The 55,117-nt window shown below is 68.3% G+C and carries 56 protein-coding genes and 4 pseudogenes; 36 read left to right on the top strand and 24 right to left on the bottom strand.

Features of this window, described 5'->3' with window-relative positions; translation table 11 throughout:
- Positions 1–273 (top strand): annotated as a pseudogene (locus tag ACWD3C_RS23960) (hypothetical protein); the annotation flags it as partial.
- A gap of 54 nt (positions 274–327) precedes the next feature.
- On the opposite strand, the gene ACWD3C_RS23965 reads toward ACWD3C_RS23960, so the two are convergent.
- The 5 genes and pseudogenes from ACWD3C_RS23965 to ACWD3C_RS23985 all read right to left on the bottom strand — a co-directional run bounded on the left by ACWD3C_RS23965 (position 328) and on the right by ACWD3C_RS23985 (position 2,412).
- Positions 328–489: a hypothetical protein gene (locus ACWD3C_RS23965; protein ID WP_451147095.1), complete on the bottom strand. Its 162-nt coding sequence runs from the start codon at positions 487–489 to the stop codon at positions 328–330.
- 106 nt (positions 490–595) lie between these two features.
- Positions 596–931, bottom strand: a complete 336-nt coding sequence (locus ACWD3C_RS23970; RefSeq protein ID WP_451147097.1) for a hypothetical protein — start codon at positions 929–931, stop codon at positions 596–598.
- A gap of 24 nt (positions 932–955) precedes the next feature.
- Positions 956–1,615, bottom strand: a pseudogene (locus ACWD3C_RS23975) (M15 family metallopeptidase).
- Between the two features lie 150 nt (positions 1,616–1,765).
- A complete protein-coding gene (locus ACWD3C_RS23980; protein WP_451147099.1) occupies positions 1,766–2,152 on the bottom strand; it encodes a hypothetical protein in 387 nt (128 codons plus the stop codon).
- The gene (locus ACWD3C_RS23985; protein ID WP_451147101.1) at positions 2,149–2,412 is read right to left on the bottom strand and encodes a hypothetical protein; all 264 of its coding nucleotides are present in this window, start codon (positions 2,410–2,412) and stop codon (positions 2,149–2,151) included. Before ACWD3C_RS23985 ends, ACWD3C_RS23980 begins: the two co-directional genes overlap by 4 nt.
- Positions 2,413–2,619: 207 nt before the next feature.
- Between ACWD3C_RS23985 and ACWD3C_RS23990 the strand changes: the two genes are divergently transcribed.
- Positions 2,620–2,988 carry a helix-turn-helix domain-containing protein gene (locus tag ACWD3C_RS23990; protein WP_451147103.1) on the top strand — a complete coding sequence of 123 codons (369 nt, stop codon included), beginning with the start codon at positions 2,620–2,622 and terminating at the stop codon, positions 2,986–2,988.
- 8 nt (positions 2,989–2,996) lie between these two features.
- Here ACWD3C_RS23990 and ACWD3C_RS23995 read toward each other — a convergent pair whose 3' ends face one another.
- Complete coding sequence (locus ACWD3C_RS23995; RefSeq protein WP_451147105.1) at positions 2,997–3,242, bottom strand: DUF397 domain-containing protein; 246 nt, start codon at positions 3,240–3,242, stop codon at positions 2,997–2,999.
- Positions 3,239–4,108, bottom strand: coding sequence for a helix-turn-helix domain-containing protein (locus ACWD3C_RS24000; protein WP_451147107.1), 870 nt, complete (start codon positions 4,106–4,108; stop codon positions 3,239–3,241). Before ACWD3C_RS24000 ends, ACWD3C_RS23995 begins: the two co-directional genes overlap by 4 nt.
- 133 nt (positions 4,109–4,241) lie before the next feature.
- Here ACWD3C_RS24000 and ACWD3C_RS24005 point away from each other — a divergent pair, with 133 nt between their 5' ends.
- A complete protein-coding gene (locus ACWD3C_RS24005) occupies positions 4,242–4,694 on the top strand; it encodes an ATP-binding protein (protein WP_451147109.1) in 453 nt (150 codons plus the stop codon).
- 200 nt (positions 4,695–4,894) lie between these two features.
- Here ACWD3C_RS24005 and ACWD3C_RS24010 read toward each other — a convergent pair whose 3' ends face one another.
- Entirely contained in the window at positions 4,895–5,098 is a 204-nt protein-coding gene (locus ACWD3C_RS24010; protein WP_043442843.1) for a cold-shock protein, read from the bottom strand.
- A 386-nt stretch (positions 5,099–5,484) separates the two neighbouring features.
- Between ACWD3C_RS24010 and ACWD3C_RS24015 the strand changes: the two genes are divergently transcribed.
- Entirely contained in the window at positions 5,485–6,333 is an 849-nt protein-coding gene (locus ACWD3C_RS24015) for a menaquinone biosynthetic enzyme MqnA/MqnD family protein (RefSeq protein WP_451147111.1), read from the top strand.
- Positions 6,334–6,480: 147 nt separating this feature from the next.
- The gene (locus ACWD3C_RS24020; protein ID WP_451147113.1) at positions 6,481–8,160 is read left to right on the top strand and encodes a serine/threonine-protein kinase; all 1,680 of its coding nucleotides are present in this window, start codon (positions 6,481–6,483) and stop codon (positions 8,158–8,160) included.
- A 472-nt stretch (positions 8,161–8,632) separates the two neighbouring features.
- Here the strand turns inward: ACWD3C_RS24020 and ACWD3C_RS24025 are convergent, their stop codons facing one another.
- Entirely contained in the window at positions 8,633–13,249 is a 4,617-nt protein-coding gene (locus tag ACWD3C_RS24025; protein WP_451147115.1) for an FtsK/SpoIIIE domain-containing protein, read from the bottom strand.
- 413 nt (positions 13,250–13,662) lie between these two features.
- Between ACWD3C_RS24025 and ACWD3C_RS24030 the strand changes: the two genes are divergently transcribed.
- The 5 genes from ACWD3C_RS24030 to ACWD3C_RS24050 all read left to right on the top strand — a co-directional run bounded on the left by ACWD3C_RS24030 (position 13,663) and on the right by ACWD3C_RS24050 (position 17,088).
- Positions 13,663–13,965 carry a WXG100 family type VII secretion target gene (locus ACWD3C_RS24030; RefSeq protein ID WP_451147117.1) on the top strand — a complete coding sequence of 101 codons (303 nt, stop codon included), beginning with the start codon at positions 13,663–13,665 and terminating at the stop codon, positions 13,963–13,965.
- Positions 13,966–14,091: 126 nt separating this feature from the next.
- Positions 14,092–14,418, top strand: a complete 327-nt coding sequence (locus ACWD3C_RS24035; protein WP_451147119.1) for a hypothetical protein — start codon at positions 14,092–14,094, stop codon at positions 14,416–14,418.
- Between the two features lie 3 nt (positions 14,419–14,421).
- A complete protein-coding gene (locus tag ACWD3C_RS24040; RefSeq protein ID WP_451147121.1) occupies positions 14,422–15,807 on the top strand; it encodes a putative T7SS-secreted protein in 1,386 nt (461 codons plus the stop codon).
- A gap of 34 nt (positions 15,808–15,841) precedes the next feature.
- Positions 15,842–16,480, top strand: a complete 639-nt coding sequence (locus ACWD3C_RS24045; protein ID WP_451147123.1) for a hypothetical protein — start codon at positions 15,842–15,844, stop codon at positions 16,478–16,480.
- A complete protein-coding gene (locus tag ACWD3C_RS24050; RefSeq protein ID WP_451147125.1) occupies positions 16,477–17,088 on the top strand; it encodes a hypothetical protein in 612 nt (203 codons plus the stop codon). Before ACWD3C_RS24045 ends, ACWD3C_RS24050 begins: the two co-directional genes overlap by 4 nt.
- Before the next feature lie 115 nt (positions 17,089–17,203).
- On the opposite strand, the gene ACWD3C_RS24055 is transcribed toward ACWD3C_RS24050, so the two are convergent.
- The 4 genes from ACWD3C_RS24055 to ACWD3C_RS24070 all read right to left on the bottom strand — a co-directional run bounded on the left by ACWD3C_RS24055 (position 17,204) and on the right by ACWD3C_RS24070 (position 19,982).
- Positions 17,204–18,289, bottom strand: a complete 1,086-nt coding sequence (locus ACWD3C_RS24055) for a hypothetical protein (RefSeq protein WP_451147127.1) — start codon at positions 18,287–18,289, stop codon at positions 17,204–17,206.
- Positions 18,280–18,951: a hypothetical protein gene (locus ACWD3C_RS24060; RefSeq protein ID WP_451147129.1), complete on the bottom strand. Its 672-nt coding sequence runs from the start codon at positions 18,949–18,951 to the stop codon at positions 18,280–18,282. The genes ACWD3C_RS24055 and ACWD3C_RS24060 overlap by 10 nt, the downstream gene beginning before the upstream one ends.
- A 372-nt stretch (positions 18,952–19,323) precedes the next feature.
- Positions 19,324–19,689 (bottom strand): hypothetical protein, encoded by a 366-nt coding sequence (locus tag ACWD3C_RS24065; protein ID WP_451147131.1) that lies wholly within the window; start codon positions 19,687–19,689, stop codon positions 19,324–19,326.
- Positions 19,686–19,982: a hypothetical protein gene (locus tag ACWD3C_RS24070; RefSeq protein WP_451147133.1), complete on the bottom strand. Its 297-nt coding sequence runs from the start codon at positions 19,980–19,982 to the stop codon at positions 19,686–19,688. Before ACWD3C_RS24070 ends, ACWD3C_RS24065 begins: the two co-directional genes overlap by 4 nt.
- A 164-nt stretch (positions 19,983–20,146) precedes the next feature.
- Here ACWD3C_RS24070 and ACWD3C_RS24075 point away from each other — a divergent pair, with 164 nt between their 5' ends.
- The 3 genes from ACWD3C_RS24075 (at position 20,147) to ACWD3C_RS24085 (ending at position 21,194) form a co-directional block, all read left to right on the top strand.
- Entirely contained in the window at positions 20,147–20,374 is a 228-nt protein-coding gene (locus ACWD3C_RS24075; RefSeq protein WP_451147135.1) for a GntR family transcriptional regulator, read from the top strand.
- 82 nt (positions 20,375–20,456) lie between these two features.
- Complete coding sequence (locus ACWD3C_RS24080; protein WP_451147265.1) at positions 20,457–20,996, top strand: Uma2 family endonuclease; 540 nt, start codon at positions 20,457–20,459, stop codon at positions 20,994–20,996.
- A 6-nt stretch (positions 20,997–21,002) separates the two neighbouring features.
- Positions 21,003–21,194 (top strand): hypothetical protein, encoded by a 192-nt coding sequence (locus tag ACWD3C_RS24085; RefSeq protein ID WP_451147137.1) that lies wholly within the window; start codon positions 21,003–21,005, stop codon positions 21,192–21,194.
- 57 nt (positions 21,195–21,251) lie between these two features.
- On the opposite strand, the gene ACWD3C_RS24090 is transcribed toward ACWD3C_RS24085, so the two are convergent.
- Positions 21,252–21,737, bottom strand: coding sequence for a hypothetical protein (locus ACWD3C_RS24090; protein ID WP_451147139.1), 486 nt, complete (start codon positions 21,735–21,737; stop codon positions 21,252–21,254).
- Entirely contained in the window at positions 21,734–22,066 is a 333-nt protein-coding gene (locus ACWD3C_RS24095) for a hypothetical protein (RefSeq protein WP_451147141.1), read from the bottom strand. Before ACWD3C_RS24095 ends, ACWD3C_RS24090 begins: the two co-directional genes overlap by 4 nt.
- A 217-nt stretch (positions 22,067–22,283) precedes the next feature.
- Here ACWD3C_RS24095 and ACWD3C_RS24100 point away from each other — a divergent pair, with 217 nt between their 5' ends.
- Together ACWD3C_RS24100 and ACWD3C_RS24105 are read left to right on the top strand one after the other, a co-directional pair.
- Positions 22,284–22,559, top strand: a complete 276-nt coding sequence (locus tag ACWD3C_RS24100) for a type II toxin-antitoxin system Phd/YefM family antitoxin (RefSeq protein WP_451147143.1) — start codon at positions 22,284–22,286, stop codon at positions 22,557–22,559.
- The gene (locus tag ACWD3C_RS24105; RefSeq protein ID WP_451147145.1) at positions 22,556–22,816 is read left to right on the top strand and encodes a type II toxin-antitoxin system RelE family toxin; all 261 of its coding nucleotides are present in this window, start codon (positions 22,556–22,558) and stop codon (positions 22,814–22,816) included. The genes ACWD3C_RS24100 and ACWD3C_RS24105 overlap by 4 nt, the downstream gene beginning before the upstream one ends.
- Before the next feature lie 87 nt (positions 22,817–22,903).
- On the opposite strand, the gene ACWD3C_RS24110 is transcribed toward ACWD3C_RS24105, so the two are convergent.
- Positions 22,904–23,638 carry a hypothetical protein gene (locus ACWD3C_RS24110; protein WP_451147147.1) on the bottom strand — a complete coding sequence of 245 codons (735 nt, stop codon included), beginning with the start codon at positions 23,636–23,638 and terminating at the stop codon, positions 22,904–22,906.
- A gap of 549 nt (positions 23,639–24,187) precedes the next feature.
- Between ACWD3C_RS24110 and ACWD3C_RS24115 the strand changes: the two genes are divergently transcribed.
- The 15 genes from ACWD3C_RS24115 (at position 24,188) to ACWD3C_RS24185 (ending at position 35,574) form a co-directional block, all read left to right on the top strand.
- Positions 24,188–24,979 carry a hypothetical protein gene (locus ACWD3C_RS24115; protein ID WP_451147149.1) on the top strand — a complete coding sequence of 264 codons (792 nt, stop codon included), beginning with the start codon at positions 24,188–24,190 and terminating at the stop codon, positions 24,977–24,979.
- A 19-nt stretch (positions 24,980–24,998) separates the two neighbouring features.
- Positions 24,999–25,832 carry a hypothetical protein gene (locus ACWD3C_RS24120; protein WP_451147151.1) on the top strand — a complete coding sequence of 278 codons (834 nt, stop codon included), beginning with the start codon at positions 24,999–25,001 and terminating at the stop codon, positions 25,830–25,832.
- A complete protein-coding gene (locus ACWD3C_RS24125) occupies positions 25,829–27,139 on the top strand; it encodes a CpaF family protein (protein WP_451147153.1) in 1,311 nt (436 codons plus the stop codon). The genes ACWD3C_RS24120 and ACWD3C_RS24125 overlap by 4 nt, the downstream gene beginning before the upstream one ends.
- 32 nt (positions 27,140–27,171) lie before the next feature.
- Positions 27,172–28,188 (top strand): type II secretion system F family protein, encoded by a 1,017-nt coding sequence (locus tag ACWD3C_RS24130; RefSeq protein WP_451147267.1) that lies wholly within the window; start codon positions 27,172–27,174, stop codon positions 28,186–28,188.
- A complete protein-coding gene (locus ACWD3C_RS24135) occupies positions 28,185–29,126 on the top strand; it encodes a type II secretion system F family protein (protein ID WP_451147155.1) in 942 nt (313 codons plus the stop codon). Before ACWD3C_RS24130 ends, ACWD3C_RS24135 begins: the two co-directional genes overlap by 4 nt.
- Before the next feature lie 42 nt (positions 29,127–29,168).
- Positions 29,169–29,420: a hypothetical protein gene (locus ACWD3C_RS24140; protein WP_451147157.1), complete on the top strand. Its 252-nt coding sequence runs from the start codon at positions 29,169–29,171 to the stop codon at positions 29,418–29,420.
- Between the two features lie 110 nt (positions 29,421–29,530).
- A complete protein-coding gene (locus ACWD3C_RS24145) occupies positions 29,531–29,911 on the top strand; it encodes a TadE family protein (protein WP_451147269.1) in 381 nt (126 codons plus the stop codon).
- A gap of 57 nt (positions 29,912–29,968) precedes the next feature.
- On the top strand, positions 29,969–30,151 hold the full coding sequence (locus tag ACWD3C_RS24150; protein WP_451147300.1) for a hypothetical protein: 183 nt from the start codon (positions 29,969–29,971) through the stop codon (positions 30,149–30,151).
- Positions 30,130–30,507 carry a TadE/TadG family type IV pilus assembly protein gene (locus tag ACWD3C_RS24155; RefSeq protein ID WP_451147271.1) on the top strand — a complete coding sequence of 126 codons (378 nt, stop codon included), beginning with the start codon at positions 30,130–30,132 and terminating at the stop codon, positions 30,505–30,507. Before ACWD3C_RS24150 ends, ACWD3C_RS24155 begins: the two co-directional genes overlap by 22 nt.
- 110 nt (positions 30,508–30,617) lie before the next feature.
- Positions 30,618–31,076, top strand: a complete 459-nt coding sequence (locus ACWD3C_RS24160) for a pilus assembly protein TadG-related protein (RefSeq protein WP_451147159.1) — start codon at positions 30,618–30,620, stop codon at positions 31,074–31,076.
- Between the two features lie 114 nt (positions 31,077–31,190).
- Entirely contained in the window at positions 31,191–31,511 is a 321-nt protein-coding gene (locus tag ACWD3C_RS24165) for a hypothetical protein (RefSeq protein WP_451147161.1), read from the top strand.
- Complete coding sequence (locus ACWD3C_RS24170) at positions 31,508–32,938, top strand: putative T7SS-secreted protein (RefSeq protein WP_451147163.1); 1,431 nt, start codon at positions 31,508–31,510, stop codon at positions 32,936–32,938. The genes ACWD3C_RS24165 and ACWD3C_RS24170 overlap by 4 nt, the downstream gene beginning before the upstream one ends.
- On the top strand, positions 32,935–34,257 hold the full coding sequence (locus tag ACWD3C_RS24175) for a hypothetical protein (RefSeq protein WP_451147165.1): 1,323 nt from the start codon (positions 32,935–32,937) through the stop codon (positions 34,255–34,257). The genes ACWD3C_RS24170 and ACWD3C_RS24175 overlap by 4 nt, the downstream gene beginning before the upstream one ends.
- 5 nt (positions 34,258–34,262) lie before the next feature.
- Positions 34,263–34,976: a hypothetical protein gene (locus ACWD3C_RS24180; RefSeq protein ID WP_451147167.1), complete on the top strand. Its 714-nt coding sequence runs from the start codon at positions 34,263–34,265 to the stop codon at positions 34,974–34,976.
- 7 nt (positions 34,977–34,983) lie between these two features.
- On the top strand, positions 34,984–35,574 hold the full coding sequence (locus ACWD3C_RS24185) for a hypothetical protein (RefSeq protein ID WP_451147169.1): 591 nt from the start codon (positions 34,984–34,986) through the stop codon (positions 35,572–35,574).
- Between the two features lie 100 nt (positions 35,575–35,674).
- Here ACWD3C_RS24185 and ACWD3C_RS24190 read toward each other — a convergent pair whose 3' ends face one another.
- Positions 35,675–36,667, bottom strand: coding sequence for a DMT family transporter (locus ACWD3C_RS24190; RefSeq protein WP_451147171.1), 993 nt, complete (start codon positions 36,665–36,667; stop codon positions 35,675–35,677).
- A gap of 85 nt (positions 36,668–36,752) precedes the next feature.
- Entirely contained in the window at positions 36,753–37,097 is a 345-nt protein-coding gene (locus ACWD3C_RS24195) for a hypothetical protein (RefSeq protein ID WP_451147173.1), read from the bottom strand.
- Positions 37,098–37,193: 96 nt separating this feature from the next.
- Here ACWD3C_RS24195 and ACWD3C_RS24200 point away from each other — a divergent pair, with 96 nt between their 5' ends.
- The 3 genes from ACWD3C_RS24200 to ACWD3C_RS24210 all read left to right on the top strand — a co-directional run bounded on the left by ACWD3C_RS24200 (position 37,194) and on the right by ACWD3C_RS24210 (position 39,471).
- The gene (locus ACWD3C_RS24200) at positions 37,194–37,841 is read left to right on the top strand and encodes a hypothetical protein (protein WP_451147175.1); all 648 of its coding nucleotides are present in this window, start codon (positions 37,194–37,196) and stop codon (positions 37,839–37,841) included.
- A 139-nt stretch (positions 37,842–37,980) separates the two neighbouring features.
- Entirely contained in the window at positions 37,981–38,889 is a 909-nt protein-coding gene (locus ACWD3C_RS24205; protein WP_451147177.1) for an IS630 family transposase, read from the top strand.
- A 429-nt stretch (positions 38,890–39,318) separates the two neighbouring features.
- Positions 39,319–39,471, top strand: a complete 153-nt coding sequence (locus tag ACWD3C_RS24210; RefSeq protein ID WP_451147179.1) for a hypothetical protein — start codon at positions 39,319–39,321, stop codon at positions 39,469–39,471.
- A 131-nt stretch (positions 39,472–39,602) separates the two neighbouring features.
- Here the strand turns inward: ACWD3C_RS24210 and ACWD3C_RS24215 are convergent, their stop codons facing one another.
- From ACWD3C_RS24215 to ACWD3C_RS24230, 4 genes are all read right to left on the bottom strand, one after another.
- On the bottom strand, positions 39,603–46,490 hold the full coding sequence (locus ACWD3C_RS24215; protein WP_451147181.1) for an RHS repeat-associated core domain-containing protein: 6,888 nt from the start codon (positions 46,488–46,490) through the stop codon (positions 39,603–39,605).
- A 124-nt stretch (positions 46,491–46,614) separates the two neighbouring features.
- Complete coding sequence (locus ACWD3C_RS24220; RefSeq protein ID WP_451147183.1) at positions 46,615–50,256, bottom strand: LamG domain-containing protein; 3,642 nt, start codon at positions 50,254–50,256, stop codon at positions 46,615–46,617.
- 31 nt (positions 50,257–50,287) lie between these two features.
- Positions 50,288–50,416: a hypothetical protein gene (locus tag ACWD3C_RS24225; RefSeq protein WP_451147185.1), complete on the bottom strand. Its 129-nt coding sequence runs from the start codon at positions 50,414–50,416 to the stop codon at positions 50,288–50,290.
- Positions 50,417–50,480: 64 nt separating this feature from the next.
- Positions 50,481–51,980, bottom strand: coding sequence for an FG-GAP repeat domain-containing protein (locus ACWD3C_RS24230; protein WP_451147187.1), 1,500 nt, complete (start codon positions 51,978–51,980; stop codon positions 50,481–50,483).
- Between the two features lie 476 nt (positions 51,981–52,456).
- On the opposite strand from ACWD3C_RS24230, the gene ACWD3C_RS24235 reads away from it, so the two are divergent.
- Positions 52,457–53,047: a hypothetical protein gene (locus ACWD3C_RS24235; RefSeq protein ID WP_451147189.1), complete on the top strand. Its 591-nt coding sequence runs from the start codon at positions 52,457–52,459 to the stop codon at positions 53,045–53,047.
- A gap of 34 nt (positions 53,048–53,081) precedes the next feature.
- Here the strand turns inward: ACWD3C_RS24235 and ACWD3C_RS24240 are convergent, their stop codons facing one another.
- Together ACWD3C_RS24240 and ACWD3C_RS24245 are read right to left on the bottom strand one after the other, a co-directional pair.
- Positions 53,082–53,285 carry a DUF397 domain-containing protein gene (locus ACWD3C_RS24240; RefSeq protein WP_451147191.1) on the bottom strand — a complete coding sequence of 68 codons (204 nt, stop codon included), beginning with the start codon at positions 53,283–53,285 and terminating at the stop codon, positions 53,082–53,084.
- A gap of 9 nt (positions 53,286–53,294) precedes the next feature.
- Positions 53,295–54,146, bottom strand: a complete 852-nt coding sequence (locus ACWD3C_RS24245) for a helix-turn-helix domain-containing protein (RefSeq protein ID WP_451147193.1) — start codon at positions 54,144–54,146, stop codon at positions 53,295–53,297.
- Between the two features lie 236 nt (positions 54,147–54,382).
- Between ACWD3C_RS24245 and ACWD3C_RS24250 the strand changes: the two are divergent.
- A pseudogene (locus tag ACWD3C_RS24250) lies at positions 54,383–54,505 on the top strand (ATP-binding protein); the annotation flags it as partial.
- A pseudogene (locus ACWD3C_RS24255) lies at positions 54,504–55,109 on the top strand (hypothetical protein); the annotation flags it as partial. The pseudogenes ACWD3C_RS24250 and ACWD3C_RS24255, both read left to right, overlap by 2 nt.
- Positions 55,110–55,117: the final 8 nt, after the last annotated feature.

A 55,117-nucleotide genomic window follows, 5' to 3' on the forward strand; every position in this document is an offset into this window, starting at 1 on the left:
CCTGGCGCCGCCGGCACCAAGCCATCGCGACAGCCTGCCACCAGCAACGACACCGCCATCACGACCAGCTGTGATCAAGAACTACAGCTGCCGTGGCTGATCCCCGTGGAGTCGAGTAAGGGCACCGCAGACCGGAACGAGGAGTTCACCGTGGCCCGGACCGGAAACGTGACCGTGACTTTCACAATGCTGAACGTCGGCGGTAACTCCTCCTTTCCCGAAGAACTGATTGACAAGCAGGTAGAGCGGCTGCGCGATGCGCAAAGCCGGTGACGTTCTCTCGTGGACGTCACTGTGGCAACGCGCTGGGGCGCTCCTGTCACAGAGTCAGCGGTATGGCGGCATTCGTGTGTTCTCGGACAGGCCCAGGGCCTGCGACAGCGCCATGATCCCGGCCATGCTCACGCCGACGTCGAGGACCGCCGTCAGCAGCGTCAGCCCTGCCACGGCCAGCGACCCGACGCGCCGGTGTCCTTCTCCGCCGGACAACCGGCGTACCCTGTCGGCGCCTACCTCGTGCAGCTCGCCCACGAGTCCGTCGCCACACACTCATGCGCGAGCGCGCCGACCTGTCGGTGAAGGCTCGTCCCGGACCTCAGGCCGTGGGCAGCGGAAGAGCCACCCGCCGCCCCAGCCCGAACTCCTCCGCCTCGTCGTCACTGACGACCGCGAAGGCTTCCCGGGGAACTCCGGGCAGGGCGGCCACCCGGGACGCCACCGCCAGAAGCTCCTCCTCACCGGCTCCGGTGACGAAGAAGACATATGTGTCCTCGTGCTCCTCCCCGTCATCGAAGACCTCTGCGTCGCCTTGGTCTTCGAGGTCGGCGAGGAAGTCCTCGACCTCGTCGATCCAGGGGTACGGGGAGGCGCCGTCCGGCAGGTTCGGAGCCGGTGTCAAGGGCACGTGAATCTCAACAACCATGGTGGGCATGAGGCATATCCTGCCCTGGGCGCATCAACCCGCAGCCACCGGCTCCGTTGGGCCGTAGCAGGCGACGGCCTCTCCCGTGATCAGCGCCCAGTAGCGGTCCCCGTATGACCAGTGCCACCACTCCGTGGGGTAGTTCACCAGCCCCGCGGCCGTGAGCGCGGCACTCAGCAGCTGCCGGTTGGCGCGAGCCGTCTCGCTGATGTCGGCGGCATCGGTGTAGCAGGCGCCCTCGCTCTCCTCCGGGGTCGCGTTCATGCGCGTACCCATGTCCAGTTCGCGCCCGGAGGCGTCGGCCAGGGTGAGGTCGACGGCCGCGCCGGCGCTGTGCGGGGCGATGTCGGGCGGTGACACGTAGCAGCTCGCGGCCGAGTGGATCTGCTAGTCGGACCAGGCGGGACGATCGGCCCGCCGCCGGTTCGCGTACTTCTCGAAGTACTCCCGCTGCAACGAGGGCGGGCGGTACCCCTCGACATACAGCAGCCGCAAGCCCTGCGGAAGCATCGCCTGCGCCTTGAGCAGCGGCGCCACACCTTTCCGGAGATGGCCGAAGTCGCCTGCTGGATCCTGTTTGCGCGCATCGACCAGTAACGAGCCGCCGCAGCGCACATACACGAGAGGTTCACCGCACTCCGCAACGGGAATCGCGGCGACTTTCGGATCCGACATCAAGACGGCCTCGCTCATGACGCGATCATCCCATCGTGCTCAGGCGGTCAGATCCCGCGGCAAGGAGGTGGACCAGGCAGTCGGCGGGGTCACGCTGACATGCGGGTCGACGTGGTCCCGGGATGACGGGCGGCGTGGTGGCGGGGCTGCCGAACCCGGGGCCGACTCCTAGCGATTGAGGTCGAGAAAGGGCACGCCCCTGCCGTCGTAGGCCTTCGGAGCGACCGTGGCGACAAGGGCGTCCGCTCCCCACTCGGGGAGATGGCGTACGGCGTGAATGGCCGCCGCGATTCCGGGAGGCACCCCGTCCCGGCGCAGTCGGGCGACGGTGAGCGCGGCGGGGTAGTCGAGGTCGACGGTGTGGATGACGTCGAGCTGGCCGACGTGTTCGGCGAGCCCCAGATGCTCCCCGTCGGCCTCAAGGATGGACAGGGCCGGAGCCCACAGCCGGGTCTCGGGCTCGAAATGGGCTCGGTGAACGAGCGCGGACACCTGGCGGTTTCCCGACAGCGCGAGCAGCGTGGGCGCGTCCAGGACGAGGTGGTGCTGGATCACGCGGCGGATTCCTGCCTGTGTGCGAAGGCATCACGGAGTTTGCGCCCCATCGCCGCGCTCTCCTCGTCCGTCACCTCCACACCGAAGTGCTCGGCAAGGTAGGCGCGGGTCCGCTCCGCCCGTTCGCGGCGCTCCTCGTCAGTGAGCGTCGTCTCCGCGAACTCCTGCACCAGTGACCGGATGGACGTACCCCGGGACTCGGCGATGACCGCCAGGCGGTCACGTACCTCGGAGGGTACTCGGATCATGGCATCGGACATGGGACGAGTATACGCCCGTGTATACGCCGACGGGTTCCCTGCTGGAGCTCCTCTCGGACCAGCAGTACGACAAGGCCGAGCGCGCCGCCGACATGCTCGCGGCTTGGCCGACGACTCTGGGAGAGCCGTACTCCAGGCGCAGAAGGTGTGCGAGGCGGAGCATGCTCCCGCCACGCACAGCTACGACAGGAGCGAGGAGGAGAAGTCGTGAACCATTCCCAGTGGAAGGCCCGCAGGACCCGGAAGCTCCTGGGTGAGCGGGTTGAGGAATCGTCCGCCTACGTGGAGGCCGGGTACGCCTTCGCCCTCGGCCAGGCCGTCTACGACCGCCGTACGGAGCTCGGCCTGTCACAGAGTGAACTGGCGCGGCGCGCGGGCATGACCCAGCCCCAGATCTCCAACATCGAGGGTGGCGACTCCGTACCGACCCTGCCCCTGCTCACCCGCCTGGCCAAGGCGCTGGACGCGTCGCTGACCATCGACCTCGACGGCGACAACTCGACGTTCGTCTTCACCGCGCATGACGGCAACCAGCCGGACGATACCTCGCCGGATGGACGTACCTCGGCTGCCTGAGCGCTCAGCTATGCAGCCGACTCACCGGTCAGGAAGGCCGACCAGGCGGCGGGGGAGAGGGTGAGCCGGGGGCCGGTCGGGTTCTTGGAGTCGCGGATGTGGATGGTGTGGGGACAGGCGGCTATCTCGACGCAGTCGCCGCCTTCGCCACCGCTGTACGTCGACTTGCGCCAGGTGTAGGCGGCTTCGAGGCAGTCGCCGCCCGAGCCGCTGCTGTAGCTGGACTTGAACCAGTCGAGTCTGTCGGTGTTCACAGCTCCCCCAACTTCTTCTCGATCAAGGCCCGGGACTCCCTGGGACTGAGGGCCAGTGCGCGCATGATCCCATAGCGCTCGGCGAGTTGCCGTACCTCCTCCGTGTCGGTGATCAGTCGCGGATAGCCCTGTGTCTCCGTATAGCCCACCTGGGCATGCTTCTTGGGTGTCACTAGGTTGAACGCACCGTCCAGGATGGGGTGTTCCTCGCACACGGTCGGCATGACCTGGATCTCGACGTTCCGCAAGCTGCCGATGCGCAGCAGACGCTCCAACTGTTCCGCGAAGACGTCCTTCCCGCCGATTGGCCGGTCCAGGACGACCTCTTCGAGGACGTAGCTGATGACGGGCAAGGGCTGGCGGTCGAAGACCTGCTGCCGAGACAGCCGGTCCGACACTCGCTTCTCGATGGCTTCTTCGCTCAGCAACGGGCGCCACCGGACGAACAGGGCGCGCGCGTAGTCCTCGGTTTGAAGCAGCCCGTGCAGCGCCTGGTTGCAGTAGTGGTGCAGCTCGATCGCCTCCGCCTCCAGCGCCGCGTAACTCCGGTACCACTCCGGATGCCGCGTCCGCCGCTTCGACATCGCGCGCTCGACATCCTCCTTCGCCTCCTTCAACAGCCCGCCCGCTCCCAGGATTTCGTCCGCCTGATCCAGGAACTCGGGCCGGGGCACCCGCACCCCTCGCTCCATCGCCCCGATCTGATCGGGCCCGTACCCGACCATCTTGCCGAACTCCTTCTGCGTCAGCCCCGCCCGCTCGCGCAGCAGCCGGAGCATCTTGCCCAGCGTGCTGAACAGTTCGATGGTCCCGTCCGCCTCGGCCGGAGTCTCCGGCCGCGGTTCCCGCTCGTCCGTCGTCGTCATGTACCCGCACCGCCCTCATCTCGTCGTGGTCACGGCCGACGGGGGGACTCATGGCCGACCGCAGCCGTACGGCTACGCAGAGTCCCACTGTCGTACCTGGCCAGGGTAGGACGGGACGGCCACGCTGAGTGACATGAATGCAGAAACCCCCACTGAAACGCTCACTGAAGCGCTCACCGAAACCCCCACCGTCACCGGCGAGTTCACCCAGCTCCTCAGCTCGACCCGCAGAGGCGCCCGCCTGGCCCGCCGCCTCACCACTCAGCAGCTCCACGCCTGGGGCATCCCCTACGGCAGCGACGTGAGCGACACCGCCGCCCAGATCGTCGCCGAGCTGGCGGCGAACGCGGTGACGCACGGGCATGTGCCCGGACGGAGTTTTCTGCTGAGGCTCGTACGGGAGACCGCGGCCCTCCGTATCGAGGTGGCGGACACGCGGGGTGAACGGCGGCCGTGCGTCCGGGATCTGGTGCCGGACGGGGAGGCCGGGCGCGGGCTCCGGATCGTCGAGGCGCTCGCCGACGACTGGGGGGTCATCGATCGGGCGGTGGGCAAATGCGTGTGGGCGGAGGTCCACCTTCGCTGACCCCCAGTCCCCCAGTCCGCCAGATCCGCCGCCGTCAGCAGCCTCGTGGGACGGGTAGGGGCGGCAGGGGCGAAAACAAGGCAGGAGCCCCGCCGCCATACGGCGCGGGGCTCCTTGGGTACTGCATCCGTTCCGGATCAAAGCATCGGACTCATCGAGCCGAAGGCCTAGACCGAAGACCGAACTCCGAGACGAGAGACTCAGATGGCGGTGACGTTCTCCGCCTGCGGACCCTTGGGGCCCTGGGTCACGTCGAAGCTCACCTGCTGGTTCTCCTCAAGCGAACGGAAGCCGTTCGCGTTGATCGCGGAGTAGTGGACGAAGACGTCGGGGCCGCCGCCTTCTTGGGCGATGAATCCAAAGCCCTTTTCGGCGTTGAACCACTTCACGGTTCCGGTAGCCATAAGCCCTCCTTGGGCCCAAAGGGTTGCCCTGCTCCAGAACCTGCAAGTGTGTAAAACAACTGCATACGTCTGAAAACGACGAGAGCCCGCGGTTACATGCTCCGCAGGCTCTGTACTGCAAGGGAAACCAAACTGCAACTTGCGGCGAGCCTAGCACGCGGGCAGGGGAAAGCAATAGAGGGCAAGATCACGTCACCCGGAAGTTTGAACCACCTCAGGACCGGATTGACACCCCGGCCGGTGTGGAGGTGTGGAGGTGACGTCACTGTCAGCTAAATCCTGCGACGCGCCGTCGCAAGGGTTGACACAGGAGGTCCAAAGAGTGTCTCACGCCTTACGACGACCCTGAAGGCCGCACCCTACCCCCTGACGGCTAACCTCGCGATGTGGACAATTCTCGCACCCGGCCGCGCGTCGGCCACATCCAGTTCCTGAACTGCCTGCCCCTCTACTGGGGGCTCGCGAGAACAGGCACGCTCCTCGACTTCGAGCTGACGAAGGACACCCCCGAGAAGCTCAGCGAGAAGCTGGTGCGGGGCGAACTCGACATCGGGCCCATCACGCTCGTCGAGTTCCTCAGGCACGCGGACGAGCTGGTCGCCTTCCCCGACATCGCGGTCGGCTGCGACGGCCCGGTGATGTCCTGCGTGATCGTCTCCCAGGCCCCGCTGGACCGCCTCGACGGCGCCCGGGTCGCCCTCGGCTCGACCTCGCGCACGTCCGTACGGCTCGCCCAGCTGCTCCTGGCCGAGCAGGTCGGCGTTCAGCCGTCGTACTACACCTGCCCGCCCGACCTCGCCCTGATGATGCGCGAGGCGGAGGCGGCCGTACTCATCGGCGACGCGGCGCTGCGCGCCAATCTGCACGACGGACCGGCGTACGGCCTCGCCGTGCACGACCTGGGCGCCATGTGGAAGGAGTGGACGGGCCTGCCGTTCGTCTTCGCCGTCTGGGCCGCCCGCCGCGAGTACGCCGAACGCGAGCCGCTCGTCACCCGCCAGGTCCACGAGGCGTTCCTCGCCTCCCGCGACCTCTCCCTGGAGGAGGTCGGCAAGGTCGCGGAGCAGGCCGCCCGCTGGGAGGCCTTCGACGAACGCGTCCTGGAGCGGTACTTCACCACGCTCGACTTCCGCTTCGGCGGCCCGCAGCTCGAAGCGGTCACGGAGTTCGCGCAGAGGGTCGGGCCGACGACGGGTTTCGCGGCGGATGTGAAGGTGGACCTGCTGGAGCCGTAGGGCACCCGCGAGGGGATGCGGCGGGTTTGCGGGGGATGTGGGGGATGGGTTCGGGACTCCGCCACTACGCTGCTGGGGAGTCGTGAACCGCCGCGTACGGGGAGAACGTACGGGGAGTGCCTACGGTACGGGGGAGGTGTGGGCGCCATGCAGCCGCTCGACGTCGGCGAACCCACGGTCGTGGGGCCCTACCGGCTGCTCGGCCGGCTCGGGTCGGGCGGGATGGGGCGCGTTTATCTGGGGCGCAGCGCGGGCGGCCGTACCGTCGCTGTCAAGATCGTCCATCCGCACTTCGCGCTGGACGAGGAGTTCCGGGCACGTTTCCGGCGCGAGGTGGAGGCCGCGCGCCGGGTGGGCGGCGCCTGGACGGCCCCCGTCCTCGACGCGGACCCGGAGGCGTCGGTGCCGTGGGTCGCGACGGGCTACGCGGCCGGCCCCTCGCTGGCGGCCGCGGTCGCGGACAGCGGCGCGCTGCCCGTTCATTCCGTACGCGTCCTGGGCGCGGGCCTGGCGGAAGCGCTGACGGCGGTGCACGCGCTGGGCCTGGTCCACCGGGACGTGAAGCCGTCGAATGTCCTGCTGACGGTCGACGGCCCGTTGCTGATCGACTTCGGCATCGCCCGAGCCACGGACGGCACCGCCTCGCTGACCTCGACAGGCGTCTCGATCGGCTCGCCCGGCTACATGTCGCCCGAGCAGATCCTCGGGAAGGGCGTCGCGGGAGCGGCGGACGTCTTCTCCCTGGGGGCCGTGCTGGCGTACGCGGCGACCGGCGCCCCGCCCTTCCCCGGTGACTCCTCCGCCTCCCTGCTCTACAAGGTGGTCCACGAGGAACCCGAACTCGGGGGCCTGGAGGGTGAGTTGCGGGACGTCGTGTCCCGGTGCCTGTCGAAGACCCCGGACGACCGCCCGAGTCCGGGGGAGGTGGCCCGCGCCCTGGCTCCCGAGGGTGCGGCCCGGTTGGTGGCGGCGGGGTGGCTGCCGGGGCCGTTGGTGGAGCAGGTGAGCCGTAGCGCGGTGCAGTTGCTCAACCTGGAGGCGGGGGCGGGGGCGGGGGCGGGGACGGAAGCGGAGTCCGGTCCGGTGGGGTTCAGCAGCCCTTCGGTGGGGGACCCTTCGGAGGCGTCGGCCGCTGTCACGGGCGAGTTCGGCCCGCCGCCGGACATGTCGACGCCCGCACCCACATACGTACCGCAGCCGGCACCCCGAGCCGAGCCACCGGCCCCGGGCAAACTGTCGGTCAGCGTGGCCGCGGCCTCGGCACCGGCCTCGAACGGGCGTGGCCGGAGGGTGAGTTGCACGGTCGCCCTGGCGATCGCGGGCGCCATGGCTGCGGTGACCGTGGGGTCGGTCTTCGGTATCGGCCTGCTGCAGAAGGACAGCAACGACACCGCCGACGGGGGCGCGGCGGAGCCCCCGCCCCAGGCCACGGTGAGCGCGCCCGCGGACGACTCCTACGAGCAGGAGAAGCCCGGCCCCGTCCCCAGTACCTACCTCGGCACCTGGGAGGGCGAAGGCCTGGCCCTCGGCGGCGCCCTTCCCATGGGCACCTTCCGCGTGACCGTCCAACAGGCCGAAGTGGGCGACCAGTTGGGCACCTTCCGCCAGACCGACCAGATCGGCGGCATCTGCGACAACGTGCTCGTCCTGAAAAAGATCACCAAGACCCACCTCATCGCCACCGGCATCCCCAAGGACACCAACCGCGACGTCTGCACCACGACCGAACACACCGTCACCCTCACCCCGGTCGACGGGGACCTGACGTACGAGTCCGACAATGCGGACGCGGGGGAGCCGGTGGCGCGGATGAACAAGGTCAAGTGATCAGGCAGAGCAACCAGTTCGAGTAATCAGTTCGAGAAACCAGGCAACAGCGGGCGCCCCAGTCCCAGTCCCGCTGCCGCTCGGGCCTGACCACTCCGAGGACCACCGCGAGGAAGAGACCCGCCCCCAGCAGCCCGCCCGGCGACACATGAGGACGAGCCCGGGACAACCAGCCTGTCCGGCGTTTGAGGACGAGGCCGAAGGCCGACCCACCACCCACCGGCCCGCACACAACCACCCCACCCTGGCCCCCTCCAGCCTGTCCGGCGCTTGAGGACGAGGCCGTTCAGGCCGATCTACAGCAACCCCCACTCACTCGCAGAGAACCCACCCACCCCGGGGGTCCAGGGGGCGCAGCCCCTTGGCGGGGTCGAAGGGGCGGAGCCCCTGGGGATGGGACGGGTAGGGGCGGCGGGGGCGAAACAAAACCCCGCGGCACCCCTACCCCACACGACACCCCACACGACACCCCTCACCCAGGAATAACCACCGTCCGCAGCTCCCCATCCCCGAGATGGAGCATCCCCTTCCCCGGCGCAACCTGCCCCCCAACCATGCTGCGGGAGATCCGCAGCCCGATGAGATCCCCGCTGGACGACTCCTGCGGCGAGAGCAGAATCCCCCGGCGCCCCTTCTTCGCCTCCACCTGCCACCCGGAGAACCCACTGCACACGTCTTCCTCATCACCGGCGATGACCAGAGCCAGCCCCCGCTCCACGCCTCGCTGGACAAGCCGCTTGAAGTGGCTCTCGGCATCACAGTCCTCAAGGACCTCGCCGTCGTCGACGAGGACGACGATCGGGTCCTCCAGCGTCGCCGAGTCGATGGCCTCCTCGAAGTCGTCCTCATCGATGTCGTCACCGGTGAAGGCCTTCACCACGAGATCGTGGCCGTCCAGTTGACGCAGCGGCGAGGGACGCGGCGCGGCGATGACGAGCCGTACGCCCTGATTCAGGTACGACTGCGCGAAGTTCATCAGCGTGGTCGAGCGCCCCGACTTGGCGGGACCGGCGATGACGAAGGTGGGCACGCCCGAGGCGAGGTCGGGACCGAAGCCCATGATGTCGTCGCCACCGATGCCGGCCAGACCCCACAGCTTGGAGCGGGACGCCTCGGCGTCACGCATCTCCCACGCGTCCCCGAACGAGACCCGGCTCGGCAGACTGTCGACACGGAACGGCCGCTTGGCACGCGGCACTTCGGCATCCCGAACCGCCGCCGCCTCGCCGATCGCACCGATCGCGGCCGCCTGACCCTGACCGGTGGCGTCCTCGGCGAGCAGGGCGAACTGCGTCTCCGTACCGGCCTCGTTCTTGTAGCCGCGGCCCGGCGGAATCTCCTCCGGCACCTTGCGGCTCGGGATACCGAGGGTGGAGAAGTCGCTGCGGTCGGCGAGGCGCAGACCGTACTTGTCCTCGGTGAGGGAGGAGATACGGCCCACCAGCAGCTGCCGGTCACCGGTGATCACCATGTGGATGCCGACGCTCGCACCCTCACGCATGATGGTCGTCAGCTCGTCGGTCAGGCCACCGTGGTCGATCTCGCCGAGCGTGGGCAGCCAGCCCTCCCACCGGTCGAGCAGGACCACGATGTGCGGCAGCCGCTCCTGCTCCGCGACCGCGGCGCGCTGCTCGCCGATGTCGGCGAAGCCCTTGTCCGCCAACTGGTCCTGGCGGCGGGAGAGTTCGCCCTTGAGGCGGTTGATCAGCCGGACCACGCGCTCGGTCTGGTTACGGCCGACGACCGCGCCGCAGTGCGGCAGCCGGGTGAGTGCGTTGAGGGCGCCGTTGCCGCAGTCGATGGCGTACAGGTGGACGTCGGCGCACGAGTGGGTGCGGGCCAGGGAGCCCGCGATGGTGCGCAGGATCTGCGAGCGTCCGCTGCGCGGCGCACCGCCGATCATCAGATGGCCGAAGGTCGAGAAGTCCACGACGACCGGGCGGCGCGCCTGGTCGGACGGCAGGTCCTCGATGCCGTACGGCGCCGGGGGCAGCGCACCCGGAGCGGCGGTGGCCGTCGGCTGCGGCGCCGGGATCTCGTCGAGCAGCAGCGTCTCGGTGAGCGCGGGCAGCCAGGGGCTGTGCTGGGCGGGGATGCCGAGGGCGGTGTTCGCCTCGCGTACGGCGTCGACGAGGACCTTGAGGTCGGTGATCTCCTCCTCCTCGCGCGCCTCCAGCTTGGGTTTGGTCAGCGCCGCGCGCCCGAGGTCCTCCCAGCCCAGGGCGCCCACCCAGGGGGCCAGGACCCGAGGGTCCGCGGCGCCGGGGCGGCGGCCACCGACGCGGCCCGACTGGAACGGCACGAGCGAGGCGTGGCCGAGGCGGACGTAGGCGCGACCCGGGGTGCTCTTGGAGATCTGTCCGGCCTCGGGGGAGTCGATGACGTCGCTGGACTCGCCGCCGTCGGTCACGCGCAGCGCGATACGGAGGTTGGTGTTGGCGCGAATCTCGGGTGAGACGACACCGCTGGGCCGCTGGGTGGCCAGTAGCAGGTGGATGCCGAGCGAACGGCCTCGCTGGGCGATGTTGACCAGGCCGGTGACGAAGTTGGGCAGGTCGCGGACCATGGACGCGAACTCGTCGATGACGATGAGGAGCCGGGGCAAGGGCTTGTGGGACGGATCTCTGCGTACCAGGTCCTGGTAGTCCTCGATGTCCTTGGCGTCGGCGGCGGCGAGGATGTGCTCGCGCCGGTGCAGCTCGGCGCCGAGCGATTCGAGTGCCCGCTCGACGAGGTGGGCGTCGAGGTCGGTCACCATGCCGACGGTGTGCGGCAGATGGACACAGTCCTTGAAGGCGGCGCCACCCTTGTAGTCGACGAGGACGAAGGTCATGTTCTCCGGCGTGTTCGCCACGGCGAGCGACGCCACGATGGTCTGCAGCAGCTCCGACTTACCGGCACCGGTCGTACCCGCGATGAGACCGTGCGGCCCGTCCTTGCGCATGTCGATGCCGAACGGGCCGTCGTACGACTCACCGATGACCGCCAGCGTGGACTGCCCGCCCATGCGCCAGCGCGCGGCGAGCGCGTCGGACGTCGGCGGCTCCAACTGCAGGACGTCCAGCAGACGGCTGGAGGTGGGCAGCGCGGAGTCCTCGGTCTCCCCGCTGATGTCGCGCAGCGGGGAGAGGGAGCGCGCGAGGCGCAGGCACCAGGCGGGGGACACGAACTCGGGGCGTATGTCGCGCAGCCGTTCGGCGCCTTCTTCCTCCACACGCAGCCGCAGTTCGTCGGCGGCCTCGCGCCGGTCGGTCTGCTGCCCGGTCTGGTGCCATGCCTGGAAGGACGGGAAGCCGCCGCCCGCGACCGGCTGCGGCACCCCGCCGCCGCCCTGCGCGGGGCCGGCCGGGTCGTACTCCTGGGCCTTCGGCTCGGCCACGACGAACGCCTGGCACTCACCGGGCAGGAACCGTTCCTCGGCGTCCAGGCAGACGGCGTACATCGATACGTCCGGTCCCTCACGCAGCAGCCGGACGACACCCGGCAGCGACCGCAGCCGCCGCGAGCCGTCCCATACGACGACGATGTCCGGGTCGCTGAACGACGACCGCCCGCGCGTCTGCTCGGCGGCCTTCAGCCGGGCGTCCAGGATCTGCGTCAGCTCGCCGATGCGGGCGCCGACGGTCTCGGCGTCCGTGCCGATGAGGACGTTGATGTCCTGGCCGCCGCCGGGCCGCGCGTGCGGCAGCCAGCGGACCCAGTCCCAGCTCTCCTGCGCGGTGTTCTCGCTGAGGACGTAGAACTGCACGTCCATCGGGCTGTGCAGCGCCGCCGTCTGCGCCACCGCCCAACGCCCCAGCGCACGCGCCGAGTCACCCGGTCCGGCCATGCCGATCACACCGAGCGAGCGCAACGACAGCGCGACGGGCGCGTCCTTGATCTTCCAGGTGACCTGGCGGCGGTGCTCGTCCCGCTCGGGATCGTCGAGAACGACCTCGGAGGGCAACTCCCCCGTACCGACCCGCAACAGCAGATGGTCACGGTCGGTGCGCCGCCGCTCCCACAGCCGGGTACGCGGCCCCGTGCCCAGCGACAGCACGGTCGCCGGATCGGGAATGGCGTTCCGTCGGTCGACCCGCTCGGCGACCAGTGCGTCCTGGGCGTCCTTCTCGATCCGCGCCTTGGTCTCCTTGTACTCCTTGACCTGCTTCGCATGGGACTTGCGCCCGTGCTTCTTGTCCATGAAGTAGTTGCCGAAGAGCATGATCGGGCTCAGCACGGCCATGATCAGGTAGTACCAGCGCCCGAAGATGGCCACGGCGACGACGGCACCGACGAGCGGGAACAGCGCCATCAGCCAGGGCAGCGGCCGGGCCTCGAAGTCCTTCGGCGGACTCGGCAGCCGGAACTTGGTCTGCCGGTCCGGCGGACGCAGCCGCGGTGGCCGGTTGTAGTCGAGACCTGTGCCGTCCTCGGACCACTTCAGCGCGGCGTTCGGCGGTGCGTACCGGACGAGTTCGAGGAGCGAGTTCCCGACGGCGATCTGCCCACCGAGCGGCCACTCGCCACCGTCCGGTTTCTCCACCGCCTCCCCGTCGAGGGTGACGCCCGTGACGCCGCCCTTGCCCCGATGCTTGTCCCCGTGTACGGCGACTTGGCAAGTGCCATCGGTTGCAACTGACAACGTCAGGGCGCGGGCGTCGACTTCCGGATCGTCGATACGGATGTACGACGCCGGGCCGCTGCCGATGTCGTACCGCCCGATCCCGAGCCGGTGCACGGCCCCGGCGGCGGGCCCGCCCACGACACGCAGCTCGACGAGCCCGGTCGGCTCCCCGGGCAGACACCCGGCCGGGTCCTGCAGACTGACGACGGCCCCTTCACGCAAGGGGGAGTTGGCGACGGTGGCGCCCGGATCGACGGCGTACCCATCGACGTACAACAGAGGCGAGTTCCCCCCGCCCCCGCCCCTTCCCCGTCCCCCGCCGACCGACTGCTGCCCGAGCGGAATGACCTGGGCACCGCCCTGGCCGACCTGTTGTGCGAGCTCCTGTGCGATGTCCCCCATGGAGGACTCGGGATCGGCGTCGAGTACGACGTCGGCGGTGCCCCCGCCGAACGGGTCGACGACGGTCAGAGTCAGGCGCACGCTCGTCCTCCCCATGGCCCCCGTGGCCGCTTCCGTAACGCGACCCACAATGTGAGCGACGATATCCGCTCACGGTCACGCCCAGGCAACGGGATACCGGTGCGGGCTTCCCGATGGCAATCGGCTGTGTACCAGCTCAGGCGTGTGGACGGACAGGGAAGGGGCGGGTGCACAGGCCGTGTGGATGAGGCGTGTTGATCAGGGAACGGAGATGTGTCCTCACACGCCCCACCCGTAAGCTGCTGTCGCACGAGCGGACGATCGCATCGGTCGGGTTCGTCGGGCGGGTACGGGTGTCGGATCGACGGCAGAACCGACCGAACCCCATCGCACCCGCTGGCATCCGACGGCATCGGTCCGCATCAAGGGAGCCACGGGGGTTGGCCCTGCGGCGAGTTGGAGGGAGCGGCTTCATGGCCAAGGACCTTGACATCACATATCAGGACATGCGTGACGCGGCCAAGCATGTCACGAAGGAGAAGGGCAAGCTCCAGGACAAGCTGGACGAGCTGCGCAAGTACATCGCGAACCTGGTCGAGAGCGGCTACGTGACCAAGAGCTCCTCGAAGGCCTTCGACGAGAACTTCGACGAGTTCGTCCGCGGCGCCAAGGAGACCCTTGAGGGCCTTGAGGGAATGGGTGAGTACCTCACCACCGCCGCCGACAAGTTCGAGCAGATCGACGAGGAGCTCGCGAAGTCCGCGAAGAGCAGGTGATGCGCGCGGGGCGCGCTTGACCGCGCCGATCGCGCCCATCGCGGGACGACGGACGGTGTGGCGGGCCGGGGGTGGCCTGCCGCACCGTCCGTCTTGAAACCTATAGCGCGGCACTGCGGGAGCGTCATGGCTGGTGAGGGCGACCACACTCGGGCTGATCTCGATGCGATCAGAGAGATGGGGACTGGACTCAGTAATGTGAAGAAGGCTTTCGAGGGACTCGAGAAGCTGAGCGGCAAGTACGGCGACGACTTTGGGCACGGTGACCTCGCCGACAAGTTCGAGGATTTCGCCGAAAATTGGGAGATCAGCCGTGAGAAACTGACGGGCGAAGTCGAGGTGTTGGCTGCGATTGCCAAGGGTGCTGCGAAGGCCTACGAGGAAATTGATCACCAGTTGGCAGAGGCCATTCGGGGTGCACGGGACTCCAAATCGACAAAGAGGGGGAAGTAGGGTATGTCCGGACGACCCCGTGATTGGCATCCGGTCGCAGACGCTGATCCAATCCCCGGAGACCCTGATCAGGTTGCCACTCTAGGTCGCCAACTCCGAAAGACTGCCAACGAGTTGGAACGTCAGATCCGAAACCTCAAGGCGGTCGCCGAAGTCGATTCCTGGGATAGTAAGGCGGGCAAGGAGTTCCGGGAGAAGGCCAAGGGGAACGTCAAGAAACTCGAAGCCGCTTTCAAGCGCTATGACACTGCGGCGGATGCCCTTGGCGCCAGGGTGACGGAAGTCGGCGGCGGATATCAGGACAAGCTTCACGCCAAGTCGACGGATTATGTGTCGGACCTGAATCGGGCGCAGGAGATCGCTGACGCGGCTCTCAAGGATGCCAAGGATGCCGACGAACGCAAGGGGGCTGCCAGGAGGGGCCTCGATGGCCTGACGGGAGAGGATCAGAAGAAGGGGGACGTCGACAAGGGCCGCAAGGACCTTGAGGCGAAGCTTGATGCGGCGGGCGATGAAATCGAGGCTGCCCGAGAAAAGATCAACGAAGCTAGGAAGATCCGCGACGCCGCAGCCAAGCGGGCCTGCGAATCCATCGACGCCGTCATCAATCACGACTCGCTGAAAGACGGCTTCTGGGACACCCTGGTCAAGGCGATCGCAGACATCACCTCCGTTATTGCAACATGGTGCGGAATCCTCTCGCTCGTTGTGGGGTGGATTCCGGTGATCGGTCAGGCTCTGGCCGGAGTCTTGGGTGCCATCGCCATGATTGCGACCTTGATTAATTTCGTGGCGACCTTTGTCCAGGTCCTCCAGGGCAATGCCGAATGGATGGATCTGGGCTTCGCCGCTCTCGGATTCGTCATGATGGGCGTCGGTAAGGGCTTCTCTAGGATCGCGGGCAAGTTTGCCAAGGGTGCACTGGGCAAGCTGGGCAGGGCCGGAGCCGCGCGTACAGTGCGCCAAGTCAGCCGTGCCAACAAGAATCTCCGTAGCCTCTCCGGCAAGAAATTCAAGCTCGACAAGGGTGACGTCTGGAAGTCGATGAAGGAACCCTTTGTAGAGCCCTTCTCCAAGAGTGTCTGGAGTGACAACCTCAAGACACTCAAGCCCTTCAGCGGGAACTACAATCAGGCCTTGAACGAGCTGCGGACTCGCGGCGGAGGAAGCCTCCTCAAGGGCATTCCCAAATCTTTCTCCATGGCTGACCCCGGTGTCGCCTCCGACCTGAAGTCGGCCAAACTCGGAACGGCAGCTTTGGCTGGTCAGTTCGATGCCAACGCCCTCAACAAGATCGCCCAGGCGGCCAGCCGCATGTCCGTCGTCGGGGCCGGGATTACCCTGGGCGGGCTGGGCCTGGACGGAAACCTCAACCCGCTCCTTGGCTGAGCTGATGACCATGCCCCGCGCGGAAGGAACGAGCATGACCACACCAAATGAGCCCGCACCTCTGACCGAGATCTTCGAGAGTACCTTCGAATTCCAGCCCGGCTGGATCGACCTGACGCTGCGTGAGGGCACGAAGGCCGAGGCCAAGGCGCTGGCCACGGAGGTCGTGAACAGGCTCAACCCGCTCGCCTTGGAGATCGAGAAGAACGCGGTCTTCGACGACATGGTCGAGAGAGCGGTCGACCTCAATGAGGATATGCCCACCCTTACGGCGGTGTACTACTCCGAGGCAGGGGAGGCCTTGGCCAACCTCATGGTGGACTCGTACGGCGACGAGGGCGTGCCACGCCCCGGAGTGGATGAGGTCACCCCGCTGCTCCTGGAATGGGGGAACGCCGAGGTCGAGGGCGACCCCCAAATCACCCACCTCGAGCTGGCCGCCGGACCCGCCGTGCGCGTCCAGGCGATGCTTCAGGTCAAGCGGATATTCGGCTTTGGTCGGAAGCTCACCGAGTTCATCAAATACGCCGTGTTTCCGCCAGGCATGCAGAGCCTCATTGTCGTCACAGTGACCTGGGAGAAGGTCGCTCTCACCGAGCAGATTACGGAGTTGGCCGACGAGGCCGTACGGACCATGCGTATCACCCCGCTCGCTTCGGGAGGCACCGCATGAAGATGGCTGACCAGTTCACCTCGCCTCCCAAGGACTACCAAGTCGTCGTCCCGGACGGCTGGTTCCAGCTCCCACTCGACCCGGACGACCGTGATCGGGGCATTGTCGCCCTCGCCGAACTGACGTTCCGTGGCGCGGACAACGCCCCGCACCTCAAGAAGCAGTTCATGCGGGACCTCCAGCGGAAGGCGAAGGACGCTTACCAGGTCGGAGGAACTGAGCTCTACCTCTCCACGATGAGCGTCGGCCCTGTACCGCTGGCGTCCTCGCTGCTCATCAGCGTTCCGCGGCCCGACGAGTGGCCGCAGACCTCGGACGTCGAAGAACTGGCTGAGCACTTGGCAGGCCAGGACCTCGGTGAGGACGGTGCGCTCGGAGTCGTGGAGTTGGTAGCGGCCGGCAAGGCGGTACGACTCCGCCATCGCGAAGCTGGCGAACCCGAGACGCAGATGGGCAACACTCTGCCGACGACGACGGTTACGTATTATGTGGCGATTCCGACCACCACCCGGTGGCTGATGCTGAACTTCTCGACCCCAGTCGATCCGCTTGCGGACCAGATGGTGGAGTTGTTCGACACAGTGGCGGGGACGCTGCATTGGAGGTGAAGGTAGCTGGAAGTGGAACGAGGACCCCAAGCCCTTCGCCTTGACGAAGGACGCCGACGAGCTCCTGCAACACCTCGCGGCATGTCTTGATCGAATTCCCGGCGCAGGAAACTGGTCAGCGGTTGATGGCTTGGATTTCCTGCACGGTGACGTCCTGGTCGTTGCCGAAGGTGCCGTTGGGGAGGTCGCCGCCGGCGCCGCCGGTGCCGGTCCAGGTGATCTCCCAGGTGATGGTGGCCTGGAGTTTGAAGGTGCCGTCGCCGGAAGAGCGTAGGTACTTGAGGCCGCAAGGCGGGGTCCCGTCTGCCCTGCCCTTGGCGTAGGGCTCGCCGATGGAACCGTCGGCGTTGATGGCGCACTCGCCGGAGGCAGGGTAGGTGTCGGCGTCCTCGGTGCCCGGCTCCAGCCTGAGGGACACCGGCTTGGCGGTGGTCGTGGCCTGGATGTTGAAGCCGGGGACGTTGATGGCCGCCGTGGCCTGGACCTCGTCGAAGACGGCCTGGTCGAGCCAGGCCCAAGTCGGCAGGTTCACTTTGGTGGTGGCCTCGGGAGCGCGGGTGACCTCGGTGTCGGGAAGCTGCATGTGCTGGTAGGCGAGGGCGGCAAGCATCTCTGGGGTGATGGCTTCCTCGTACTGGGGCGGCGGGGCCTCGCCGTTGTCGACCCAGAAGGGGAGGTCGGTGCACGAGTTCCGCTTGAGTGGGTCGGGTTCGTCGGGGTTCTCGACGCCGGCCCAGAACATCCCCTCGCCATCCTTCTCGACGTTGTAGTCCTTGTAGCCGGGGGTGTCGGTCCAGCCGTACTCGTCCTCGTAGTGGCGCTCCACCTCGCCGATCGCCGCGCCTGGGGTGCCAGTCATGCCGGGCGCGTTCTTTTGGCTCTCGATGTCCTTGGACATTTTCTTCTTGAAGTCCTTGGCGCCGAGGTAGGGGGCGTACCAGCAGGGTGGTGGCGTCCAGTTGACATCGGAGGGGGTCACGTTTCCGCTGCTGCCGTCATTGGCGACAGCTCCGGAGTACTGGACGCGTGCGGCGGCGTAGATGCCCGTTTCGTCGCCGCCGCCCTGCTGTTCTGTGCGGGCTCCCTTGTCGGAACCCACTGGCTTTGCCGCGTAGGCGGATTCCGTGAGGACGAGGGTGCTGAGGGTCAGTGTCAGCGCTGCGGTACCGAGGAGTAGGCGTCGTGATCCGTTCACTGGCACTTCGCCGCCTTCGTCTCGACGAACACCTCGGATGCCTGCCACAGGTCCGTACCCGTGGGGAATTTGACCATAATGATCTTGTAGTAGTCGAAGTCCTCGATGCTGGGCTTAGTCTTGAGGATCTTCTTGGTCTTGATTTCCTTGCCGTAGAACATGCCGGAGTCCGCACAGAACGCCACCTCTACGGACTTGCTGTTCGGGGCGGACCGTGTGGCTGCGTCGTAGTGGCGCAGCGTGCCGGTGGCGGTCCAGCCGCCTTCGATCCACGCGTCGATCTGCGTTTTCGCGTAGTGCAGTCCCTCGTCGGTGGCGTACGCGGTGATGGCCGCGTCCTGGGTCGTGCGCTTGTCGACGCCTCGGTAGATGGCGCGGAAGAAGTTGGCGGCGTCGGCCATCGCGGCCGCCTCGTTCTCCTTCTCCGGCGTGTCCCAGTCGAAGACCAGGTTCATGTCCTTGGGCAGGGACACGTCCACGCCGTCCGGCGCGTCCTCGGCCGGTGCCGCCGACGGTTCCGCTGATTCTTTCGGCGTCTCCGCTCCCTGGTCGGCGCCAGCGATCTTGTCGTTGTCGCCGGACTTGTTGTTCCCGCCGCCGCAGGCCGTCAGCAGCAGGGCTGCTGTCGTGGCGAGCGCGGTAGCAACGGGCAAAGGGCGGCGCTTCACTGTGGGCTCCCCGTGAGACAAAGGTTCAGGCAGGACCACTGACGGTATCGGTGGGGCTGGAGGTTTCGCCAGGCTGAACTTGCCTCAGAGAGTGGGTGATTGTGGATGTACTGGGGTGAATCGGGTGTGATCCGTGGCGTGATCGTGTCTCGTCGGAGACGGGGTTGGCCGCCGGACCTTTCTCATGGGTCCGGCGACCGAATGTTGCTGTCAGTCTCCTGTGTCTTCGCGGGAGCTATCGGGGCTCGGTTACGTCCGCGGATGTGATGTACCAGCCGAGGATGTGACACATCCGGGAGATGTGTCACATCTGCGGATTCCTCTACCTGGGGGGCAGAAGCCGTACACCACGTCCATGGATATGGCTGGGGGCTATGGGGCTGTCCGGCACTTCGGGCATGCGCAGGGCGGGAAGGCTGCCGTGCATGGAGTGGGGTCGATGCGGCTGCCGGTCCAGGTGTGGACCTCGCCGAGGTCTCGAGTAGTCCTGCCGTCGGACGTGATCTGGTAGACGCGGATGGTCATGCGGGACGCTCTCGGGGTGAGGTCGGGCAGGTCCACGGGGTTCGTCGGGGGCGGGTAGTGGAGGGCGCAGTCCGGGCAGGTGTAGACGTTGAAGCCGGGGCCGGTGGCGGCGTGGTGTGCGTGGACCAGGACGGGGTTTTCGGTGGTGCGTTCGCAACGGACGCACATGCGGATCGGGCGGCGGTTGCCGGGGACCGGGCAGTGGTCGGTCATCGGGCGGCTCCCACGCGGAGGCCATGGATGTGGGTGGGGCCGGTGTCGATGCCGAGCGTGGCGAGGTAGAGGGCGCGGCGGCGGGCTCGCTGGCGGCGGTGTTCGCGTTCGTCCGGGGAGAGGACGTAGGGGCGTACGAGGGCGGATGTGCCGCCGTCGATGCGTTCGGTGAAGCGGGGCGGGGGCGGGGTGAGCCGTGGGAGGGGGACGGTTCCGGCGCGGTGTCGGCCGCGGGGGCTCGGTGTGCAGAGGTTCAGCACCCAGGTCAGGGCTCGGACTGTAAGGTCCAGCATTGTCGGCGCTCCTTCGTAGCGTTCGGCCGCGCCCCGGGACGGCCAGCATCCGTCGCCGGGGTCTGTCATCCGGAACCGTATGGCAGCCTGTAAGTACCTGTCTACCCATATGAGGTGAGAGTAGCCTCTATGACTGCATGCTAGGGCTTACGTACAGTTCACCTGTGTTCGAATTTGACCCGACGAGGCCCAAGTGGCAGCAGATCGCCGAAGTGATCCGGGGGCGGATCGCCAGCGGTGAGTACCCGGTGCGCGGTTTGATCTCAGAGGTGAAGCTGGAGCAGGAATTCGGGGTCGCCCGTGAAACCGTCCGTAAGGCCACCGCTGCCCTGCGTGAGGAAGGACTCATCACCACGACTCGGGGCATGGGTTCCTTCGTCGCAGATCGATGATGGAGGTCCGTCACGTCAGGGCTCCGCCTAGGACATCCTGGTCACTCGGCGTGCCCGCCGGAGGTGAGTCGCTGTGCCCGTCATGAGGGATCTGATCGAGCGCGGCGTTATCCCCGAGGGCTACAAGGTCGAGGTCTTCGACGGCAGGGTGATCATGACGCCGCGGAGCCCGGAGCAGGACTGGACCGTTTCCGACGTGAAGGATGCGGTCAAGGCTTCCGGCATCGCTCGCGAGCGCGTCTTCGGCGACGTGCTGATCACGTTCCCCGGAGAGAACGACGCCGCGCCCGACCTGACGATCGTCGGCTTCGACGCCGAGCGTCGAAAGAACAGTTACTCCTGCATCGACGTGCTGGCGGTGGTCGAGGTCCCGTCCGAGCCGGAGGACGAGAAGGACTACGTGCGGAACGTCCGGAAGTACGGGCGCTACGGAATCGACTTCTACATGATCGCCGACCCGTTCAAGAAGACGGTCACAGTGATGTCGGAGCCGCATACCTCGGGGTACGGGCGGGTCGTCGAGATCCCGTACGGCCAGTCGGTCAGCTTCACTCTGGCTACCGGGGAGCGCGTGAAGATCGACACCGGTACGTTTCCCACGCGTGACGACAGCGAGGCCTGAGTTCTCATGAAAGAAAGAACTGCCCAGCCGCTCACCCCCGAGCGGCTCAAGGGACGCGCCGATCGCGTCCGTGCCGTGCTCGCCGACCGTTTCGGGCACCACGTGACGGACGAGGAGTCCGCTGAGATGCGGCGCAAGATGCACGAGGCGACGGCCGCACGCCGGTCCTCTCCCGTGGAGGCAGAGCCGTTCCGCTGAAACAGCTGGAGGCGGCAGCCTGCCACGACCCTTGACACCTGCGCTCAGCCGCCCCGCCTACACCGCCTCGACGTGCACATCCCTGGGATTCAGTACGGTCAGATACGCCTCGATGTCCTCCGGATCGCTGGTGAAGATCACTGCGCTGCCGTGCCGTACGGCAGACAGGGCCACCCAGGCGTCCACTGCGTCCGGCCTCTTCTTCGGAGGCAGCTTCGCTTCCCCCAGAGCCGCGCCGATGCGGCGCCAGTCGGTGACGTCGGGGCCGGTGGCGCAGGCGATGCACTCAGGGCGGCCAGCCTTCGTGTCCCGCATGGGGGGCTCGGAGGCGCGGGCCTGGGGTACTGCGCAGTCCTTCAGCAGGCCGGCCAAGCTGTGGATCAAGGCCGGACGGGGGCGCCACACCTGGGCGAGCACCGGCCCGAGGACGAGAGCGCGGTGTGGCGTTGCCGTGAGGCCGTTGTGCAGTGCCACAGCCTTCGCCTTGCGGTCGGCGAGGGCGACGAGCATTCCGGTGTCGTACACCGGGACCCGGACGCTCACGCGGCGTGTCCGGGGCGGTGGTTCGCACGGTCCTCGCCGTAGACGAGGTTGAGGACGGTTTCGACCTCCTGCCGTTCCTGCTCGGTCAGCTCCGGTCCGGCCGTCTCCGGCTCGGGGGGCAGGGTGGCCGCTTCCGCTTCCGCCGCCGCGATGAGGGCGTCGACCTCTGAGAACTGTTCCTCTATGGCCTCGGTCTCGGCCATCTGCCGGGTCGCGGCATGCACGAGGTACGCCGAGACGTCCATGCCCGCCCGGTCCGCATGCAGTCTGATGCGCTCGGCCTGTTCCTGTTCGAGGCTGATGCTGATTCTTGTCTTGGTCCCGGCCACGCCAGTAGCGTATGACGCGTATTACGGCTGTGCAAGTGGGGTTCCATAAGGTCGCGGGCCCCCTCGGCGAAGCCCTGGACTCTGACAGTCGGTCCGGCGCAGGTCGGCCTTCACGGGATCGGAGTTCGGCGGTCGCGGGTTGAGAACGGTGCTCCCGCTCAGCGTCGTACGTTCAACAGCCCGACGCAGGAATCCTGCAAAGTGTAGGATTCTGGTTATGGACGCCTCTTACACGCTCACGGACGCCCGGAACAACCTGGGCAAGGTCGTCAACGAGGTACGGCACGGCGGTAAGACCGTCGAGATCACGGACCACGGCACTCCTGTGGCGGCAGTCATCCCCATAGGGCTGCTCGACTATTTGCAGCAACTTGAGGACGAGCGGGACCTGGCCGCGGCCGAGGACAGCAAGGCCGGCACCACGCGCTGGGTGTCCCATGTCGATGTGACGGCGCGCTTCGGCCTGAACCCTGACGGGACGCGCAAGAAGTGACCTACGACATCGTCTGGTCGGACAGCGCGATCGAGCAGCTGACGGCGCTCAACGACCGGCATCCCGACGCGGCCATGCTCATTACGGCAGCCGTGTACGACCTCGCGGAAAACCCACGTCCAACGAACGCCTCGCGTCTGGGGACAAGTGAGATGTACCGGCTGCTCCTCGGCTACTACCGAGTCATGTACGAGGTCGAGGACAAGACGGTGACTGTGCAGATCCTCTCCGTGGGGCGGAGTGACCGCCCGCGGTGATGTGGCTGACGGTTCTGGTGCGGCGTTCCCGCCGGGGGATACGCGAAGCGGGACGCCGACCGGGTAATCCCTCCGAATCCCTCTCCCTCACCCCAACTTCGCGTTCTGTGCCTCAACCACCGCCGCCGGCAGCTTGGCGTCGCTCGGCCGGGAGTTGGCGATGGCCAAGCCGTTGACCGAGAAGTAGACGGCGACGACGTCGCCGCTGCGTACGGCCGCACCGTGCATCGTGTGCGTGACGCCCCTGAACGTCAGCGTCGTGTTGAAGGCGAGGGATTCGTCGCCCGCCGGGGCGATGTCCTCGGCGGTGACGGAGTCGTGTGTGCTGGTGTTGCCGTTCGCCTCGGCGGTGAAGCCGTCGCCGCAGGAGTCCACCGCGTTGGAGAGGCCGGACACAGCCGCCTTCGCGGTGTCCTCGTCCGCGTAAGAGTTGAGGGTGACGTAGTTGGAGCCCTGGGTGAGCGCGTTCTTCGAGACGCCGTGGGTCAGGAAGGCCTCCGCGTCGCCGAGGGGCAGCTGGTTGATCGCGTGCGCCAGCGGGGCACAGACCGCCTTGTCGAGGGTGACCTCGTCCTGGGATTTGGCGAAGATGTACTCGCCGTCCAGCGTGTATTCCTTCGAGTCGTACCCGCCTCCGACCTCGGCCTTGGTGACCATCAGCTCCGCCAGCCGCTCCTGGCGGGTCAATTCCTTCGCCTGCGAAGCCGTGGCCGTCGCCTCGGGCTTGTCGGTTGCGTCGGTCTCCTCCTCGCCGCTGCCGCAGCCGGTGGTGAGGACGGTGAGGGCGAGAGCGGAGGTGGCGGCGAGGGCCGTTCGCTTCATCGGGGGCAGGCTCCTTCAAGCGGCTGGTGTGGGAGAGGGGAGAGGGGAGAGGGGAGGAAGCAGTGACGATAGTCAAGTGGCGAGGAGTGGATGAGGGGTGGGAGGTGACTCGTCACCCCTTGGGGCGAAAGATCACCGCGGCACCGCCCCCTCCGGTGGTGAGCAAATCGTGGAGGCCTCGTGTGGTCCCGAGCACGGACGCCTGGCCTGAAATGGGCGTCCGCGACGGCGGTCGGTTCGCTGACGCACAAACGTCAGGGGTGCTCAACGCCCCTCAACGGCGGGGAATCCATGGGCTCGCGTTGCGGCTGGATAACGACGAACCCGCTGAGTTTCACGATCCAGAACGTGCCTTGAGGGGCTTATGTGCGGCTGATACGGTGCCATGGCTTGACACTCACTCCAGCGCTGGCTAATTGGCCAAGTCGCGCGGTACGTCGCGGTACGTCCGGCAAGGGTCCGCAAGGACCCTAAAGGGGCTTGCGTGAGTGATGTGTCCCAATCGGCGGCAATCTTCAGAATTTTCTTGGGTGTACGGGGAGCGGTTGCGTGAAGATCCAAGAGCGTACGGGGGCGGGCAACCACCGCTCGACTGCGCCGGCTCAGCCTGCGGTCGGTGAGCGTCTTCCGTCGCCGCCTCGCGAACGCAAACCCGCGCTCGCCGCTCTCGCGGTGCTCCTCATACTCGTGGGCGCGCTCGGTGCGACGATGCTTGTGCTGCGGGCCGGGGATCGCATCGAGGTCATCCAGGTGACCGACACCATTCAGCCCGGTCAGTCCGTCAAGGGCAAGATCACCTCCGTGCTGGTCGCCGCCAACGACGACATCAACTACGTCAGGTGGAACCAGCGCGCCGCGCTGGAGAAGCTCAGGGCCAAGTCCATCATCTACGACGGAACCGTGGTCATCGGTGACATGTTCGGCGGGGAGGCCGCCCTCCCTGAGGGCAAGGCTTCCGTCGGCCTCGCCCTCAAGGAGGGGCAGTACCCGTCGAACATCAACAACGGTGACACCGTGGCCGCGTACCGCGTCGGTGACAGGGCGTCCGCTTCCGGCTCAAGCGACAGCTCCTCCGGTGCGACCGGCAGCGACACCCTGATCGTCGACGACGCGGTCATCCGGTACAAGAGCGGTGGCGACACCAGCAACAGCAACGGCGTCAGCATCACCACCGGCAACCTGTCCGTCACCCTCCTCGTCGACCGGGCCGACGCCCCCGAACTCGCCGCAGCCGCCGCCGCAGGCGAGGTCGCCATCGTCCTCGTACCCGGAAGCGAATCCGCAGACGCATCCGGCACGGACGCCGGAGACGGCACCGACGCCGGCGACGGCACCGAGTAGAGGCGAGTACCCAGCAGCCATGGCCCTCATCGCTCTCGCCGCCGACAAGGGTTCCCCCGGCGTCACCACCGCAGCCGTCGCCCTCGCCGCCGTATGGCCGCGGCGGGTGCTCCTCGCCGAGACGGACCCGGCCGGCGGGGACCTGGTCTACCGCAGTGCCGCCGCGCACGGCGGGCCGCTGAACCCCAACACCGGGATGCTGTCCATCGCCGCCACCGCGCGACGTGGACTCGTGCCCGATCAACTCTGGGACCACGTACAGCCGTTGAGCGGCGGACTCGACGTACTCGTCGGACTCGGGGCCGCCGAGCAGGCCGCCGCGTTCGCCGGGCTGTGGCCGACGCTGGGCCGGGCCTTCGCGCAGCTCGCCGACTCGCCGAACGCGCCCGCCGACGTCATCGCCGACTGCGGGCGGATCAGCGGGGAGACCCCGGCCGTGGAACTCTTCCCGCACGCCGCCCTCGTACTCCTCATCTCCCGGACCGAGCCCGAGGCCATCGCGCGCGTCCGTGACCGCGCCGCCACCCTCGCCACCAAGCTGCACGGCGGTCCGCGTGGTGCGGCCTCCCTGGCCACGCCGCTCATCGGCGTCGTCCTGATCGCCGACTCGGGCAACTCGGGCAAGCTGGCCAACCAGGTCAACGACATGCTGATGGCCGCACAGACCGGCGCCCGTGTCGTAGGCACTCTCGCCGACGACCCCGCCGGTGCCGAGCAGTTGGCGGGCCGCAGGCGCGGACGGCTGGACAAGTCGCTGCTCATCCGCTCGGCGCGCAAGGTGACCGTCGACCTGTACCAGCAGTACGGCGCCGCCTGGGCCAACCCCGCAGCCGCCGGAATGGGTGGCCGATGAGCGTCGTCGACCATCAACTCGTCAAGCGGTTCCGGCAGGACGCCGGTGACCGTATCGCGGAGCAGCGCCGCGAGGACCAGGTGCGCGGCGTCACGCCGATGTCCAGCGAGGACGAACGGCATTACGCGCGTGCCGTCATAGCCCAGATACTGGAGGAGTACGCCCGTACCGAGATCAACCTCGGGCGGACTCCCCACGACGCCGAGACCGAGGAGCAGTACGCCGCCGCCGTGCACGCCGCCCTCTTCGGTGTCGGCCGGCTCCAGCCCCTCCTCGACAACCCCGAGATCGAGAACATCGACATCAACGGGTGCGACCACGTCTTCATCGGGTACGCCGACGGCCGCGAGGTCAAGGGCGATCCCGTCGCCGAGAACGACGAGGAGCTGATCGAGCTCATCCAGGTGCTCGGCGCCTACTCCGGTCTGTCGTCGCGTCCCTTCGACGCCGCCAACCCGCAGCTCGACCTGCGGCTGCCGGACGGGTCCCGGCTCTCCGCCGTCATGGACGTCACCCGGCGGCCCGCCCTCTCCATCCGCCGCGCCCGCATGGGCAAGGTCTTCATGTCGGACCTGGTGGGCAACGGGACGCTCACGCCCGAGATCGGGCACTTCCTCGCCTGCGCCGTACGGGCCCGCAAGAACATCATGATCGCGGGTGCCACGAACGCCGGCAAGACGACGCTGCTGCGCGCGCTCGCCAGCGAGATCCCGCCGCACGAGCGACTCATCACCGTCGAACGCGCCCTGGAGCTCGGCCTCGACACCTTCGTCGACCTGCACCCGAACGTCGTCGCGTTCGAGGAGCGGCTGCCCAACTCCGAGGGCCAGGGGTATATCTCCATGGCCGAGCTGGTGCGGCGGTCGCTCCGTATGAATCCCTCGCGCGTCATCGTCGGTGAGGTCCTCGGTGATGAGATCGTCACCATGCTCAACGCGATGTCGCAGGGCAACGACGGTTCGCTGTCCACGATCCACGCGAACAGCTCCAGCGAGGTCTTCAACCGTATTTCCACGTACGCCCTCCAGGCCAACGAGCGCCTCCCCATCGAGGCCAGCCAGATGCTGATCGCGGGCGCGGTGAACTTCGTCGTCTTCGTCCAGCGGCGCAACAACTACCAGAGCGGCGGCCGCCTCCAGCGCATGGTCACCTCCGTCCGCGAGGTCAACGGCGTCGACGGCCGCGTGCTGTCCAGCGAGGTGTTCGCCGAGACGCCCGACGGCCGGGTCGTGCCGCACGCGCCGCTGGCCTGCCTCGACGACCTCATGGCGCACGGCTACCGGCCACCCGGCCAGAACTGGGGGTGAGGTGAGGCATGAATCTCGACGGTCTCGGTTCCATGGGCGGGCTGTTCTCGACGACGGTCCTGTACGCGCTCGGCTGCGGCGTCGCCGCGGGCGGTGGTCTCGCCCTGCTCGTCATGGCCGTACGCGGTCTGCCCGCGAAGCCCGAGCACGAGAAGCAGCGGGCCGGGGAACGGGCGAGCGAGCTGGTGCGGTTCGCCTCGCAGCGCGGTTCGCTGGCCGCCGGTGTCGCTCTCGTCGTGCTGCTGCTCACCCGGTGGGCCGTGGCCGGTATCGCCGCCGGTGTCCTCGTCTTCTTCTGGGAGAAGCTCTTCGGCGGCGCCTCGGAGGAGAAGGCCGGCATGCGCCGCGTCGAGGCCCTCGCCTCCTGGACCGAGTCGCTGCGCGACACCATCGCGGGCGCGGTCGGCCTGGAGCAGGCCATCCCGGCGTCCGCCCGCGCCGCCGCCCCCGTCCTCCGCCCCCACCTGGACGCCCTCGTCGACCGCCTGCGCGCCCGCACCCCGCTTCCCGAGGCGCTCCAGCAGCTCGCCGACGAGATCGACGACGCGTCGGCCGACATCATCGTCGCCGCGCTCATCCTCAACGCCCGGCTGCGCGGCCCCGGTCTGCGTCAGGTCCTGGGCGCGCTCGCCAAGTCGGCGCGCGAGGAGGTCGACATGCGCCAGCGCGTGATGGCGCAGCGGGCGTCGACCCGGCGTTCGGTGCAGATCGTGGTCGCGGTGTCGATCGCCTTCGTCCTCGGCCTGTCCATCTTCAACCGCGACTTCGTCGAGCCGTACGGCACGGCCGTCGGCCAGCTCGTTCTCGCCTGCGTCTGCGGCCTGTTCGCGCTCGGCTTCTGGTGGCTGCGCAAGCTGTCGACGATCGAGACGCCGGAGCGCTTCCTGGTCCGGGACGGGGCGGGGGTGCAGTTCGTACGGCCGCCACGGACGGCGGGGGCGGCACCGTCCTCTCAGCCGGTGCCCGGTCAGCCGGTGCCTGGTCACCCGGTGCCCGGTGTGTCAGCTCCCTCCGCTCCCTCCGCTCCCGATGAGGCGGTACGGCGATGAATCTGACCATGCCGATCGTGATCGGTGCCGTCCTGGGCCTGGGCCTCTACGCCCTCGTACGCGCCCTGATGCCGTCGAAGCGGAGCGCCATCGCGCAGGTCGCGCGCATCGACGCGATGCGGGCGCGGGGAGCGGCGTACGAGTCCACGCACCACGGCGGTGGCGGTGGAGGTGGAGGACAGGGCGCGGGCAAGCTCGGCAGCGTACGGGGCCAAGTGGGCGCACGGGTCGCCGAGTTCTATCTGCAGCAGGGCTGGGAGCTGCGGTCACTCAGGGCCGACCTCGCGGTCCTGGACCGGAGCTGGGAGAACTTCCTCGCGACGAAGGTGCTGCTGGCCGCCGCCGGGGTCTTCTTCGGGCCGCTGCTGTTCGCCATCGTCGTGACGCTCGGCTTCGGCCGCAGTCCGATCATCCCGGTCTGGCTGGCGCTGCTGTTCGCGCTCATCTTCTTCTTCCTGCCCGACCTGGAGGTACGCCGGGACGCCGCCGAGAAGCGGCGCGACCTGCGGCGCGTGATCACCGCGTACCTCGACCTGGTGTCCATGAGCCTGGCCGGCGGCCGCGGTCTGCCGGAGGCGCTGATGGCGGCCGCCGAGATCTCCGACGGCTGGGCCAACCAGCGCATCCGCAACGCCCTCGCCGACGCCCGGATCACCGGCATCAGCCAGTGGCAGGCGCTGGGCTCGCTGGGCGAGGAACTCGGCATCGAGGAACTGAAGGACCTCTCCGCCTCTCTCGCCCTGGTCGCGGACGACGGCGCCAAGGTGCGCGAGTCGCTCGCCTCCCGCGCCGAGACCATGCGGCACCGCGAACTCGCCGACATCGAGGGCAGCGCGGGCGAGAAGTCCCAGTCCATGCTCGTGGCGCAGCTGCTGCTGTGCGCCGGCTTCCTGGTCTTCCTGATCTTCCCGGCCGCGATGCGCGTCTTCCAGGTCTGACCCGACTATCTCCGACTATCCCTCCTGAGAGGACAACTCACCATGAACGGACGGAACTTCAGCACCGGGGTCCCGGGGGTGGACTTCCTCGTCACCTTCCTCCGGGCCCGCGTGCAGCGTGCCCGCTCCGGCGAACTGGACCGCGGTGCCTCCGCGGTCGAGTGGGTCATCATCTCGGCGGTCGTCGTCGCGATCGTCGGCGTCGTGGCCGCGATCATCAACGCGGCGCTGAGTGAGGGCGCCACCAAGGTCGGCGACTGCATCAAGGGCGCGGACGCGGGCAGCACCTGCTGATCGCGGGGACGGTCAGGGGTTCTACGGGGGTACGCGTGCAGTACGTACGTCGTTGGATACGCCGCCGGGTGGAGGCCGCCTCCGCCCGGGGCAGCCGTGGCGACTCCGGTATGACCGCGATCGAGTTCGTGCTGCTCACGCCGGTGCTGTTCTTCATGATCTTCGCGACGGTGCAGTTCGCGCTGTACTTCTTCGCCGATCACGTGGCTCAGGCGGCCGCCCAGGCCGGCGCCCGCAAGGCCCGTGCCACGGCCGACGAACAGCCCGGCGCCTGGCGCGGGGAGGCCCGTGACGTCGTCGAGAGCTACATCGCCCAACTCGGCCCGCAACTCGTCCTGGCGCCCAGGGTCACCATGCTGCAGCCCGAGCAGAATACGGTCGGCGTCGAGATCACGGCCCGGGTGCCCACGGTCTTCCCGGGCTTGGACCTGACGGTGCACGCGGAGTCGTCGGGGCCGGTGGAGAGGTTCGTGGAGGAGGGGGAGAACTGATGGGGCTGAGGGGGGTGTGTGCGTTCGTACGGACCGGACTCGCGTCCGTGGCTTCCTGTGACCGAGACCGAGACCGAGACCGAGACCGAGACCGAGACCGAGACCGAGACCGCGACCGAGACCACGGCCGCGACCGAGACCACGGCCGCGACCGAGACCACGGCCGCGACCACGACCGTGGCCGCGACCACGACCGTGGCCGCGACCACGACCGTGGGCTGTCCACGGTCGAGGTCGTGATCCTCGCCCCGGTGATGATCCTCTTCATCCTCGTCCTGGTCGCCTTCGGCCAACTGGTCGACGGGCGCGGGGCGCTGGACGGCGCGGCCCGGGACGCGGCACGGGCCGGCTCCATCCAGAAGGACCACGCCACGGCCATGGCCGAGGCCCGCAGGGCGGCCGAGGCGAACCTCGACGACATCTGCTCCGGCCCGGTCACGGTGACTCAGACCAGCGCCGGCTTCGAGTCCGGCACCATCTTCACCGTCGAGGTGAGCTGCGAGGTACGGGGCCTGGCCATGCTCGGCCTGGACATCCCGACCCGCCTGTCGGCCAGCTTCAGCTCGTCGCTCGACCCGTTCAGGAGGGCGGCGTGAGTTACTCGGGTTTGCCTCGCGATGTCCGCGCAGGTCATCCCGGCCGACCTGCTTTTCTGCCGGGGGTCCGGGGGTCGTCCCCCGGGAAGACGCAGTATCTCGTACGGGGCGTGCTCGGCGTACGCGCATGGCTCGCCTCCCGCCGCGCCCATCTCGACGACCGCGGCTCGGGCGCCGGCGCGGTGATCATCTTCGCCCTGGTCTTCCTCTCCCTCTCGGCGTTCGTCATCGACGGCGGCCTGTCCATCTCCAAGCGTGAGCGCGCCGCCGACATCGCCGAACAGGCCGCCCGTTTCGCCGCCCAGGACATCGACCTCGAAGACCTCTACGAGAACGAGAACGGCGCCGCCCCCATCAACTTCCAGAACTGCAACGCCCGAGTGCGCGCCTTCGCCGCCGAGATGGACATGACCGGCGCCGACATCGCCGCCACCCACTGCGTCACGGCAACCGCCGTCGAGGTCGAGGTCGAGGTCCAGCTGACGTACTCGCCGGTGTTCACGGGGATGTTCTACGGCGGTGACGTGGTCGTACGGGGGCGGGCGGTGGCGGAGAACGAGGTGGGCTGACGGGCCGGTTACCCGGTCGTTGCCCCCGTCGGGGATGTCGGTGAACCGCGTGGCCTAAATTAGTCGTCCTGTACACCGTGGTCAGGTCAGCACCGGAAGCCCAGGGGGAGCACAGTGAGTGACCAGGAAGCCGACATCGACCGGATCAAGGAATGCGCACGATCACTCAAGCGCATCCACGACACCTTCGAGAAGCGCGGCAATCCGGCCAAGGGGTACGGCATCGGCGAGATCGGCTCGCAGAAGCTCCTGGACGCCTTCGACGAGTTCGACAGCAACTGGAAGATCCGCCGCAGAAAGCTGACGGAAGAGCTCAAGGTCCTGCACGAGATCACCAAGACGGCCGCGGAGTCGTACGAGCAGCTCGACCACGAGCTGGCCGAGGCGCTCCGGCGTGAGGACCGGCAGGGATCGGGCCAGGGAGGCGGAAGGTGAGCGGGTACCGTCCGGCAGCGCACCGCTGGGAGGTGCTCGGCGAGGGTTCCGACCCGGTCCCGGGCGATCCCTACGAGGTGGCGAGACTCGGCAAGGAACTGCGCAGGACCGCCGACGCCATCGAGAAGGAGGCCCGCGAGATCAGGGCCCTGGCGTCCGTCGAGAACTGGAAGAGCAAGACGGCCACGGAGTTCCGGGGCTCCGCCGAGGAGGCGGGCGACAAACTCCGCAAGGCCTTCAAGCGCTACGACGAGGCCGCCCAGGCTCTGGGCACCGAGGTCGTCGACGGGGTGTGCAGCAACGAGTACGCCTCCGAACTGCTCCGCGCCCAGCAGATGGCCGACAAGGCGCTCACCGACGCGGAGGCGGCGCAGGGCGACCTGACCGCCGCTCAGCGCTCTCTGGACGGCCAGCCGGACGACACCCCCAAGGACGACCCGGACTCCAAGAAGTACGAGCGGCAGAAGGAGAACGCGTCCTCGGCCCTGTCGGACGCGAAGGACGCGCTCCAGGCGGCCAAGGAGATCCGCGACCGGGCCGCCAAGCTCGCGGCCGACGCCATCCACGACGTCATCGAGGACGACGGCCTCAAGGACGGCTGGACGGACAAGTTCAAGAACTGGGTGCACGAGAACGCCGGCTGGCTCAAAGAGATATCCAAATGGGCGGGGCGCATCGCGATGTGGGCGGGTATCGCGGCCCTTGCCCTGGGCTGGATTCCGGTCATCGGGCAGGCCATCGCCGCCGTGGCCAACGTGGTCGCCCTCGCGGCGGGAATCGTGGCCCTGGCCGTCGACCTTGTGCTCGCCCTGGGCGGCGAGGGCAGCTGGAAGTCCGTGTTCCTCGACGCGGTGGGCGTGGCCACGTTCGGTCTGGGCCGCGCGGCCATGGCGGGTGCGAAGGGCGTGGCAGCGGGCACCAAGGCACTGGCCCGCAGCAATCTGTTCAAGACCGCGGTCGCGTCCGGCATGAAGACGAACAAGGCGTGGAACCTCGCCAACCGCGGCGCCCAGGGAACGGTCCGCGGCAGGAACGCGGCGCAGGCCCTGGCGAACATGCCCAAGGGGAAGCTCCCCACCTGGAGCAACGTCAAGGAGGGGTTCAGCCCGGTCGCGATGTACCGGGATACCGTCGACGGCGTGAAGACGATCGCGAACGCGTTCTCCAAGAAGGGGTGGCGCGACGGACTCGGGGGCATGGCGGCGCCGCGCTCGGCGGGAACCCTGGACCCGGATCTGGCCAGGGCCGCGGCGGAACTCGACGGCATCGCTCCGGCCGCACAGGGGATGTCGGACGTCGGCAGGGCCGTGAGCAACTTCTACGGCCAGACCAACGTCTGGACGGGCTCCACCGCCACAGGCGTCGTGGCCGGTGCCGAGGGCGCGTACGGCGCGGTGACGTCTGTGGCCGACCGGGTCACGGGATGATTCCCGAGCCCGCTCTCCGCCCCGCCGGTTCCCGCGGCCCCGGACTCGAACTGTGCCGCACGTCCCGGTTCTGTCTGGACGGCGGTGACCTCGTCCTGCGCACCCGTGCCCGGACGGTCCGCCACCAGGTGGGAGAGAAGGGGATCGCGCGTGCCGTCTTCATCGACGCGGGCGGCGACGACAAAGAGCGTATGGGGCCGACGACCAGTGGCCCATGGGGAGAGGTCCAGCTGCAGGACCGGAACGGGGCGCTGGTCGGCTGGTTCGACATTGAGGGCTGGCTGCCCGAGTCGCCCGTGCTGCCGAAGCGAACCGTCCAGGGTGAGCAGTTGCTCAGCCGTACGGGCGTGGCTGATCTCCTCAAGTCCGCGGGGATTCCCCTGCACGTGGTGCGGGACAGGAATGATCCCTTGGTGGCTCCGAGGACTCGCCGAGGGGGAAGCGGATTTCTCGGACCGGGCAAGGCTTTCCCGAGCTGGTACTGGTATGTGCGCGCCGTCGCCGGAATTGTCTGGTTCGCCGCGATCACGGTGATCATTTTCTCTGGCTCGGAGGCTCCCTGGCTTGTCGTCCTGTCCGCCGCTGCCGCCTTCGTCGCTCCAGTGGCACGGCTGGCTCTCAGGGGCTGGACCCGACTGCGCCTGCGGCGTTGTGAGCCCGCCGTACGGGAGCGCATCAAACCTGCGCCCGCGAGTGGTCTGGGAGCGACCGTCAGGTTCTGCCGGGACACCGAGCTGCGGGTGCAGGACAGGGATCTGGTCCTGCGTGACGTGGGCGGGCAGGAGTACTGGTTTCCCCTGACCGGCCCGTATGCCCTGAAGTCCCTGGTTCTCGTGCGCGAGCGGTCGGGAACGAAGGTCGGCGTCGAACTCCGCGGTCCCGGCGAGCAGGTGCGTGCCGTGCTGCCATGGGGTCCGTGGTTCGGCGGCCAGGGGGGCGCGGACGGATGGTCACGCCTGCGCCGGGCGGCCGCGAGGCTGTCCGTGTCCGAGCGCGACCTGAGCGGGAAGGTGATGTGGCCCAAGGGACCGACGCTCGGTTCCCAGCCGTTGCCCGCGTCCGGGGGGACCGCCCGCCGGTTGTCACGCTTCCCGAGCACCATCGCCGGGGCGTCCTCAACCATGGTCATGGCCCTCGGCTCCTTCTTCTCCCTCACGCTGGGACTGCGGATCGAGGCGGAGCACCCAGGTCCCGCGGCCGCCGCGATCCTCATGGGAGCGCTCGGCGCCGTACTCCAGGCGACGCCCTACGCTGCCCACCAACTACGCGGCCGACTCCGGCTCGACCGGCCGGCCCCAGAACAGGCACCGACGGAGTGACGCGCATGAACCAACCCCAGGAGACCGCTTCTTCTCCGGACTCGTCTCCGGACTCGTCTCCGGGCTCTTCTCCGGACTTCTCTTCGGACTCCCTTCCGGACTCCCTTCCGGATTCCTCTCCGGGCGACTACCGGCTGCTGCTGCCCGAGGGCTGGTTCCGGATCCTGCTGGACCCCGAGCAGCGCGACAAGTCGATCGAGGCGCTGGTGGAGCGCCAGTTCCACGGCATCGACAACGCGCCGCACCTCAAGGACGACCTCCGCAAGGACATGCGGCGCCGCGCCGCGAAGGCCCACCGCAGCGGCGGCATCGAGTTGTACCTCAGCCTCCAGGAGGCCGGCCCGTTCACGATCCCGGCCTCGCTGCTGATCACCCTTGCCCCGCTCCAGCGCGCCGAACCGTTGCCGCTCGAAGCGCTGGCGCAGGCCCTCGCCGAGCAGGACACCGCGAAGGAAGCCTCCTTTCCGCTCGCGCCGCCGGAGGTGGGCATCGTGGACCTCCAGTCGGGCCAGGCGGTCCGCGTCCGGAAGCTGACTCCGCAGGGCGGCGGGAGTGCGTCGGAGCGTACGTACTCCTCCGTCTCGGTGGAGTACCACGTCCCCGTCCCGGGAACGGCGGCGTTCCTGCTGCTCACGTTCTCCACCCCGCTGGAGCCGATCGCCGACGCGATGGCAAGCCTGTTCGACGCGATCGCCGACTCGTTGATCTGGACGGAGTGACCACGACATGACCGACGACCTGTCGAACCTCGGCCTGGAGTGTTCGGAGGACTGGGTGCCCTTCCCCGTCACGGACACCGTGGACCTCGACTACTGGGCCAAGTACCAGGCGGAGGAACTCGTCGAACGGTACGCACGGGACGGCCGGCAGGGCGATGCCCACCGCCTGGCCCGAAGCCTCAAGCGCGCGGCGGCCGACAGCCGTACGCGTGACCCGCTCGGCGCCTTCGGCTGGTACCTGAGTGGTTATTACGACCCGGCCGCCATCCTGGAACTCGACGCCATCCACCCGGACGCCACGGTTCCGGACATCACCCTCTCGTGGCTGACCGAGCACATGACCGTACGGGATTTCGGCGAACCGGACGTCCGCCAGGTACGCCTCCCGCTCGGCGACGCCGTACGCATCCGCCAGAACGTCATCGGCGAGAAGAAACGGCTCTTCGGCTCCCGCCCCGTGATCCGCATGCTCTACTACGGCGTCCGCCCGGACACCACCGACCTGGCCGTCACCATGCTCGTCTCCTGGACCGAACCGGTACTCGACGAACCGGCCGAGCAGATCGTGGACAACATCGCGCGGACGCTGTCGCTGTGACAGGGAGGGGCGTGTCACAAGGCCACTGTCGCCGGAAGTGCCTGCCCGCCCGCTTGCTTGCCTGCCACCGCTGCTCCTCCCACGCCGACAGGGCCGCTGGTCAGCGGAACATGCCCGGGCCACGGCGTCGGCCACCCCCGGTGTGTCCTGAGGAACGCCGGTCGCGGATCGCCACGAACACGCCCAGCAGGACGACCGCGATTCCGGCGGCGACGGCGGGCGACGGGATCTGGCCGAGCCATACGGCGGCGAGGAGGGCGGCGCCGGGGACCTCCAGCAGGGAGATCGTGGCGACCGTATGCCCGCCCAGGAACTTCAGGGAGCGGTTGAAGAGGGTGTGGCCGACGAGCTGGCCGCAGACCGTGAGGGCGGCCAGCAGCAGCCAGGTGCGGGCGGAGTAGCCGGACAGGGCGCTGCCCGAGACCAGGCACGACACAAGCAGGACCCCCGCCGCCCAGGCGTAACTCGCCCTGGCGTACGTCGTAGTGTCCACCAGCTTGCGCGCGGACTCCCCGACCGCGAGATAGGCGGCCATGCACAACGCCCCGGCCAGCGCGAGCAGATCCCCGGTCAGGGCCGTGGACGAGGCCCGGAAGTCGGCACCGCCGATCAGGAGCACACCGCCCAGGGCCAGCGCCATCCCGGCCCACACGTGCCCGCCGAGTGCGACGCCGCGCACGTACGCGAGCAGCCCGGACCACAGGGGAGCCGTACACACCAGCGCGGTCGAGGCGGCCACCGATGTCATGGTGAGGCTGGGTATCCAGGTCGCGAAGTGCCCGGCGAGGAAGACCCCGGACAGCGCGGACAACCACACCGCACCCTTGCCCGTCCCCCGTCGGCCACCAGGCAGGACCGCGCTGCTCCACAGCACCGCACTCGCCGCGGCGTTCCGCCAGAACGCGATGGCCAGCGCCGGAGCCGTCGCGGCCGCGGCCAGCGGGCCGGTCGCCGCCACCCCCAGCACGGCCAGCCCGAGCAACACGAACTCCCGCGCCGGAAGCCGCCCCGAGGAGGCAGCCAGGTCCTCGCTCCCGGTGCCGGAGATCCCCGCTCCTGCCGTGCCCTCCGTGCCGCTCGTGTCCCTCGTCATGCCCCGAAGCTAGCGACGGGCGGCACGGGCAGGAAAATGCGTACGCGCCGTGGCCCATACGCCACGCGTATGAGCCCAGCTCACCTCAGGAGGCGTCGCTCCCGCCGCCCCTCTTGTCCTCCGTCTTGACCGCCTTCTCGACCTGTCTCGCGAGCTCCTCGTCGAGCTTCTTGAACTCGCGGACGACGGCGTCGGACATGTCGGCGAGCGCGTCGAGCTGCTGGGTGATGTCCTCGCGGCCGTCCTCCCAGTTGGACTCGAAGTCCTCCAGCGCGTCGTTGACGCTGCCGTCGCCGATGTCTTCCTTGTACGACTCGAAGAGCTTCTTGGTGTGGTTCAGGCGGGTCTTGAGGGAGCGCAGCCGACGTCCATAGCCCTCCAGCTCGGTCAGCGGGAGCGCGAGGTCGCTCTTGCCCTTGCCTTTGCCCATGCGTCCGTCCCCCAGTCGTGCCTCGTAGTCTGATCGGCACCGTACAACGGAACGAGGCCGGTACGGGTGATCGAGTGAACGGGGTGGAGGGACGTCATGGCCCGCTATATGGAGACGCTCACGGTGCAGCGCGGAGGCTTCCGGATCAAGGTGCCCGAGTCGTGGTGGGAGTTCGACGTGCGCCCGGAGTCGCGGGACGACTCGATCCGGCGCATGGTGAGCGAACGCGTGGACCGCAGCCCGGAGCTGGCCAAGTACCGGGACACCTATACGACGTTCCTGCGGAAGGCGGCGGCGGACGCCTGGAAGTCGGGTGCCCTGTACTGCGGTTGCATGGCCGAGAGCTTCGGCGGAGACACCCCGATCACCGGCTCCGTCACCGTCTCCCTGGTCGGTGGGCGCTCCCAGTCCGGTGAGCCGTTGTCGACAGATCCGACGGTCATCGCGGGCCAACTCGCCGTCAAGGAGGCGAAGAAGGACGGGGACTCCTGGCGCAAGGTGACCATGGTCGACATCCCCGGCCTCGGCCCGGCGGCACGCACGTACGGCATCGAGGACATCGCCGTACCCGGGGACGAGCTCAACCGCACCATCCGCGCTGTGCTGATGCAGACGTTCATCCCCGTGCCGGGGCAGGAGGGCAAGGTCGCGCTGGTGGCGGGCAGCAGCCAGGTGCTGGACCTCGCCGACTCGTTCTTCGACATCTTCGATGCGATCACGTCGACGTTCCGTTTTGTGGACTGACCTGGCGGAAGTCGAGGTCTGTCCTGGTCAGGGCCATGGCATCTGAAGACAACACCACAGATCTGATCAGACTGTCGGATGGCGATAACACCTTCCGCGTGCACGGCAGTTGTCGCCGTCGGCGCAGGAGGCCCTTCGGATGCGGGCGGTGGCCGCGTTGGTCGGAGGCCGGACTCGCGAGGATGTCGCGGCGGCGTTCCAGGTCTCACTCAAGGCGGTGGACGGCTGGTGGGCGAAGTGGCTTGCAGGGGGGCGCGAGGCGCTCGTGGCCCAGCCGCGTGGGCGTCGGGTCGGCGAGCATCAGGTTCTCGATGCGGTCGAGCAGCAGGCGATCCGGCAGGCCGTACTGGATCACCGCCCCTGTGACCCGGGGCTGGCGGGGCAGCTGTGGACCCGTGCCGGGGTGGGGGATCTGATCGCGAAGCTGTACCGGGTGCGGCTGACCGAGCAGGGCGTGGGCAAGTACCTGCGTCGGTGGGGGCTGTCGTTCCGGCGGCCGGACAAGCGGGCCGTCGAGCAGGACGCGGAAGCGGTCCGCGTCCGGCGGGAGGAGACGTGGCCGGCGATCCGTGCGAAGGCGAAGGGCGAGGGCGGCGAGGTGCTCTTCGCCGACCAGGTGGGCATCCATTCCGACCAGGTCACCGGTCGCACCTGGGGTGAAAGGGGACGCACACCGGTCGTGTGCCGCAGCGGCAACCGGTTCTCGGTGAACGCGATGTCTGCGATCAGTGGCAAAGGCCGGATGCACGTCATGGTGTTCACCGAGACCTTCGACGCCGACGTGATGTGCCGCTTCCTGGACCGGCTCGTAGGCCACTTCGACCGCAAGGTGCGCCTCGTCGTGGACGGTCACTCCGCACACCGCTCCCGCAGGGTCCGCGCCTGGCCGGCCGGTCACCCGGACCGCATCGAGCTGCATTTTCTGCCGTCGTACTCGCCGGAGCTGTACCCCGAAGGTTCTTCCACCAGCGCCAGCGTCAGCCGCACATCGTCCGCGGCTACTTCGGCGGCCCACACGTCCGCTACATCCTCGAATAGAACCCTTTGAGTTTCGGATCAATACCTCGCCGCCACCCCCGCCGGAACGATCCTCCTCCGCGAAAGCGACGAACCGGAAACCTTCCTCGCTACCGGCCCCCTCCAACTCGGAGCGCTGATAGCAGCCCTGCAACCCACGCCATCCTCGGCCGAACATGAATCAGTCCACCGCAGATCTTCTGTTACGCGGGCCGACGGGACTGCGCGCAAGGCCACTGCGGTCAGGACGGATCGCACTACAGGACACACTCGGACATCAGCACCATCGCCCACGTCATCGTAGTCGTTGTTGTGTGCAAAAAGGCGCGGCCCGGCATACATGGAGTGCCTATGGATGCGGGCGATCGTGGGGCCGTGAGTACGGTTCCGCTGCCTGCCGTCAGACCCCTCTCAGACATGAAGAGGCCCCGCCGGAGATCATTTGCGGCGGGGCCTCTTCATGTTCGACGAGCGATCATTCGCCCATCATTCACCTCTTCTTTCGGGCAACCTTGAGATCCAGGTCAAGGGTGCTGAGCCGGACCGGATCGCGCTGGTCGTCAAGCACGACGACATGAAGCGAATTGCCTACGACAGAGGATCGATCATCTGAAGGCCAGGCAGGGGCCTTGGTGTTGTCGATCAACCCTCGAGTCCCGTCCTCGAACTCGACCTCCAGACCCCAGGGTCGAACCGCAACCACCGTGACATCGAACTCTTGGTGCAGCGTAACGTCCATACGCGTCATCCACCTCCCATGGGCAACCACGTGCGGTTCAGGGTGAGCGAGTTGAATTCCTTGAGCCGCTCGAACGGGATCTCGAATTCGATGCGCGGACTCCCCCCGGGTCCCTGCCAGTCATATCGCTTGGCCGTGTCGCCGAACCTCGCCAGGAATGATGGGTGCATATCGTATCTGATCATTCCAGGCGCATAAGGGCCACGCCCTTGGTACTCCTTGGCGACGCTCCTCTCGCCGAAGTAGATCTTGCCGTTGCTTCCCTCAACATTCTGCATGGCCGGGTTAGGGCCGTGCTCGAGTTCGAAGTCCTTGTCGGCGGTCTTCGGAGTCCTGTAGACGGGAATGGAATCGTCGCAATTGTGCACCAGCAACGGCGCAGTCCCCGCCAGCACGTAGTACGCGTGGATCCCGGTGATCGTCAGGTCGTGCGTGCGCTGCCGCTTGTCGAAGTGCCGGTTGGCCGTCACCTCGACCGTCTCGCCGGACGGGGTGTGCAGCGTCATGCCGGGCTTCAGGTCGCCAGCCTTGATCCACGCCTGCTCGGATTCCACCCAGAAGGGGTGGGTGGTCGTGGCGATCAGTGCCTGCGTCTTGCTTGAGGCGGTCTTCACCGTGAGGTCGGAGAAGTGCTTGTCGTCCTCGGTGACGATGGTGCCCGCGACCTCGCGAACGGTCGTCTTCCCCGTCTTCGGGTCGGTGACGGTGACCTTGTCACCGAGCTTCACCTTCTCGATGGGCTTGGTCGTGCCGTCGGCCAGCAGGACCTTCGTGCCGGGGAGGAAGCTGTGGCACTCGGGATCGGACTTCTTGCTCTTCTTGCGAGCCGCCGCCGCCTTCTTCCTGGCGTCGGCGAGTTTGTCGGCGGCCTTGGACAGCCCGGCCCTCGCCTTGCCCAGCGCCTTGTTCGCCTTGTAAAGGTCCTTCGCGCCGCCGATCAGGTCCCCGACCAGGCCGGTCACCCGCTTGGCGAGCTTGATGCCCTTGGACCAGTTCCACGGCGCCCCGTACTTCGCGAGGATCTTGCCCGCCAGACCACCCGCGAAGCTGCCCGCGATATTGAGCAGGGTCTCGCCGCACGCGCCGACGTCGCCGGTGGAGACGCAGTCCAGGGCCGCGTCGACGCCGAGGATGTCCCGGACGATCTTGACGAGGGCCTTGCCCGCCGACTTGATGCGCTGCTTGGCCGTCGACTGCTGGCTCTGGGCCACCGTCACATTCCGGGAGGCCGTGTCGTGGTCCGACTGGGCCTTCTCGACCTCGGTCTTGGGAAAGTACGGTTGGCCTCCCCGGCACTCGATCAGGCCCTCACGGCACTCCGGGATGATCAGGCCGCTGGGGTCGGCGTGCGTGACCGGGGAGTTGTTGGCGTAGGCGTAGCCGTTGATCTGCTGCGGCTGGGTGTAGTCGATGATCGGGTCGACGGATATGAATTTGCCCAGCTGTGGGTCGTATTCGCGGGCGCCCAGGTGGGTCAGGCCGGTCGAGGCGTCGATCGTGCCTCCGACGTAGCCCTTCTCCCCCGGCCAGGTGCCGGTCTTCTCGCCACGCTGCACGCCGTAGGGGTCGAAGCGGCGTTGCGAGATCGCGCCGGTCGCCGAGTCGATCGCCAGCTCACCCGTGCCGTGATGGTCGGACGCGACGAAGGACAGATTGCCGCCGGTGCGGACCGCGACGGTCTGGCCGCCGTACTGGTAGTAGCGGGTGGCCTCCTTCTTGGTGCCGTCGGCCGACAGCTTCAGCTCGGTGCCCGGCAGGTAGACCGTCGTGCCGGAGGGGTCCTTGCGCAGGACACGGTTGCCGGAGCCGTCGTACAGGTAGCTGGTCTTCGAGCCGTTCGCCTCGGTGACCTCACGCACCTTCCCGGTGTCGGTCCAGGCCAGGGACTGCGCGTTGCCGCCGATGGTGCGCTTGGTGGTGTTGCCCGCGTCGTCGTACTCGTATGTCGACTGCCGGTCCCCGGTCGGGGTCTTCTCGACGACCTTGGTGACCTGGTGCGGACCGTCACCCAGGGCGCCCGCGCCGCCGTACTCGTAGCCGCGGGTGATGTTCTTCGCCGCGTCCAGGCCGGTGTCGTGGACGGTCTCCGAGACGCGGTTGCCGATGGCGTCGGTCTCGTACGACTTCCAGTACGGGGCCGGGCCGCCCACCGCGCCCGACCCGGGGGCCGAGTCGCAGGCCTGCGGACCGCTGCCGTCCAGCGGTGCCACGGAGCCCCTGGAGCCGGAGCCCACCGCGGTCGCCGCCGAGGCCGCCGGGGTCCAGGCGTCCGACAGCCGCTGGCGGCTGTCGTAGGCGAAGCACTGCACGTCCGGCGCAGCGGAGTTCGCCGTGTCCGCGATGGACAGGACGTTGCCCGCCTGGTCGTAGGAGTAGTTCGACTCCTTCGCAGGGGCGGTCGCGCCGTAGACGTCGACCACCGAGCGGGTCAGCCGGTCGGTGCCCGTCTCGTAGTCGAAGGTCTGCCAGACCTTCTTGCCGCTGCCCCCGTACAGCTCCAGCTGCTGGAGGCGGCTGTTCTTGGAGTAGACGGTGTTGGTGACGTACGAGCTGGTGCCCGTCATCGTCTTCGGTCGCTGCAGGGCGTCGTACGTGTACGTCAGCGCTTCCGCCGGCAGGTCGCCGATGGCGGGCAGGCCGGTGCCCTGGACCGTGCCGTCGCGGTTGTACGTGGTCGAGAACACGTACGTACCGGCGAGGGAGCCCTGTGAGGCGGGGACCTGGTAGGCGGTCTTCAACGGACGGTAGAACTCGTCCCTCGACTGGACGGCCGTGCCGAAGTACTCCGTCGGCGAGACATAGCTCAGGAAGACGTAGGCCTGGCCCAGCGACCCCGCCCGGTCGTACCTGGTCTCGGTCAGCTTGGTGCCGGTGGTGGGGTCGCCCTGCCAGGTTGTGACGACGCGGCCGAGCTTGTCGTAGACCGTGGAGGTCTTCTTGTTGCGGCCGTCGTACGCGGCGACCGGACGGTCCAGTTCGTCGTACTCAGTGCGCGACGTGCCCGCGTCGGGGTCGACCGACTTGGTCTTGCGGCCCAGCTGGTCGTACTCGTACCGCCACACGTTGCCCTCGGCGTCGGTGACCGTCTCCAGCTTGCCCGCGGGCGTGAAGGTGTACTTCGTCGAGTCGTACGGCACACCCGCGCCCGGCGAGGAGCCCCGGTAGTGCCGGATCTCGGAGGTGTTGCCCTGGCCGTCGGTGACCGTCGTGGTGGGCACGCCGCCGGTCGGAGGGTCGACGTGGGTCAGCTCGCCGTCGTACCGCGTCGTCGTGCGCCACTGCTCGGCGCCCCCGACCGCGAAGATCTCGGCGGTGGTCCGGCCCAGGCCGTCGTACTCCAGCAGGCTCTGCGCGCCGACCTCGCCGTTGCGCACGAGCAGCAGCTCGTCCGAGGCCGCGCCCGCCGAGTTGTACGTGGAGTTGGTCTTCTTGATGTTGCCGGTGCCGCCGTAGAACGTGTCGGCGACCATGCGCGTGCCGCCCGGCCCCTCCGTCTGGATCTGGCGGGGGCGGAGCAGGCTGTCGTAGAGCTGGTACTCGGCGCCGTAGGAGCCGTCGTTCTCGACCTTCTGTGTCCTGATCGAGGTGACCTTGTCCTTGCGGACGTTGTACGTGTACTTGATGCTCGGCGTCTGGGACGTCTTCCGGTCCGCCAGCCACACCGAGGTCAGGCGGCCCAGGGCGTCGTAGGCGAGGTCGGTGCGCTTGCCGTTGGGGTCGGTCTGGCCGGTTGACATGCCCCAGGCGGGGACGTAGTCGGTGGTCGTGACGTGGCCGAGGGCGTTGGTGACGACCGTCTTCGTCAGCAGGCCGTTGGTCTGGGTGTAGGCGGTCTTCGTCTCGTTCTGCTCGGCGTCCTTCTGGGTCAGCGGGCGGCCGTAGGAGTCGTAGGTCGTGGTGCCCGTGACCTGGTACGTCGCCGTGGTGCCGTTGTGCGAGGTCAGCCGCTCGGTCTTGGTCGCGTCACCCTTGGTCGGCGCCGCGCCGAACGCTCCGCCGTCGTACGAGGTGCGCTCGTCCGCCAGGACCTGCGTCTTGCGATCCGGTGTGGCCGAGCAGCGGCCGGAGACCGCCTCGCTGCGTGCGGGCAGCGTGAGGATGTTCTTCGCCGCGTTGTCCGCGTACGTGGTGCGGGTGCAGGTGTCGTCCTTGGTGGTGGAGACGTCACCCTGGTCGTCGACCTTCAGGACGCGGCCAGTGCCGTTGGAGGTGTCGTACGTGGTCGTGGACTTCGTCTCGCGCCAGGTTCCGTCGGACTTGAGGTTGAAACCGCGGCCGGTCCGGGTACGGACGATGACCGCGCGGGTGGTGCCCCAGCTCTTGGTCTGGGTGGCCGTGTAGTGCTTCCAGGGAGTGTTGATCGTCTTGGAGATCAGCTTGCCGCCGTCGTAGGCGGCCGTCTCCAGCTCGTGGCCGGTGAACTCCTCCGCGTCGGTGTACGAGGCGCCGGTGGAGTCCTTCACCGTCACCGACCGCGTGCCGCCGGAGGAGTTCTTGTCGCCGTCCATGCCCTGCATGAACGTGTGGTCGACCCGGGTGGTCTGCTTGTCGGCGGTGCCGCTGGTGACGGTGACCTTGCCGTAGCCCTGCCAGCCGCCCCACGTGAGGTACTTGGCGTCGGTGATGCCGTCCGGCTTCGCCTTACGCCAGGCGGCGTCGCCCTGGTAGTCGTAGCGGGTGACCATCTGGTCGCTGCCGCCGGTGCGGTCGGTCTCGATGACCGCCCCCACGACGTACTTGTGGAACCAGTCCGTGATCGGGTCGATGGAGCCCGGTGGGGCCCACTTCACGGGGTAGCAGCGCTTGGTGGACTCGCCCGGCCTGGGCAGCGTGGCCTTGGTGCAGTCGGCGGGCTTGTAGTTGACGTCGAGCTGGGCGCCGGTCTCGCTGAGGACCATCGAGAGCCGGTAGCGGTGGAAGGGCGCGATGTTGTCGCCGATGGCGTCGACGCGGTTGGCGAGCTGCTCGCCGAAAAGGTCGACGGTGGGCAGCTTCGCGGCGGTACCGACCCGGCCCTCGTGGGAGATCTTCGACAGCCACAGGGTCTTGGAGTCGTCGCCGTTGTCGGTGAACAGGTGCGTGAAGGCCCAGGCGTCCACGTCCGTGTAGGTCGTGGCGTCCTTGCGCATCTGCGTGACGACCGACGTCAGCCGCTTGGTGGTGAAGTAGGTCTGCACGGGCGAGGTGCACTTGGTGCCGGCCTTGCACTCCTGATCGACCGGGACGTCCGGCCAGTGGGAGGCGTTGGCCTTGGTGCGCTTGCTCGCCGCGCAGTCGAAGCCGGCCGTGGGCAGGCAGCGTTCGGCGGTGTTGAAGACGACCCGGGCCGGGGCCTTCGCCGCGTAGACGTTGCCGTCCCGCTGACCGTAGTCGATGCGCTTGAGGTAGCCGCCGCGGTGGTACGCGGTGCCGTTGACGTCCGTCTTCCCGTTCAGCGCGTAGTGGTTGGTCTCGCGCCCGTAGTAATAGGACATCACGTTGCCGTGGGTGTCCTTGACGTAGTCGAGGCTCCACCGCCAGGCCTGCTTGCAGTGGGCGCTGCTGAAGGTGGCGTTGTAGCAGGGCTCACCGGAGTCGTCGCCGAAGACGGGGGCCGTCCAGGCGGAGTTGGTCTCCTCGTTGCCGGAGGCCCAGCCCGGCAGGCGGTTCCGCCCGAAGTGGTACTCGGTGCCTTCCGGGGTGGTGATGCGCCAGTGCTCACCGTTGTTGTCGCCGTTGGTGGCGCCGGTCAGCCTCTCGACCTTGGTGCCGTCGTCGCCCGACATGTGCCACTTGCCGGTGGTGTCGTCCTTGACCAGCTCGCCGGCGTTGCCGTTGAGCATGATCGTGGCGTTGTCGTACGCCCAGCACTGCTCGCCGGAGTTGCTGTGGCCGTCGTCGGAGCAGGGCTTGTAGCGGCGCTCGATGTAGCCGGGGTCGTAGGAGAAGCCCTCGCCGAGCCAGGAGCCCTGGTTGTTGGTGGCCGAGGTGCGGCCGTCCGCTGACTGTGAGGAGTAGCCGAGGCCCACGGTGGGGGCGAGGCCGCCCGGGGTCGGGACGGTGCGCAGCGGGTAGTTCCAGCTGAACCCGCCGGAGGAGGTGGCGACGCTCCAGCCGGCCGACGGGGACAGGGCGGTCGCCTTGTACGTGCCCTGCGCGCTGGAGGGGCCTGCCGCGACCGCGACCAGGGAGGTCGCGTCGGCCGCCATGGTGGAGACGCCCTCGGCGGGGGCCGGGGCGGCGGTCACGTCGGCGGAGACGGTGCCTGTCTTCGCGTCGTTCACCGTCGGCAGCACCTTGGGCTGCTCCGGGCAGTCCTTGCTGCCGGGAACGGCGACGGTGGCACAGGACGGGAGCTGGACCAGACGCAGGCGGGAGGCGTAGGAGCCGCCGTAGCCCTCGGCGAACTCCGAGTAGTCGACGGACAGGCGGACCTCGGCCGCCTTCTCGCCGCCGTCCGCCCGCTCGACGCCGAGCAGGACGCCGGCGCCGAGCTGCGCGGCCCGCTCGGGGTCGAGGACGTCGACGCGCACCTTGCCCGGTGCCTCGGCGGCCTGCTGCTTGCCGGTGGCCTCGGTCTTGGCAGTGGTCTTGGCGCTGGTCTTGGCCTGGGGTTTGAGGACCTTGACGGGCAGGCCGCCCACCTCGGCGGTGGCGCCTGTCTTCACCTCGGCGCCGCCCTGCCCGGGCCACACCGCCTTGTCCAGCCCCTTGACGGCGGCCTTGCGGGCCGGGTCGGAGGGGCGGGATTTCGCTTTCGCGTCGGATCCCTTGGCGGGATCGCCGTCGTCCTGGACGCCGGGGCGGCTGGTGCGGCCCCGGTCGCCGTCGTCGAGCACCACTGCCTGGACGGACGATGCGGACAGCGCGAGCGAGAGCCCGAGCACCGTCGCGACGACCGTCTGTCTGGGCATGCGGCTGCTCAGTGAGCGGCCACGGAAGAGCATGGGACAACTCCCTGGTCTGAGGAGAAAGTCATGGAGAGGGCGGGTGTGCCGGGCACCGACGGGCCCGGCACACCTCGAAATTGGCGGTGCGTCACATATCAGGCACTGCCGTCAGCTGCGCCATCTGCTGCACCGCGACCGGGTCGGCCGCCCCGCTGTAGGCGCGCACTTCGTCGACGGCGCCGGCGAAGTGCTCGCTCGCCCCGCGCAGCGAACGGCCCACCTGCAGACCGCCGGTGGCGGACCACAGGGTGTCGTTCTTGCCGTAGGCGTCGGCGACGAGCTGGCCCTGGACATAGAGCCGGATCGAATTGGCGAAGGCGTCGTAGACGACCGCGAGGTGCTGGCCGGAGCCGCCGGTGTCGGGCAGTTCCTGGTCGTCGGTGAAGGTGACGACCTCGGCGGTGGCCGTGTCGGTCTTGGCGACGGCCAGCTCCCACTGGCCGGTGGCCGCCTGGTAGCGGACCTGGACGCGGTTGGTGTTGGCGCCCGGCAGGGACAGCACCGTCTGCGACTTCTCCGGGTCCAGCGAGGTGAGCTGGGCGCGGGCCGTCACGGTGAAGCTGCTGTTGCCGAGGACTGGTGCGGTGGCGGTGGACGCGTAGTCGCCGTCACCGTCCAGGACCAGGTGGCCGTCGCCGACCAGGGCCGCGATGTCGAACAGCGGGTCGGCCGGGCGGTAGATGGCGGCATTGCCCGCCAGGGTCAGCGCCTGCCCGCCGCCGGTCTCGGCGGAGGCACCACTGGCGGCGTCGTCGAGCTGCCAGTAGCCCTTGCGCTGCGGCTTGACGGTCATCAGCTCGGCGACCTGGCCCGCCGGCAGGACACGGGCGAAGACACGGACCTCGGCGAGGTCACCCGTGAAGTTGTCGCGGTAGCCGCTCTTGGCCGTGGTGCGGCCGATCTGCAGCGGTCCGTACGACTTCCAGGTGGACCGGCGCGAGGCGGAGCCCTTCAGGTCCTTGTTGATGTAGAGCTGGAGCTGTGGGCCCCCGCTCTTCTGCGCGTCGTACACGCCGGTCAGCAGCACCCACTGGTCCTTGACCACGGACACTCCGGTGGAGACGGCCTTCCACTCGCCGAGCGAGTCCACGTCGTTGACCGGGACGGCGAACTTCCAGGTCTTGGCGGACGCGTCATAGCCGAGGGTGAAGCCGGGCTCGCCGGTGCCGTCCTGGCTGACGACCGTCATGTCCTCGTCCAGCGCGGTGGGCCGCACCCAGGCGCTGACGCTGAAGCTCTTGGCGGTGTCGAGGACGGTCTCGCTCGCGTCGAGATAGGCCTCCGCGCTGCCGTCGAAGCGGGCCGCGGCGTCGGCCTTCCCGCCCGGGCCCTCCACGCCGAACGTGACGGCGCCGCCCGCCGTCGCCGAGTACTGGCCGCTCTCGTCGTGGGCTGCCGCGCTGCCCGCCGGGTCGGCGAGGTTCCATTGGCCGACGACCGGTTTGCCCTCGGTCACCAGGAACTCGTAGTGGGCCTTGGCGCTTCCGTGCCCGGCCTTGTCGACGGCGATCACGTCGACCCAGTGCCGTCCGGGACGGGTCGGCACCCACTGCACGGAGACGGAGCCTCCCGCCCTGGACGGGGTGACAGTGGTCGCCGGAGAGGCGTCACTGTCGAAGGCGTACCGGTACTTGACGACGTCGGTGTCCGGGATGGAGTCGTTGGGGTTGGGCGCGAAGGTGAAGGTGCCGTAGGTGCCCACGCCGTCGTGGTAGACGGTGTCGGACGGGTACTGCTTGGACAGCACGTTCGGCTTGCCGGGCCACGTCTTGTCGTAGATGAACTCGCAGCGCTGTGCGGGGTCGCCCGCCCAGCTCCACGGGCCGTAGCCGTCACCGTCGTAGGCCCGCGCGCTCCAGTAGATGACGGTGTTCTGCGGGATCGACGACTTGACGGTGTGGGTGAACCTCGTCTTGCTCGTCGGGGAGAGCCAGTCCCGAGTGGTGTACGTGTATGAGCCCGGGTTGCTTCCCTCCCACTCCACCTTGAACTGGACCTTCACCTTGTCGGTCCGGCCGTTGCCGTGGTCCGGGTCGCTCGCGATGGCCTGCAGCTTCGGCGGGACGTCGGTGTACTCGCGGCCAGAGCCCCACTTGCACAGGCCACCGGGGTCGGTGAACATGTCGGACGTCTTGATCTGCCGCGGCAGGTTGTTGTACTTGATCGACAGGTAGGCGTTGCCGCAGATCCGCTTCCATTCGGCGAAGCGGGACTCGTCGGCCGCCCGCAGCCCCAGCGTCATCGAGCTCCAGTTATTGGCTGCGGCCGTCTTGATCTCGCTGGTCAGCTCGCCGTCCTCGAAGTGCAGGTTGGCCTGGCTGGAGCAGGAGGTCGGGGAGATCGCCTTGTCGACGGTCCGGAGATGGTCGTCCCAGTCGTCCTTGGTGTTGGACCAGTTGCTGGACGAGGTGATCTTGTAGTTCTTGCCGCCGATGCGGTAGAGCCGGATGGGCTCCGCGGTCGGCTTGGCGCTGTAGATGTGCGCCACCCGGGCGGAGAAGGTCGCGCCCAGGATCTGCTTCCCCTTGTAGAAGGACAGCGGCATGGTGAACAGCACGCGGCGGACGCCGACGCCGTTGCAGGAGACGGGGTTGTAATCGGTGGGGCATCTGCCCACACCCGCGCTGCCGGAGTACTTCCAGTCCTGCTCGCTGGACATCCCCGACATGACTCCGGTCCAGGCGGTACGCGAGGTGGTGCGCTGGATCGGGTCGATGACGACGGGGAAGACGGTGTCCTCGCCCTTGAGGAGTTTCTGGTCGGGGATGAGGCTCAGCTTGTCCCTGGTCACCTCGACGTCCAGGGGTGCCACGCGTCCGCCGCCGCCCGGGCCCTCCAGGGCGGCCTCGGGGGCCTGCTCGGCCTCGGGGCCGGCGGTGGCGGGCGCGTCCGTGCCCGCGGCCGCTGCCTTCAATACCTTCGCGACGGCCTTGGGGCCCTGGCTCTTGGTGGCAGCCTCTTCCACGGCGGCCGAGTCCCACATGGTGGGCTTCGCGGCCTGGAAGACGGTGCCGCCCACCGCGGAGTCCTCCGCGACGATCGCACCGGAGGCGTCCTCCGCGACCTTCAGCCCGTCGGTCGTCATACCCAGGTCGAGCCGGGTCAGCCTCGGGTCGGCGGCCGCCTCGGGCGTCTTGACGACCAGCAGGTGGCCGAAGCCGTCGGCCTCGGCCCGGACGGTCAGGTCGACGCCGGGCAGGGCGTCGACGTAGGTGGCGGTGTCCCCTTCGACCCGCGGTGCGGGAAGCTTGCCGTACGACCAGGTCAGGGCGAACTCGCGGCCCACCCGCCGCATCGTCACGAACGGCTTGCCCGCCTGCCCGGAGGAGAAGCTCAGGTCGACGGTGGCGGCCTTCGGCCCCCAGCTGCCGTCGGCCCGCTTCACCAGCGTCTCGTCGATGTCGACCCACTTGCCGTCCTGGACCGTGCGGACAGGCTCGGTGTACTCGCGGGCCGTGAAGGTGCCGTCGGGCTCGGCGAAGATCTCCCTGCGTTCGGTGCGCAGTCCGACGACCTCGGTCTTCTTGCCGCTCTCCTTCGCGGCGGCCATGGCCTGTTGCTCGGTCTGCATCGGCTGATCGGCGGCGGTCGGCGCCTGGTCCTGCGCCGAGGATCCGCCATTGCCGGGGAGGACCGCCGAGCCGGCCACCACCGCGCCGGTGACGGCCGCCGCCACGGCGGCACGCAGCGCGATGCCTCGCCGTATCGGTCTGTGTCTGTCTGCGGACACGCGTCCACTCTCCAGTCGGTTCATGTCTGTCTCAGAAGTCCGGTCGCCGGAACGCCTGGTCCGGCTGGTTGTGCCCCTCGCTCGACGGGGCGTCGACGGACCGTCGCGTGAAGGCGGCGCCACCCTCGGGGGTTGCCGCCTTCACCGGGTCGTGCGTCATAGCCGGCATCGGATGTGCGAGTCCGACGAGCGTGGATACGTCGTCGACGAGCGTGGAGGCGTCGTCAGCGGACAGTGGCGCCGAAGGCGACGCCGGTCGCCGGAATGCCGCCCTCACCGGGCTTGAACGTCTGGGTCGGTGCCCCGCCGGAGGCCACGTTCCACGGGAAGCCGTAGACCGCCCGTCCCTCGGCCGGGCCGTAGGGGACACCCACGTACAGCCGCGAGGGTGTGGCGCCCAGGGCGAGGCCGGTGAGCATGCGCGGCGCGGCCGCGGACGGGATGCCGTACCCGGGGTCGATCCACTGGTCGGAGGCGCCGGGCGCGCCGACCAGCGGGACGATCTGGACGCCGCCCTTGTCCGGGTTGTCCTCGGACCACTCCTCGCCGGGCACGCCGATCGCGACCCTGGTGGTCGTGGCGGTGGAGGTGGCGTTCGGGGAGGTGTTGACGGCGGCGAGCCGCCGGCCGAACTGGTCGCCGGCGTCCGCCTCCTCGTGCATGTCCGCCGAGTTCTGGTCGATCCAGGCGGTCTGGGTGAAGGTGCCGCTCGCCGTGAGCCGGAAGACCTGGACGGCGCCCGCGTCGACGGTCGTCGACAGGTCCTCGCCCGGGACACCTACCGCGAGCAGCGACTCGGTGGTGGAGGTGGCGCCGGAGGGCCGGTACGGAACCATGGCGAGCGCGGCGCCGAACTGGTCGCCGACCTCCTCGGCCCCGCTGATCACATCCTGGTCCTGGCCGAGTCCGCCGAGCGGCTTCGGGTAACCGGAGGTGAGCGTGTGGTTGAACCAGGCGACGCCGCCGGCGAAGGTCGTGGTGCCGAGCGCCTCGCCGGGCGTGCCGACCGCGAAGTGGGTCGGGGTCGCGGCGAGCGCGCTGCCGAAGCGGTCGTCCTGCTCCACGACGCCGGGCACGGCGCCGGCCTTGTCGGTGTCCTGGTGGACGAAGGTGACCTTCTGCGCGGTGCCGCTCACGTAGTAGAAGCCGCCCGCGTCCTCGACGGTGCCGATCGACTCGCCGGGACTGCCGATCAGCAGGAACGGCGCACCGCTTGAGGTCTTCCCGGCCGCGACCGAGTAGCCGACCCAGTCGTCCGTCTCCGCGCCGCCGCCCAGAGCCTTGTCGGTGCCCTGGAAAAACTCCTTCACGCCCTTGCTGTCGGCGTTCAGCCCGCTCGTGGAGCCGTAGATCACATGCACGGCCCCGGAGTCGGGCACGGTGCCGATGTCCTCGTACGGAGAACCGACCACCAGGTCGCTGCAGCCGTCGAGGTCGGCGTCGTAGACGGCCAGCGCGTGGCTGTACTGGTCACCCGCCTCGGGAACGCCCGGTATGCCGGGCGTGGACTGAGAGAGCGTGAAAGTGCCCTTGCCGCCGCCGTAGACGATGTGCACCACACCCGCCTTCGGCACACCGTCGACGGTCGCCTCCGGGTCGGCGATCGCCGTGTCCCTGACTCCGTCGCCGTTGAAGTCCGATTCGGCCCCGGAGGGGCACGCGACGGCGGCCGCGGCAGGCGTACCGCCGGTGCCGATCCCCCAAGCCAGAAATGTCCCTGTCAATACAGTGGCAGCACTGCGCCGCCACACTTTCCCCACCCGTGACACAGGTTCCCCGTTGTAAAGAGATTTTAAAGAAGGTCGAGGGGATCATCTCTTCACGTTGAGTACACATGCAATACCGCTTCTCGTATCTCAGTACATGACAAAAATCACAGCCGTCACACGCAACGTCCACAGGGCATGCACACATCCCACGCGCGCAGCGAGGGCGCGTGCGCGGCCTGTATGCGGCCGACGGTCCAGCAGACGGGTCCGGACGCCGTCCTGGCCCGGTACGGTGTCGACATCGACGAAGCGGCGAACGGCGTACCCTTGGGGCACCCCACGCCCCACGACTTCACTCACCGTGATCCCTTCCTCCTGCAGCTCAATGACCATCTGAGAGCCAACGGAACGGCAGGGACTGGCTCAGGGCCTCAGCAACGCCGGGATCGGTGACGCGAGCTTGGGGGTTCTGATGGGATGAGGGTCCTGACATGGCCGAGGTGACGGAGGCGACCTTCCGCGACCACGTACGCAAGGGCGCCGAGCGCATTCTGAACGGCTTCCCTGAGGCGCTCAAACCCGAGATCTACGTCGTTTCCTTCCGCGTCTGGCGCGTCGACCAGGACCCCCGATACCCCTACCTCGCTGTCGGCTACAACACGGAGAGCGAGGTGCGCCGGGTACTTGACCGGGAGTGCTCGTACGAGGGGACGGCGCACTGGGAATATCCGTACTGGCTGCTGGAGGGGTTCGAAAGGGTCGGCCATGTCTCCGAAGATCCGGTCGGCAGCGCACTGCACCTGGCGGAGTCGCAGGCGGAAGGACTCTGGTACGAGGACGACGGGCTGTCCGACAGCGTGAGCGACGCCCGGGACGACCGGCTTGTACAGCGCTTCGACGACATCTGCATCGATGCCGCCCTCCGGCTGCGGGCCGACGGCTGTCTCAGCAAGGTGCTCGGACGACCGGTACCGATCGTGCTGTTCGACATGGACCGCCCTGGCTGGGAGACGGAAGCGACCCGGGCCGCCAACCCTCCTGACGTGATCGAGGATTTCATGGAGCACCATGCGGTGAGATGACCGAGGAATTCAGGGAACAGGCAGAGGCGGTTTGTCACCGGGCTGCGCGTGGGGTGTCTGCCTTGAGGTCCTCGATGAACGTGGTGAAGGTTCCGAGGGGGAAGGTGAGGGTGCCGTGGGTCGGGGCTTTTGAGTCGCGGATGGCTACGTGGGTGTGGGAGCCGGCTATTTCCACACAGTCATTGCCTTCACCACCGCCGGAGAAGGTCGACTTCTGCCACTGAGCGGGGGCGGTCATGGCTGCTCCTCACAGTTCCTTGGCCAACTGGTGGATGAGGTCACGTGACTGCTCGGGGGCGAGCGACGCTTTCTTCACCCTACGGAAGAGCTTTCGGAAGTGCTCCAGTTGGGCTTCGGAGCCGATGAAGGCCGTGCCATGCGGGGCGTCGCGCACCACGGTGTCCAGGCGGGGCACCACTCCACCCAGGTACACCATGGCCGTGCCGGCTCCCGCGAAGTCGTCCAGGCCGAACGGGATGACCCGCACGGTCACATGGTCCGCCCCGGACATCTCCAGGATGCGGGCCAGCTGAACGCGGGACGCGGTCCGTCCGGCCACCCTGATGCGCAGCGCCGCTTCGTGGATCACGGCCTCGTACGGGATGGGGCCGGGGGTCTCGATGATGACCTTCCGCCTCATCCGGTGACTCACCCGGTGCTCCAGCTCGCTCTCCGGGAACTCCGGGTTCATGTAGGCGAAGAGGGCGCGAGCGTAGTCCTCTGTCTGGAAGAGCCCTGGTACGTGGATGACCGCCACGTCGTGCCGGAACGTCGCGTGGTGATCCAGCTCGGAGAGGTCCAAGTAAGGAGAGGGAAGAACGCCACGGTACTCCTCCCACCAGCCGCGGGTTCGATCCGTGGCCATGGCTACCAAGGCCTCGATCAACTCGCTGTCCGAACAGGCGTAGTTGGCCGCGAGGCGACGTACGCGCTCCTCGCTCACGCCCGCGATCCCGGACTCGATCTGACTCATCTGGACGGAGCTGACTCCCAGCAGGGTCGCCGCCGCCGTCGCCTTCAGCCCTGCGGCCTCCCGAAGTCTGCGCAGCTCGGCACCCAGGCGCACCTGTCGCGCGGTGGGGTGACGCCTCGTCGCCATGCACTGCTCCCTGGTTCAACTCTTTGCCCGGGGTGCCCCGTTCGGGTGCCAGATTACGTGAACAGCTTGCTTGGTCATAACTTTCAGACCTGCCGTCAGTGATGCGACGCACACGCTGCGGAACGCCGGGAGCCCCGGAGGCGCACCACTCCGTCCTGTCATGACGGCTGAGGCAATGCCACCGCCCGCCACCTCCGCGCATCCCCACCTCCCCTTCAGTCGACAGGAGTTCACGCATGCCCGAAACCGAAGCCGACGTGCCCGGTGAACCCTGGGAGTACATGCTGTACATCCCCCAGGACCCCCGAGCCGTCACCGTCTCCCGCCGCACCCTCCGCCTGATCCTGACCATGCGTGGAGCCCGTACTGATCGTTGTGACGCAGAGCAGCTCCACCGCTCGTTGGGCGGCCCAGCCCATTCGGCTCGGGCTGCCTGGATGGCACTCGCTCACTCTCCGGCCACTCGTCCTGAGTCCGGACAACGTGCCGATGATCACGCACGAGAAGGAGGCCGCGTAGGACGTTCCGTTGGCCGCGTTCTCGGCGATGACGCATGGCAGAGGGTCAGGAGCGGCCGCCATACTGAAACCCCTGGCAGCTGCCCTGGAGACTCTCGACCCCGAAATCGCGGCGGCGTTCGCGCAGCTCATCGAATCATGCCTGGTGGATCCCCAGGCAAGGGAGATTTGGAGGGACCTGATGGCACCGGTGAACTACTTCTTCCGGCACCCTGTGGCCGAGGAAGTTCGGGAGCAGGGCATTGAACTGGGCATCGAGAAGGGCAGGGAGGAGGAGCGTGCACAAATGATCCTCCGCATCCTCGACTGGCGCGGCATCGAAGTGCCCGACTCCGTGCGTGGGCGAGTGATGTCCTGTGCCGACCTGCACCGCCTTGAGGTCTGGGCCGAGCGGGCGGTCCACGCGGCCACCGCGGAGGACCTGTTCGGTGACGCCGACGTCTGACGTGGTGG

The organism is Streptomyces sp. NPDC002845, assembly GCF_053591955.1.

Bases quoted from the DNA above. Each gene is read 5' to 3' on its own strand.
- ACWD3C_RS24200 (WP_451147175.1), top strand. From the start codon at position 37,194: ATGGCCCGCTATATGGAGACGCTCACGGTGCAGCGCGGAGGCTTCCGG.
- ACWD3C_RS24140 (WP_451147157.1), top strand. From the start codon at position 29,169: ATGAACGGACGGAACTTCAGCACCGGGGTCCCGGGGGTGGACTTCCTC.
- ACWD3C_RS24110 (WP_451147147.1), bottom strand. From the start codon at position 23,638: ATGAAGCGAACGGCCCTCGCCGCCACCTCCGCTCTCGCCCTCACCGTC.
- ACWD3C_RS24040 (WP_451147121.1), top strand. From the start codon at position 14,422: ATGTCCGGACGACCCCGTGATTGGCATCCGGTCGCAGACGCTGATCCA.
- ACWD3C_RS24145 (WP_451147269.1), top strand. From the start codon at position 29,531: ATGACCGCGATCGAGTTCGTGCTGCTCACGCCGGTGCTGTTCTTCATG.
- ACWD3C_RS24045 (WP_451147123.1), top strand. From the start codon at position 15,842: ATGACCACACCAAATGAGCCCGCACCTCTGACCGAGATCTTCGAGAGT.
- ACWD3C_RS24070 (WP_451147133.1), bottom strand. From the start codon at position 19,982: ATGCTGGACCTTACAGTCCGAGCCCTGACCTGGGTGCTGAACCTCTGC.
- ACWD3C_RS24010 (WP_043442843.1), bottom strand. From the start codon at position 5,098: ATGGCTACCGGAACCGTGAAGTGGTTCAACGCCGAAAAGGGCTTTGGA.
- ACWD3C_RS23985 (WP_451147101.1), bottom strand. From the start codon at position 2,412: ATGTCCGATGCCATGATCCGAGTACCCTCCGAGGTACGTGACCGCCTG.
- ACWD3C_RS24000 (WP_451147107.1), bottom strand. From the start codon at position 4,108: ATGACGACGACGGACGAGCGGGAACCGCGGCCGGAGACTCCGGCCGAG.
- ACWD3C_RS24240 (WP_451147191.1), bottom strand. From the start codon at position 53,285: ATGACCGCCCCCGCTCAGTGGCAGAAGTCGACCTTCTCCGGCGGTGGT.
- ACWD3C_RS24175 (WP_451147165.1), top strand. From the start codon at position 32,935: ATGATTCCCGAGCCCGCTCTCCGCCCCGCCGGTTCCCGCGGCCCCGGA.
- ACWD3C_RS24215 (WP_451147181.1), bottom strand. From the start codon at position 46,490: ATGCCCAGACAGACGGTCGTCGCGACGGTGCTCGGGCTCTCGCTCGCG.
- ACWD3C_RS24085 (WP_451147137.1), top strand. From the start codon at position 21,003: ATGAAAGAAAGAACTGCCCAGCCGCTCACCCCCGAGCGGCTCAAGGGA.
- ACWD3C_RS24205 (WP_451147177.1), top strand. From the start codon at position 37,981: ATGCGGGCGGTGGCCGCGTTGGTCGGAGGCCGGACTCGCGAGGATGTC.
- ACWD3C_RS24005 (WP_451147109.1), top strand. From the start codon at position 4,242: ATGAATGCAGAAACCCCCACTGAAACGCTCACTGAAGCGCTCACCGAA.
- ACWD3C_RS24030 (WP_451147117.1), top strand. From the start codon at position 13,663: ATGGCCAAGGACCTTGACATCACATATCAGGACATGCGTGACGCGGCC.
- ACWD3C_RS24065 (WP_451147131.1), bottom strand. From the start codon at position 19,689: ATGACCGACCACTGCCCGGTCCCCGGCAACCGCCGCCCGATCCGCATG.
- ACWD3C_RS24185 (WP_451147169.1), top strand. From the start codon at position 34,984: ATGACCGACGACCTGTCGAACCTCGGCCTGGAGTGTTCGGAGGACTGG.
- ACWD3C_RS24125 (WP_451147153.1), top strand. From the start codon at position 25,829: ATGAGCGTCGTCGACCATCAACTCGTCAAGCGGTTCCGGCAGGACGCC.
- ACWD3C_RS23970 (WP_451147097.1), bottom strand. From the start codon at position 931: ATGCCCACCATGGTTGTTGAGATTCACGTGCCCTTGACACCGGCTCCG.
- ACWD3C_RS24235 (WP_451147189.1), top strand. From the start codon at position 52,457: ATGGCCGAGGTGACGGAGGCGACCTTCCGCGACCACGTACGCAAGGGC.
- ACWD3C_RS24135 (WP_451147155.1), top strand. From the start codon at position 28,185: ATGAATCTGACCATGCCGATCGTGATCGGTGCCGTCCTGGGCCTGGGC.
- ACWD3C_RS24020 (WP_451147113.1), top strand. From the start codon at position 6,481: ATGCAGCCGCTCGACGTCGGCGAACCCACGGTCGTGGGGCCCTACCGG.
- ACWD3C_RS24120 (WP_451147151.1), top strand. From the start codon at position 24,999: ATGGCCCTCATCGCTCTCGCCGCCGACAAGGGTTCCCCCGGCGTCACC.
- ACWD3C_RS24245 (WP_451147193.1), bottom strand. From the start codon at position 54,146: ATGGCGACGAGGCGTCACCCCACCGCGCGACAGGTGCGCCTGGGTGCC.
- ACWD3C_RS24050 (WP_451147125.1), top strand. From the start codon at position 16,477: ATGAAGATGGCTGACCAGTTCACCTCGCCTCCCAAGGACTACCAAGTC.
- ACWD3C_RS24035 (WP_451147119.1), top strand. From the start codon at position 14,092: ATGGCTGGTGAGGGCGACCACACTCGGGCTGATCTCGATGCGATCAGA.
- ACWD3C_RS24080 (WP_451147265.1), top strand. From the start codon at position 20,457: ATGAGGGATCTGATCGAGCGCGGCGTTATCCCCGAGGGCTACAAGGTC.
- ACWD3C_RS24130 (WP_451147267.1), top strand. From the start codon at position 27,172: ATGGGCGGGCTGTTCTCGACGACGGTCCTGTACGCGCTCGGCTGCGGC.
- ACWD3C_RS24190 (WP_451147171.1), bottom strand. From the start codon at position 36,667: ATGACGAGGGACACGAGCGGCACGGAGGGCACGGCAGGAGCGGGGATC.
- ACWD3C_RS24195 (WP_451147173.1), bottom strand. From the start codon at position 37,097: ATGGGCAAAGGCAAGGGCAAGAGCGACCTCGCGCTCCCGCTGACCGAG.
- ACWD3C_RS24180 (WP_451147167.1), top strand. From the start codon at position 34,263: ATGAACCAACCCCAGGAGACCGCTTCTTCTCCGGACTCGTCTCCGGAC.
- ACWD3C_RS24100 (WP_451147143.1), top strand. From the start codon at position 22,284: ATGGACGCCTCTTACACGCTCACGGACGCCCGGAACAACCTGGGCAAG.
- ACWD3C_RS24225 (WP_451147185.1), bottom strand. From the start codon at position 50,416: ATGACGCACGACCCGGTGAAGGCGGCAACCCCCGAGGGTGGCGCCGCC.
- ACWD3C_RS24210 (WP_451147179.1), top strand. From the start codon at position 39,319: ATGTTCGACGAGCGATCATTCGCCCATCATTCACCTCTTCTTTCGGGC.